The sequence below is a fragment of the Geodermatophilus sp. SYSU D00779 genome (assembly GCF_054050595.1).
Genome location: NZ_JBJGZQ010000007.1, coordinates 1 through 56,480, shown reverse-complemented (window position 1 = coordinate 56,480; position 56,480 = coordinate 1). Strand labels below are relative to the sequence as shown.

56 protein-coding genes, 1 tRNA gene and 2 pseudogenes (1 of these 59 running past the window's edge) are annotated in these 56,480 nt (G+C 73.7%); 26 read left to right on the top strand and 33 right to left on the bottom strand.

All coding sequences use genetic code 11. From position 1 onward, the window contains the following. Nucleotides 1-471 carry the 5' portion of an alpha/beta fold hydrolase gene (locus ACI79G_RS07265; RefSeq protein ID WP_456880465.1) on the bottom strand. The gene continues 363 nt to the left of window position 1, outside the view, so only the first 471 of its 834 coding nucleotides appear in the window; its start codon is at nt 469-471; its stop codon lies beyond the left edge, outside the window. A gap of 282 nt (nt 472-753) precedes the next feature. Between ACI79G_RS07265 and idi the strand changes: the two genes are divergently transcribed. Then, nucleotides 754-1,296, top strand: a complete 543-nt coding sequence (idi, locus tag ACI79G_RS07260; RefSeq protein ID WP_456880464.1) for an isopentenyl-diphosphate Delta-isomerase — start codon at nt 754-756, stop codon at nt 1,294-1,296. 13 nt (nt 1,297-1,309) lie between these two features. Here idi and ACI79G_RS07255 read toward each other — a convergent pair whose 3' ends face one another. Then, entirely contained in the window at nt 1,310-1,924 is a 615-nt protein-coding gene (locus ACI79G_RS07255; protein WP_456880463.1) for a maleylpyruvate isomerase N-terminal domain-containing protein, read from the bottom strand. Nucleotides 1,925-2,103: 179 nt separating this feature from the next. Between ACI79G_RS07255 and ACI79G_RS07250 the strand changes: the two genes are divergently transcribed. The 4 genes from ACI79G_RS07250 (at nt 2,104) to ACI79G_RS07235 (ending at nt 4,591) form a co-directional block, all read left to right on the top strand. Then, entirely contained in the window at nt 2,104-2,919 is an 816-nt protein-coding gene (locus ACI79G_RS07250) for a polysaccharide deacetylase family protein (RefSeq protein WP_456880462.1), read from the top strand. Nucleotides 2,920-2,993: 74 nt separating this feature from the next. Beyond that, on the top strand, nt 2,994-3,773 hold the full coding sequence (locus ACI79G_RS07245; protein ID WP_456880461.1) for an SDR family NAD(P)-dependent oxidoreductase: 780 nt from the start codon (nt 2,994-2,996) through the stop codon (nt 3,771-3,773). Between the two features lie 27 nt (nt 3,774-3,800). After that, nucleotides 3,801-4,085, top strand: coding sequence for a hypothetical protein (locus tag ACI79G_RS07240; protein WP_091215956.1), 285 nt, complete (start codon nt 3,801-3,803; stop codon nt 4,083-4,085). Between the two features lie 98 nt (nt 4,086-4,183). Further along, nucleotides 4,184-4,591 carry a four-helix bundle copper-binding protein gene (locus ACI79G_RS07235; protein WP_456880460.1) on the top strand — a complete coding sequence of 136 codons (408 nt, stop codon included), beginning with the start codon at nt 4,184-4,186 and terminating at the stop codon, nt 4,589-4,591. A gap of 228 nt (nt 4,592-4,819) precedes the next feature. On the opposite strand, the gene ACI79G_RS07230 is transcribed toward ACI79G_RS07235, so the two are convergent. The 9 genes from ACI79G_RS07230 to ACI79G_RS07190 all read right to left on the bottom strand — a co-directional run bounded on the left by ACI79G_RS07230 (nt 4,820) and on the right by ACI79G_RS07190 (nt 13,002). After that, nucleotides 4,820-5,182, bottom strand: a complete 363-nt coding sequence (locus ACI79G_RS07230) for a DUF6463 family protein (RefSeq protein ID WP_456880459.1) — start codon at nt 5,180-5,182, stop codon at nt 4,820-4,822. A gap of 194 nt (nt 5,183-5,376) precedes the next feature. Further along, entirely contained in the window at nt 5,377-6,060 is a 684-nt protein-coding gene (locus ACI79G_RS07225; protein WP_456880458.1) for a maleylpyruvate isomerase family mycothiol-dependent enzyme, read from the bottom strand. A 9-nt stretch (nt 6,061-6,069) separates the two neighbouring features. Next, on the bottom strand, nt 6,070-6,801 hold the full coding sequence (locus ACI79G_RS07220; RefSeq protein ID WP_456880457.1) for a formylglycine-generating enzyme family protein: 732 nt from the start codon (nt 6,799-6,801) through the stop codon (nt 6,070-6,072). A gap of 505 nt (nt 6,802-7,306) precedes the next feature. Further along, the gene (locus ACI79G_RS07215) at nt 7,307-7,477 is read right to left on the bottom strand and encodes a hypothetical protein (protein WP_456880456.1); all 171 of its coding nucleotides are present in this window, start codon (nt 7,475-7,477) and stop codon (nt 7,307-7,309) included. 236 nt (nt 7,478-7,713) lie between these two features. Continuing rightward, entirely contained in the window at nt 7,714-7,908 is a 195-nt protein-coding gene (locus ACI79G_RS07210) for a helix-turn-helix transcriptional regulator (RefSeq protein ID WP_456880455.1), read from the bottom strand. Further along, nucleotides 7,908-8,321 (bottom strand): hypothetical protein, encoded by a 414-nt coding sequence (locus ACI79G_RS07205; protein ID WP_456880454.1) that lies wholly within the window; start codon nt 8,319-8,321, stop codon nt 7,908-7,910. The genes ACI79G_RS07210 and ACI79G_RS07205 overlap by 1 nt, the downstream gene beginning before the upstream one ends. 372 nt (nt 8,322-8,693) lie before the next feature. After that, the gene (locus ACI79G_RS07200; protein WP_456880453.1) at nt 8,694-11,006 is read right to left on the bottom strand and encodes a SpoIIE family protein phosphatase; all 2,313 of its coding nucleotides are present in this window, start codon (nt 11,004-11,006) and stop codon (nt 8,694-8,696) included. Further along, entirely contained in the window at nt 11,003-11,629 is a 627-nt protein-coding gene (locus ACI79G_RS07195; protein ID WP_456880452.1) for a biliverdin-producing heme oxygenase, read from the bottom strand. The genes ACI79G_RS07200 and ACI79G_RS07195 overlap by 4 nt, the downstream gene beginning before the upstream one ends. A gap of 251 nt (nt 11,630-11,880) precedes the next feature. Continuing rightward, nucleotides 11,881-13,002, bottom strand: a complete 1,122-nt coding sequence (locus ACI79G_RS07190; protein ID WP_456880451.1) for a helix-turn-helix domain-containing protein — start codon at nt 13,000-13,002, stop codon at nt 11,881-11,883. A 123-nt stretch (nt 13,003-13,125) separates the two neighbouring features. On the opposite strand from ACI79G_RS07190, the gene ACI79G_RS07185 reads away from it, so the two are divergent. From ACI79G_RS07185 to ACI79G_RS07170, 4 genes are all read left to right on the top strand, one after another. After that, entirely contained in the window at nt 13,126-14,061 is a 936-nt protein-coding gene (locus ACI79G_RS07185; protein ID WP_456880450.1) for a proline dehydrogenase family protein, read from the top strand. Between the two features lie 11 nt (nt 14,062-14,072). After that, nucleotides 14,073-15,698: an L-glutamate gamma-semialdehyde dehydrogenase gene (pruA, locus tag ACI79G_RS07180; protein ID WP_456880449.1), complete on the top strand. Its 1,626-nt coding sequence runs from the start codon at nt 14,073-14,075 to the stop codon at nt 15,696-15,698. Nucleotides 15,699-16,130: 432 nt separating this feature from the next. After that, nucleotides 16,131-17,639 (top strand): zinc-ribbon domain-containing protein, encoded by a 1,509-nt coding sequence (locus ACI79G_RS07175; protein WP_456880448.1) that lies wholly within the window; start codon nt 16,131-16,133, stop codon nt 17,637-17,639. A gap of 1 nt (nt 17,640) precedes the next feature. Continuing rightward, on the top strand, nt 17,641-19,203 hold the full coding sequence (locus tag ACI79G_RS07170; protein WP_456880447.1) for a serine/threonine-protein kinase: 1,563 nt from the start codon (nt 17,641-17,643) through the stop codon (nt 19,201-19,203). An 86-nt stretch (nt 19,204-19,289) separates the two neighbouring features. Here ACI79G_RS07170 and ACI79G_RS07165 read toward each other — a convergent pair whose 3' ends face one another. Then, entirely contained in the window at nt 19,290-19,916 is a 627-nt protein-coding gene (locus ACI79G_RS07165; RefSeq protein WP_456880446.1) for an FHA domain-containing protein, read from the bottom strand. A gap of 179 nt (nt 19,917-20,095) precedes the next feature. Between ACI79G_RS07165 and ACI79G_RS07160 the strand changes: the two genes are divergently transcribed. After that, a complete protein-coding gene (locus ACI79G_RS07160) occupies nt 20,096-21,397 on the top strand; it encodes a S1 family peptidase (RefSeq protein WP_456880445.1) in 1,302 nt (433 codons plus the stop codon). A gap of 67 nt (nt 21,398-21,464) precedes the next feature. Here the strand turns inward: ACI79G_RS07160 and ACI79G_RS07155 are convergent, their stop codons facing one another. After that, on the bottom strand, nt 21,465-22,001 hold the full coding sequence (locus ACI79G_RS07155; protein WP_456880444.1) for a DUF488 domain-containing protein: 537 nt from the start codon (nt 21,999-22,001) through the stop codon (nt 21,465-21,467). 25 nt (nt 22,002-22,026) lie between these two features. Further along, a complete protein-coding gene (locus ACI79G_RS07150) occupies nt 22,027-22,689 on the bottom strand; it encodes a class I SAM-dependent methyltransferase (RefSeq protein ID WP_456880443.1) in 663 nt (220 codons plus the stop codon). Between the two features lie 119 nt (nt 22,690-22,808). On the opposite strand from ACI79G_RS07150, the gene ACI79G_RS07145 reads away from it, so the two are divergent. After that, a complete protein-coding gene (locus tag ACI79G_RS07145; protein WP_456880442.1) occupies nt 22,809-23,966 on the top strand; it encodes an MFS transporter in 1,158 nt (385 codons plus the stop codon). Between the two features lie 114 nt (nt 23,967-24,080). On the opposite strand, the gene ACI79G_RS07140 is transcribed toward ACI79G_RS07145, so the two are convergent. The 5 genes from ACI79G_RS07140 to ACI79G_RS07120 form a co-directional block, all read right to left on the bottom strand. Then, complete coding sequence (locus tag ACI79G_RS07140) at nt 24,081-24,428, bottom strand: hypothetical protein (RefSeq protein WP_456880441.1); 348 nt, start codon at nt 24,426-24,428, stop codon at nt 24,081-24,083. Nucleotides 24,429-24,559: 131 nt separating this feature from the next. After that, a complete protein-coding gene (locus ACI79G_RS07135) occupies nt 24,560-25,378 on the bottom strand; it encodes an ABC transporter permease subunit (RefSeq protein ID WP_456880440.1) in 819 nt (272 codons plus the stop codon). Further along, nucleotides 25,375-26,292, bottom strand: coding sequence for an ABC transporter ATP-binding protein (locus tag ACI79G_RS07130; protein WP_456880439.1), 918 nt, complete (start codon nt 26,290-26,292; stop codon nt 25,375-25,377). Before ACI79G_RS07130 ends, ACI79G_RS07135 begins: the two co-directional genes overlap by 4 nt. A gap of 185 nt (nt 26,293-26,477) precedes the next feature. Continuing rightward, nucleotides 26,478-27,542, bottom strand: a complete 1,065-nt coding sequence (locus ACI79G_RS07125; RefSeq protein WP_456880438.1) for an FAD-dependent oxidoreductase — start codon at nt 27,540-27,542, stop codon at nt 26,478-26,480. A 7-nt stretch (nt 27,543-27,549) separates the two neighbouring features. Then, nucleotides 27,550-27,921, bottom strand: coding sequence for a hypothetical protein (locus tag ACI79G_RS07120; RefSeq protein ID WP_456880437.1), 372 nt, complete (start codon nt 27,919-27,921; stop codon nt 27,550-27,552). 684 nt (nt 27,922-28,605) lie between these two features. Here ACI79G_RS07120 and ACI79G_RS07115 point away from each other — a divergent pair. The 3 genes from ACI79G_RS07115 (at nt 28,606) to ACI79G_RS07105 (ending at nt 31,439) form a co-directional block, all read left to right on the top strand. After that, on the top strand, nt 28,606-29,127 hold the full coding sequence (locus ACI79G_RS07115; protein ID WP_456880436.1) for a TetR/AcrR family transcriptional regulator: 522 nt from the start codon (nt 28,606-28,608) through the stop codon (nt 29,125-29,127). Between the two features lie 70 nt (nt 29,128-29,197). Further along, a complete protein-coding gene (locus tag ACI79G_RS07110) occupies nt 29,198-29,584 on the top strand; it encodes a DUF6394 family protein (protein WP_456880435.1) in 387 nt (128 codons plus the stop codon). 13 nt (nt 29,585-29,597) lie between these two features. Then, entirely contained in the window at nt 29,598-31,439 is a 1,842-nt protein-coding gene (locus tag ACI79G_RS07105; protein ID WP_456880434.1) for a potassium channel family protein, read from the top strand. 14 nt (nt 31,440-31,453) lie between these two features. Here ACI79G_RS07105 and ACI79G_RS07100 read toward each other — a convergent pair whose 3' ends face one another. Beyond that, a complete protein-coding gene (locus tag ACI79G_RS07100) occupies nt 31,454-32,653 on the bottom strand; it encodes a serine hydrolase domain-containing protein (protein WP_456880433.1) in 1,200 nt (399 codons plus the stop codon). Nucleotides 32,654-33,086: 433 nt separating this feature from the next. On the opposite strand from ACI79G_RS07100, the gene ACI79G_RS07095 reads away from it, so the two are divergent. Then, a complete protein-coding gene (locus ACI79G_RS07095; protein WP_456880432.1) occupies nt 33,087-33,257 on the top strand; it encodes a hypothetical protein in 171 nt (56 codons plus the stop codon). Beyond that, complete coding sequence (locus tag ACI79G_RS07090) at nt 33,254-33,970, top strand: hypothetical protein (protein ID WP_456880431.1); 717 nt, start codon at nt 33,254-33,256, stop codon at nt 33,968-33,970. Before ACI79G_RS07095 ends, ACI79G_RS07090 begins: the two co-directional genes overlap by 4 nt. Here the strand turns inward: ACI79G_RS07090 and ACI79G_RS07085 are convergent. Continuing rightward, on the bottom strand, nt 33,955-34,371 hold the full coding sequence (locus ACI79G_RS07085) for a VOC family protein (protein WP_456880430.1): 417 nt from the start codon (nt 34,369-34,371) through the stop codon (nt 33,955-33,957). The two genes, ACI79G_RS07090 and ACI79G_RS07085, sit on opposite strands and share 16 nt — an antisense overlap. Continuing rightward, entirely contained in the window at nt 34,368-35,195 is an 828-nt protein-coding gene (locus tag ACI79G_RS07080) for a helix-turn-helix domain-containing protein (RefSeq protein ID WP_456880429.1), read from the bottom strand. The genes ACI79G_RS07085 and ACI79G_RS07080 overlap by 4 nt, the downstream gene beginning before the upstream one ends. 334 nt (nt 35,196-35,529) lie before the next feature. Between ACI79G_RS07080 and ACI79G_RS07075 the strand changes: the two genes are divergently transcribed. The 3 genes from ACI79G_RS07075 to ACI79G_RS07065 all read left to right on the top strand — a co-directional run bounded on the left by ACI79G_RS07075 (nt 35,530) and on the right by ACI79G_RS07065 (nt 37,835). Continuing rightward, complete coding sequence (locus tag ACI79G_RS07075) at nt 35,530-36,135, top strand: hypothetical protein (protein WP_456880428.1); 606 nt, start codon at nt 35,530-35,532, stop codon at nt 36,133-36,135. A gap of 567 nt (nt 36,136-36,702) precedes the next feature. Further along, nucleotides 36,703-37,032 carry a tyrosine-type recombinase/integrase gene (locus tag ACI79G_RS07070; RefSeq protein WP_456880427.1) on the top strand — a complete coding sequence of 110 codons (330 nt, stop codon included), beginning with the start codon at nt 36,703-36,705 and terminating at the stop codon, nt 37,030-37,032. Between the two features lie 140 nt (nt 37,033-37,172). Next, the gene (locus ACI79G_RS07065) at nt 37,173-37,835 is read left to right on the top strand and encodes a tyrosine-type recombinase/integrase (protein ID WP_456880426.1); all 663 of its coding nucleotides are present in this window, start codon (nt 37,173-37,175) and stop codon (nt 37,833-37,835) included. 1,244 nt (nt 37,836-39,079) lie between these two features. Here ACI79G_RS07065 and ACI79G_RS07060 read toward each other — a convergent pair. The 10 genes and pseudogenes from ACI79G_RS07060 to ACI79G_RS07015 all read right to left on the bottom strand — a co-directional run bounded on the left by ACI79G_RS07060 (nt 39,080) and on the right by ACI79G_RS07015 (nt 48,130). After that, nucleotides 39,080-40,069: pseudogene (locus tag ACI79G_RS07060) on the bottom strand (IS481 family transposase). 131 nt (nt 40,070-40,200) lie between these two features. Next, on the bottom strand, nt 40,201-42,429 hold the full coding sequence (locus ACI79G_RS07055; protein WP_456880425.1) for a caspase, EACC1-associated type: 2,229 nt from the start codon (nt 42,427-42,429) through the stop codon (nt 40,201-40,203). Between the two features lie 4 nt (nt 42,430-42,433). Then, the gene (locus ACI79G_RS07050; protein WP_456880424.1) at nt 42,434-42,808 is read right to left on the bottom strand and encodes an effector-associated constant component EACC1; all 375 of its coding nucleotides are present in this window, start codon (nt 42,806-42,808) and stop codon (nt 42,434-42,436) included. 168 nt (nt 42,809-42,976) lie between these two features. Then, nucleotides 42,977-43,069: pseudogene (locus ACI79G_RS07045) on the bottom strand (IS5/IS1182 family transposase); the annotation flags it as partial. Nucleotides 43,070-43,103: 34 nt separating this feature from the next. Continuing rightward, nucleotides 43,104-43,316: a PIN domain-containing protein gene (locus tag ACI79G_RS07040; protein WP_456880423.1), complete on the bottom strand. Its 213-nt coding sequence runs from the start codon at nt 43,314-43,316 to the stop codon at nt 43,104-43,106. Further along, complete coding sequence (locus ACI79G_RS07035; protein ID WP_456880422.1) at nt 43,313-43,549, bottom strand: hypothetical protein; 237 nt, start codon at nt 43,547-43,549, stop codon at nt 43,313-43,315. Before ACI79G_RS07035 ends, ACI79G_RS07040 begins: the two co-directional genes overlap by 4 nt. A 298-nt stretch (nt 43,550-43,847) precedes the next feature. Continuing rightward, nucleotides 43,848-45,782: a hypothetical protein gene (locus ACI79G_RS07030; RefSeq protein WP_456880421.1), complete on the bottom strand. Its 1,935-nt coding sequence runs from the start codon at nt 45,780-45,782 to the stop codon at nt 43,848-43,850. After that, nucleotides 45,779-46,354, bottom strand: coding sequence for a hypothetical protein (locus tag ACI79G_RS07025; RefSeq protein WP_456880420.1), 576 nt, complete (start codon nt 46,352-46,354; stop codon nt 45,779-45,781). The genes ACI79G_RS07030 and ACI79G_RS07025 overlap by 4 nt, the downstream gene beginning before the upstream one ends. Continuing rightward, nucleotides 46,351-47,637: a hypothetical protein gene (locus ACI79G_RS07020; protein ID WP_456880419.1), complete on the bottom strand. Its 1,287-nt coding sequence runs from the start codon at nt 47,635-47,637 to the stop codon at nt 46,351-46,353. Before ACI79G_RS07020 ends, ACI79G_RS07025 begins: the two co-directional genes overlap by 4 nt. A gap of 417 nt (nt 47,638-48,054) precedes the next feature. Then, nucleotides 48,055-48,130, bottom strand: a tRNA-Lys gene (locus ACI79G_RS07015). A gap of 177 nt (nt 48,131-48,307) precedes the next feature. Here ACI79G_RS07015 and ACI79G_RS07010 point away from each other — a divergent pair. The 4 genes from ACI79G_RS07010 (at nt 48,308) to ACI79G_RS06995 (ending at nt 51,393) form a co-directional block, all read left to right on the top strand. Then, nucleotides 48,308-49,483: a L,D-transpeptidase gene (locus tag ACI79G_RS07010; RefSeq protein ID WP_456880418.1), complete on the top strand. Its 1,176-nt coding sequence runs from the start codon at nt 48,308-48,310 to the stop codon at nt 49,481-49,483. A 63-nt stretch (nt 49,484-49,546) separates the two neighbouring features. Further along, the gene (locus ACI79G_RS07005) at nt 49,547-49,960 is read left to right on the top strand and encodes a hypothetical protein (RefSeq protein ID WP_456880417.1); all 414 of its coding nucleotides are present in this window, start codon (nt 49,547-49,549) and stop codon (nt 49,958-49,960) included. A 69-nt stretch (nt 49,961-50,029) separates the two neighbouring features. After that, the gene (locus tag ACI79G_RS07000) at nt 50,030-51,109 is read left to right on the top strand and encodes a WD40/YVTN/BNR-like repeat-containing protein (RefSeq protein ID WP_456880416.1); all 1,080 of its coding nucleotides are present in this window, start codon (nt 50,030-50,032) and stop codon (nt 51,107-51,109) included. 2 nt (nt 51,110-51,111) lie between these two features. Next, complete coding sequence (locus ACI79G_RS06995; protein WP_456880415.1) at nt 51,112-51,393, top strand: MoaD/ThiS family protein; 282 nt, start codon at nt 51,112-51,114, stop codon at nt 51,391-51,393. Between the two features lie 82 nt (nt 51,394-51,475). On the opposite strand, the gene ACI79G_RS06990 is transcribed toward ACI79G_RS06995, so the two are convergent. Continuing rightward, nucleotides 51,476-51,721, bottom strand: coding sequence for a hypothetical protein (locus tag ACI79G_RS06990; protein WP_091216036.1), 246 nt, complete (start codon nt 51,719-51,721; stop codon nt 51,476-51,478). A gap of 159 nt (nt 51,722-51,880) precedes the next feature. Here ACI79G_RS06990 and ACI79G_RS06985 point away from each other — a divergent pair, with 159 nt between their 5' ends. The 3 genes from ACI79G_RS06985 to ACI79G_RS06975 all read left to right on the top strand — a co-directional run bounded on the left by ACI79G_RS06985 (nt 51,881) and on the right by ACI79G_RS06975 (nt 56,282). Further along, nucleotides 51,881-53,218, top strand: coding sequence for a methyl-accepting chemotaxis protein (locus tag ACI79G_RS06985; protein WP_456880414.1), 1,338 nt, complete (start codon nt 51,881-51,883; stop codon nt 53,216-53,218). 120 nt (nt 53,219-53,338) lie between these two features. Continuing rightward, nucleotides 53,339-54,577 (top strand): globin domain-containing protein, encoded by a 1,239-nt coding sequence (locus ACI79G_RS06980; RefSeq protein ID WP_456880413.1) that lies wholly within the window; start codon nt 53,339-53,341, stop codon nt 54,575-54,577. A 349-nt stretch (nt 54,578-54,926) separates the two neighbouring features. Continuing rightward, nucleotides 54,927-56,282 carry a sensor histidine kinase gene (locus tag ACI79G_RS06975; protein ID WP_456880412.1) on the top strand — a complete coding sequence of 452 codons (1,356 nt, stop codon included), beginning with the start codon at nt 54,927-54,929 and terminating at the stop codon, nt 56,280-56,282. Nucleotides 56,283-56,480 lie beyond the last annotated feature (198 nt).

Sequence of the window (56,480 nt, the reverse complement as noted above, 5' to 3'; positions counted from 1 at the left end):
CAGCCGCTCGGGCAGCACCGGCAGTTGGAACAGCCCCACGTACCACGAGCGCAGTGCCTGGTCGCTGGTGACGAAGGCCCTGGCCATCGCCGCCGGGTGCGGCACCGACAGCGCGCTCAGCGTGCGGACCCGCTCCGGGTGCCAGGCCGCCAGCGCCCACGCGACGAAGCCGCCCCAGTCGTGCCCGACGACGTGCGCGCTGCCGAGCTCAGCGGCGTCGAGCAGCGCCAGGACGTCGGCGGTCAGCTCCCGCAGCCGGTAGGCCGCGCGCCCGGAGGGGCGGGCGCCGGGGGAGTAGCCGCGCTGGTCGGGGGCGAGGGTGCGCAGGCCGGCGGTGTGCAGCTGGTCGGCGACGCCCGTGAAGGCGGCGGCGTCCTGCGGGAAGCCGTGCAGCAGGACGACCGGGGCGCCGTCCGCGGAGCCGCCGTCCCGGACGTCGAAGACCAGACCGTCGCGCGTGAAGCTGTCCACCCGCAGACCGTGCCCGCAGGGTCTCGCCCGCGCCACTCGGTCCCGGGACGGTGGGGGCCGGGCACGGCTCCTGGCCGCGGTGGGGTCGAGGAGTGGGGGCCGGAGGCCTCCGCGACGAGGCCTCCGGGTGGGCTCGGTGGGGGCCGGGCACGGCTCCTGGCCGCGGTGGGGTCGAGGAGTGGGGGCCGGAGGCCTCCGCGACGAGGCCTCCGGGTGGGCTCGGTGGGGGCCGGGCACGGCTCCTGGCCGCGGTGGGAGTCCGGTAGGACGACAATGAGCACCGTGACGGCACCCGAGGAGCTCATCGTCCTGCTCGACGACGACGGGACGGTGATCGGCACGATGCCCAAGCCGCTGGTGCACCACGGCGAGACTCCGCTGCACCGGGCCTTCTCGGCGTACCTCTTCGACGACGCCGGCCGGCTGCTGGTCACCCGCCGCGCCGAGGGGAAGCAGACCTTCCCGGGCATGTGGACCAACACCGTCTGCGGGCACCCCGGTCCGGGCGAGGACGACGTGGCGGCGATCGCCCGTCGCGCCGCCTTCGAGCTGGGCCTGCAGGTCGACCGGCTCCGCCCGGCGCTGCCCGGCTACCGCTACCGCGCGGAGTTCCGTGGCGTCGTGGAGAACGAGATCTGCCCGGTCTACCTCGGCGGCTTCGCCGGCACCCCCGCGCCGGACCCGGACGAGGTCGGCGAGTGGGAGCTGCTGGACTGGGCGACCTTCCGCGAGCGCCAGGAGTCCGAGGACGGCGACGCGTGGTCGCCGTGGTGCCGCGAGCAGGCCCGCCTCATCGAGGAGGCGGGGCTGGTCCCGGTCGGCTGACCGTCCGGCCGCGTCAGAGCACCGAGAAGCCCGCGGGGAGGCCCGTCCGGCCGGTGAGGGCGAGGAGGAGCGGGCCGGCGAGGCCGTCGGAGACGGCGAGGTCGGCGACCAGCCGCAGCGCCTGGGCCGCGGCCGTGGCCGGGACGTCGAGCGGCGCCTCCAGCGCGGTGGCGAGGTCCGACGTGTGGACCGCCAGCTCGAACGTGCGCGTGGGCAGGTAGTCCGCCAGCCGCATGCCGCCCGCGATCGTCGTCAGCAGCTCCGTGCCGTCCCGCGCCTCGACGAGCGGCAGCACGCGCGCGGCGATCTCCGCCACGGCGGCCGCCGGATCGCTGCCCAGGGCGGCCCCGGCGTCCCGTCCGCGCGCCGCGACGGCCGGATCGGCGGCCACCGCCCGCGTCGCCCGGACGTAGTCGCCGGCCGAGGCGACCTCGACCGTCGCGGCGGGACGGGCGAGGTACGCCTCGACCGTCAGGAGCGAGCGGCTCGTGTGGCCCACGAGGGCGCGGACGTCCCACTCGCCCAGGGCGGGCCGGGACCACCGGTCGCCGACGAGGGCAGTCGTCCCGACGAACCACTGCGCGGCGTCGGCGAACGCCCGCCGCGAGTCGTCCCATGCGACGTCCATGCGGGGGACGCTAGCGCCGGGGCGGCCGGGCGCGGGCGGCCCACGAGCGGCCGGTGGGGCGTGCACCCCGAGCCGCCGAGCACGGCTGGTGACCGGGGGGGCACGGGTGGTACCGGCCACCCGGGAGCCCTCGTGTCGCTGCGCGGGGCGCGCCCGGGGTGCTCCCTAGCGTCCGCCGCATGGAGCGTCGTCGGTTCCTCCTCTTCCTCGCCGCCGGGCTGGCGGGCACGGCCGTGGGCCAGGGCACGGCCGGGCTGGTCGACCCCACGCGGGCGCCGGTGAGCACCGCCGCGGCCGCCGAGCCGGTCGCGCCGGCAGCGCTGCCCGCCGTGCTGCCCGCGCCCACCGGCGTCGTCGACCAGCTGCCGGGTGACGGCACGTCGCTCGCGCTGACCATCGACGACGGCACCAGCTCGGAGGTCGTCGGGTCGCTGTGCGGGTTCGCCCGGGACAGCGGCGTCCGGCTGACGTTCTTCCCCAACGGCCGCTACTCCTCCTGGGAGGAGAACGGGGACGTGCTGCAGCCGCTGATCGACTCGGGGCAGGTCGCCATGGGCAACCACACCTGGTCGCACCTCGACCTGACCACGCTCTCCGACGACCAGGTGGCCGAGGAGATCGGCCGCAACCGGGACTGGATCGAGAGCGCCTTCGGCATCCGCACCCCGTTCCTGCGGCCGCCGTTCGGCGCGCACGACGAGCGGGTCCAGCGGATCAGCGCCGAGCTCGGGCACCCGACCGTCGTCATGTGGAACAGCACGCTGGAGGACAACCGGCTGCTCACACCCGCCGAGCTGCTGGATGCCGCCGACCGGTGGTTCAGCGCGCAGGCCGTCGTGGTGGGCCACGCCAACCAGCCCACCATCACCCAGGTGTACGACGAGCTGCTGGAGCTGATCGCCGAGCGCGGGCTGCAGACCGTGACGCTGGCCGACGTGTGGGGGACGGGGCTCGGCGGGGTGCGGGCGGCGTCGGGGAGGGCGACCATCGTGTGATCGTCCGACCTGCGACGGGCGGCGGCATCCACCAGGCTGGTCGGGGACACCACGACCGACAGACGGAGGAGCGGATGGCCGACAGCAGGGCGTTGCAGGGGCGGGTGGCCCTGGTCACGGGCGGGGCGAGCGGACTGGGCCGGGCCACCTGCGTGGCACTGGCCGAGGCCGGCGCGCACGTGGCCATCGCCGACATCGACGAGGGCGGCTCCAAGGGCACCGCGGAGCTGGTGGCCGACGCCGGTGGGTCCGCGGAGGTCGTCGCGCTCGACGTGACCGACGACGCCAGCCGCCGCGCGGTGGTCGCGCAGCTCTTCGACGCCCACGGCGACGCCTTCGACATCCTGGCCAACGTCGCCGGCATCGACCGGCCCGGCTACATCACCGACATCGACCTCGCGGACTACCAGCGGGTGCAGGCGGTGAACTGCGAGGGGCCGGTCTTCCTGACCAGCGAGTTCATGAAGCGGGTCCAGCACCTGCCCGAGGGGCGCACCGCCGACGTGGTGCACATCGTGAGCCTCTCGGCGATCACCTCCGGCAGCGGCGCGATCGCCTACAACGGCTCCAAGGCGGGCTTCCTCAACGCCACCCGGTGCATCCAGCGGGAGCTGCGCGAGAAGGCCGTGAAGGGCGAGGACGGCGTCGAGCGGCCCTTCCCGTGCCGCGTGCAGGCGGTCATCCCCGCGGCCATGGACACGCCGATGATGGAGCAGTGGGGCATCCCGGCCCACCTGATGATGCCGCCGTCGGCGGTCGCGGAGATGGTGCGCTACCTGGTGACGCTGCACCCGACGGCCTTCGTGCCGGAGATGCAGATCGTGCCGCGCCTGGAACCGAACTTCCCCCGCTGACCCGGCAGCCGGCCCGAGGAGACGACGATGACCAGCCCGGACGACCTCGATCCCGACTCGGCCATGGCCAGCGGGTCCGATGCGGGTGAGCCCGGGGAGCACCTGGGCACCGGCGACCTCACCGACGACGAGCGGCGGGTGCTCGAGGAACTCGAGCGCGACGCCCCGGCCGGCCGTGATGACGACGACCTCGCCGACGATGCCGTCGTGCGCGCGGCCGAGGACGAGGCGCCGCTGCCGGGGGAGGGCGGCGACCAGGGCGACGGGCTCAGCGCCCGGTTCAGCTCCCCGCCCGGGGAGGGCGAGGCCTGAGGCGGGCTCCCCGGCGACCGGCCGGGGAGCCTGCACGGGTACCGCGCGGCGTGGGTAGGGGGACGGGGTCAGTGTCGTCGACGACGGAGGACCGACCCGTGACCGTTGCCAGCCAGATGCTCGAGACCTACCCGGCCGACCTCGGGGGCGTCGACAAGCAGAAGCTCACCGCGTGCATCGAGGCGTGCGTGGAGTGCGCCCAGTCGTGCACGGCCTGCGCCGACGCCTGTCTCAGCGAGGAGATGGTCGCCGAGCTGACGAAGTGCATCCGCACCAACCTCGACTGCGCCGACGTCTGCGACACCACCGGGCGGGTGCTCTCCCGGCACACCGGCTACGACGCCAACCTGACCCGTGCGGTCCTGGAGGCCTGCGCCGCGGCCTGCAAGGCCTGCGGTGACGAGTGTGCGGAGCACGCCGACATGCACGAGCACTGCCGCGTCTGCGCCGAGGCCTGCCGGCGTTGCGAGACTGCCTGCCGCGAGCTCATCGCCTCCCTCGGCTGAGCGGGGGTCGGGCCCGGGTGGCGCCGGCCTCCGGCTCCGGGACGACGGTCGCGCGGGTCAGACCCTGAAGACCCTCGTGAGTTCGGCACGACACGTCCGCTCGCGCGCAGGGCGTCGATGTCCGAGCGGTGGTCGTTGCGGAGACACCCGAGCCCGGCGTCCGGGCGCGCACCGTGGCGCTGACCCGGATCGGACACGTACTGCAGGAGGATGGGCCTTCGGGACCACCTACCGGGGCAGACTGCTGCGCCGCAGCGCGAAGAGCCCTACCGCGGCGACTCCCCAGAACCCGCTGCGGGGCATCGCCGCTGACCCGATCACTCCCACAGCGGTGAGGACGCGGCCCGCGGCTCGTTGGGCATCGAGATCACCAGCGGACTCGGCGGACCGGAGCAATCGCCCGCTGAGCCACAACGTGGGCGAAGCCGCCATGAACCAGAACGCCGTCGCCTTGTCGCCCCGATCAGGGACCGAACCGACCGACGTGCTCCGCGCGATGTCGACCAGGGCCTCGCGGTACAGGGTGGCGCCGACACCCGCATGCGCGACGCCCAGCAACTGCAGCCACCAGCCAGGCGAGCGACGGAGCACGTGCGGCAACGTACCTCTCCAACGGGGCAGAGCTGGCCGGTGGGGAGGCGTGGTGACCACGCGCCCCTCCCCGCGGTCCTCAGCGACGTGACCTGTCCGCGTACGACATGAGCGCCCGTTGCAGAGGCACAGTCCGATCGTTCCGCGGAGGGATCGTCCTGCGATGCACCGGCCCGGTCTCTGGTCGGCCGGACCTACGGCGCGGCGGGTGAGGACGGCGCGATCCGGCGACGGAGTACGTCGAGGCCAGGGCCGGCGAGGTCGTCGAGGGCGGCTGGGCGTCCGGAGACCGCCATGGCGATGGCCTCGCTACTGCCGATGATCTCCGGCCCGTCACCGTGCCGCCAGTCCTGGTCAGTGACGATGAAGCGCAGGCCGGTGAGTCGGTCGCGGGGGACGAAGCCCGTGGTGGCCGGCTTGGAGACCAGGAAGTCCAGGGCCGGACGCCAGCTCGCCGGGGGCGGGCAGACATCGAGACCCAGGGGGCGGGCCGCGTCACGGAGGTGGATGCACGTGTCGGTCATCGGACCCAACGGCCCGATCACAGGCGGCGTCAGTCGCGTCGAGGCACGCTCGCGCAGCCCGGTGACGAGCTCGTCGGTGGGTCGGGCAGCGACCTTGCGGGCCGTGTCATCGACCATGCGGTCCAAGGAGCCGCGATAACGCACCAGGTAGGCGACCAGCTTGAGCGTGCCGACCCCGGTCTCGAGAGGTCCGAGGAAGTGGGCTGCGACCTCGCGAACGGTCCACCCGGCGCACAGGCTCGGCGTGCGCCACTGCTCTGCAGTGAGAGTCGCGAACATGTCGGCCGCCAGCAGCCGGTTGGCAGTCGCGATCTGGTAGACCGTCTCGGCGTCCGCCGGCGAGTCGGTGGTCACGACGTCAACCTACGGCGCGCGACCCGTCCTCCCCGATCCCCCGGCCGACGCGGACGCGGCCGCCGCAGAGGGGGCGGAGGTCCGCTGCGGGTCAACGGAAACCGATCGGGCGACGCGGAAGCCGACGTCGTCGATCCGGAAGGTGGGATGACTCCTGCGTCGTACCGAGGCCCGACAGCTCCAGTGCTCGTCGAACCAGCCACCGCCGCGGAGCACTCGGTAGGTGCCGTAGACCTCGGCGTCGTAGACGTCCCAGCACCACTCCCAGACGTTGCCCAGCATGTCGAACAACCCCCAGGCGTTGGCCTGCTTGCCGCCCACCGGGTGCAGTCGTCCCCCCGAGTTGCCGCGGTACCACGCGACATCGTCGAGCTCCCCATACCGCGCGGCGCCGGTCCCGGCGCGGCAGGCGTGCTCCCACTCGGCCTCAGTGGGAAGCCGATAGCCATCGGCGGACGCGTCCCATTCGATGCCCTCGCCGTCGGGATCGAGCCGGTAGGCGGGGACCAGCTGCTCCTGGTGGGACAGCGCCTGGCAGAACCGCACCGCGTCCCACCACGAGACCCCCTCCACCGGCAGCCGGTCGCCACGCGCGGTGCTCGGCCATTCCCCGGTGACCTGTGCGTACTGCGCCTGGGTCACCGGAAGAGCGGACATCTGGTACGCCGCGACGTCGACCGCCCAGCTGCGCCGCGACCGTCGGTCCGTCAGCACCACGCTGCCCGCCGGGACGGGGACCATCGCGCTTTCGGCACCCGTCCTCATGAGGTGGGGACGCTACCGCCACCTGGGATGACGCCGACTCGGCTGGTCTCTCCCAGCCGAGCAGCTGTCGGGCTGGGGCTCCCTGGGATGCTCGCCAGTCCACGCCGGCGGCCGAGGGGGACCAGGGATCCCACGCGCGCGGGCCCAGCGTTCCAGCCGCGCCACGTGTCGAGCAGACGAACGGTCATCGGCACGACGCCAGCGGCACCCGGCGGCCGATGCGGGCGTCCCGCAGGGGATCGCTCACCGGGGCAGTGGATGAGACCTGGTCCGGAGCCGACCTGCCCTCGGTCGTTGTCGCAAGGTGTCACCCGTCCACGAGACGCGAGCATCCAGGAGGTCTTGGTCTCGGTGTCGCCGCGTCACCGGTTGCATCTGGGCTGACTGCGATGCCATGCCCGGGAAGCTCTCCGCCGACGCGGATGAACACCGGTCCGCGCGCCTCCGGAGCCCGGCGTCGGCACCTCGACCCAGTGTCTCGTCAGTCGCCGTCCGCGTCCCCGGACATCCCGTCAGCGTAGGGATCGACCAGGTTCGCCCAACCCGGCGGGGCGGCTCGGTGCTCGGTCTGCACCTCGATCTGCGCCTCGGGTGCGACCTGCGCGCTGGCCACCAACTCCTCGACCGGAATCGCGTACGGATTCTCGCTCATCCGGCAAGAGTCCTCGGGTGGGAGCCCTTCGTCCACCGCTGCGGACGACGGTGCGGGGAGGGATGGTTCTGGGCGGCCTCCCTCCCAGGCTCCCACCCGGCCTTGCCGGCGACGGCGTCACCGTCCGTGCCGCCGGCGACTCCGGCATCGCAGCCGCAATCGACGCGGGAGATCTCGTCCACGCGTGCTGGTGGGGTGGAGGCCACGGATCGGCGCGGCGCCTGCTGCCCGTTTCTCTACGGTTCCGGGAGGAACAGTGACTCGATCGGCTCGCCGAACACCTCGGCGATCTTGAACGCCAGGGGCAGGCTCGGGTCGTACCGCCCGTTCTCGAGCGCGTTGACCGTCTGGCGGGAGACGCCCAGCTGGTCGGCCAGGTCGGCCTGGCTCCAGCGCCGCGCCGCCCGACGTTCGCGCAGGCGGTTGCGCATCAGCCGCGCCGGGTCTTGAGGGCTTTGATCGCGGACCAGCCGAGGACCCCGCCGATGAAGCTGACGTTCAGCCACACCCTCGGGTCGCCCACCCCTCCCGACGCGAACAGGCTTCCGAGGAACAGGAGCACGATCACGACGACGAAGCCGAGGGCGAGCGCTTCGAGCAGCAGCGTGCGCTCGTACTCGTCGGCTCGCCGCAGGTCGCGCAACTCGGCCCGCAGGCCGAGGACAAGCAGGGCCAGCATCGGGACAGCCCAGATGACCGTGTCGCCGGGGTCGTTCGAGTCGGTCACGGCCAACGCCCCGCCGGCGACCACGATGGCCACGCCGATGGGGATGCTGTCCCGCCGTGCCGCCCGGCGCCGGTCGATCTCGGCGCGGCTCTTCCGGGTGTCCGCGGGCTCGGTCATGGCAAGAACGTAAAGGTAGCTTGTCTCAGTGTCAAGCACGCTTGTCACTGGCCGGGGCTCCGCTCGACGCCAGTCGGCTGGCGGACCTGACCGGCGTGGCCATTGCCAGGGGAGGAAGCCGCGCCATCGTCCAGGCACGGAACCGGAACGGTCGCCACAACTCGTGCCGGCGACCGTTAGCCGGAGGCTCACCGAGCACTCGGCCGACAGTCCGACGCCGCGGGAGGCGCATCCCGCGGGACCCGCCCGGTCACGCTCCCCGAAGGAGGGCGTCGACCGGGACGGGCACTGAGCAGCTCACGTCGCCGGAGACCCACGGGCCCGGCCAGACGCTCGCCGCGAGCCTGCGAACGAAGAGGACGGGGTCCGTCCTCAGCCGCGCAGCCGGACGGCGACCAGCGCGACGTCGTCCTCGGCGCCCTCGGGCAGCAGCCGGCCGATCAGCTCGTCGCAGGCGGCTTCGAGCGGCTGGTCCCGGACGGCGACCAGCTCGTCGGCCAGCCGCTCCACGCCGGGGTCGAAGCCCTGGTCGCGCCGCTCGACGAGGCCGTCGGTGTAGAGCAGCAGCGTCGAGCCGGGCTCCAGCAGGGCCTCGGACTCGGTGCGCCGTGCCGCCGGGTCCACGCCCAGCAGCAGCTCGGCGCGCGGCGTGGTCAGCTGGAGCACGCCGTCGCCGGGGTCGGCGAGCAGCGGCGGCAGGTGCCCGGCGCTCGACCAGAGCAGCCGGGCGCCGCCGGTCGCCGGATCCGGCGTCAGCAGACCGACGAGCACGGTGGCCATGGCATGCAGACCGAGCCCCGCGACGGCGGAGTCGAGCCGGCGCAGCACCGTGGCCGGGCCGTCGGCGCTGCCGTAGGCGATGCCGCGGAGCAGCCCGCGCAGCTGCGCCATCTCGGCGGCCGCTTCGGTGTCGTGCCCGACGACGTCCCCGATGACGACGACCGTCGAGCCGTCGGGCTGCTCGAACACGTCGTACCAGTCACCGCCGACCTGGGCTTCGGTCGTCGCCGGCACGTAGCGGACGGCGACGTCGAGGGAAGCCGACTCCGGGGGCTCGGTGAGGTGGCTGCGCTGGAGGAGCTCGGCGGCGCGCACCGCGCGCCGCGACCGCGCGTAGAGCGCCTCCAGCAGATGGGTGCGCAGCTCGCCGACCTCGGTCAGCTCCTGCGCCGTCCAGGGGTCGGAGCGGTCCCGGACGGTCTCCCGCCACCGCTCGAAGCTCTTGCGCGGGCTCAGCCGGACCGCGTCGCCCTCCCGCTCGGCGATGGCCTTGTTGTGCGGGTCGCCGCCCCAGTCGACGGTGCGATGGGCCTCGGCGCGGTGCCAGAGCACGTACTGGCCCTCCGGCAGGGGCAGCACGAGCACCCCGCACGCGACGTCGACGGGCACCCCGAGCTCGGGGGCGTGCCGGGGCAGCGAGTCGGTGGCGACGACCTCCTCGTCCCGGGCGGCGGCCCACGCCGCGATGGCGTCGGCGGTGCCCTCGGGCAGCGCGGTGCCGCGGGCGCCGCGGTGGCGCTGGAGGTGCACCACGACGCCGTCGGCCGGCAGCAGGTCGAGCAGGTCGGGGGAGCCGAGCAGCGTGTCGGCCAGCGGGCGGTCCTCGTCGAGGGTGGCCGAGGTCAACCAGGCCAGGGTCGAGCGCACCTGCAGCGCGCGGTGCACCTCCTCCTCCTCGGCGCGGTCGACCAGGCGCAGCGACAGCGTGGAGCCGAGGAACTCCGCGGCCGCCCGGGTGGCGTAGGGCGGGGCGTGCGGGCCGGAGTAGTGGTGGCAGGCGATGAGGCCCCACAGCCGGTCGTCGCGCAGCAGGGACACCGACATGGAGGCGCGCACCCCCATGTTGTGCAGGTACTCGATGTGGATCGGCGAGACGCTGCGCAGCGTGGAGTAGGTCATGTCCAGCGGCGTCCCCGTCGAGGGCACCAGCGCCGGGCGCAGCGGCACCGGCCGGTAGTCGACGTCGGAGATCAGCCGGATCCAGTTCTTCTCGTACAGCGCGCGCGCCTGCGCCGGGATGTCGGAGGCCGGGTAGTGCAGGCCCAGGAAGGAGTTGAGCCCCTCGGCCCTCGCCTCGGCCACGACCTCGCCGTTGTAGTCGGCGTCGTAGCGGTAGACCATCACGCGGTCGAATCCGGTCAGCTCGCGCACCGCCTGCGCGGTGGTGTCGTAGAGCTCCTGCAGCGAGGTCGCCCGGTTGAGCTCGCCGACCGTGCTGCGCACCGCCTGGTAGGTGTTCGGGAACGAGAACGGGCGGGGACCACGGGCCGGTTCGAGCTCGACGACCAGCGGTGCCGTCGACGGGGGGACGCCGTCGACGGTGCCGACGGGGGCACGGTGCAGCAGCGCGTCGACCGGCACCGGGCTGCCCTCGACGTCGAGGGTGAGCTCCACCGGGTTGCGCTCCCGCAGGTCGCCGAAGGCGCTGGCCGAGCGGGCCACCGCCCCGGCCGCGGCCACCCCGAGGACGTCGGGCAGCCGCCGGCCCAGCGCGTCGGCGGGGTCCACACCGACCAGGTCGGCCAGGTTCTCCGACACCTGCTCGACGACGAGGTCGGGCTCGGTGACCGCGAGCAGCACGCCGCGCGGCTGGATGCTGCCGGGGACGTGGATCGGTTCGCGCTCGCAATTGGAGAGGTCGACCGGCGTCCCCGCCGGCAGCAGGTCGGTCTCGGGGCTCTTCACGCAGGGGCTCCGACCGGCGCGCACCAGGCGGCCAGCGCGGTGAAGGTGGCCCGCGCGGCACCGACCACCCGGCCGGCGTCCCCGCCGGCGGCGACCCGGTCGCGGGTCACCCGGCGGAAGGCGTGCCACATGGCGCCGGTCTCGGCGCCGTACGGGGAGAAGGCGCCGAGCCGGACGTCGGGGCCGAGGGTCGGCAGCGTGGCGAGGTGGCGGGAGATGAAGGTGCCGCCGAGCGTGGAGCCCTCCAGGACGTAGAGCCGGCCCAGGGCCTGGTCGGTGTCCTCGACGGCAGGCAGGTCGGGCAGGGGCGCGGGATCGGGCTCGGCGCCCAGGGCGCGCAGGTCCTCCGCGAACAGGTGCGCCCGGCGCCGCCGCGACCAGGCGACGGTCTCGGCGTCCGCCGGCCAGCGGCGGGCCCACGCGTCGAGGCCGGCCTCGGCAGCGGTCCAGAACGCGTGCAGCCGGACGAGGACGGCGACCAGGCGGTCGCGGCCCAGCTGGTCGTCCATGAGGCCGAGCGTCGTCTCCACCTGCTCGTGCTCCGCCGCCGTGGCCGTGCGCAGTTCGGTGAGGACGTCGGCGCTCCGCGTGTGTCGAGGCGACGCCTCTCCTGCAGCACCCATACCGGTTCCGAGACTAGGTGACTCCCCGCGCCCCGGCGCGCGTGGAGGCGGCGTGTGAGGCCGGTCACGATGCCGTCGCCGGGGGCTGCTCGGGGGCGACCCGGCCGGTCCGCCAGCGACGCGGCCGTGGTCCGCGGAGGGCGGCATGCGTCGTGCTGCCCCCGTTGTCCGCGGTCCACCGCCGCCTGGTGCCCGGGGTGCTCCGCGACGCCGGGCGCAGGCTCCGGGCGGCCCGGTGAGGCCGCTGCCCGTCACGGCAGCCGGGCGCGGCGCAGCGAGGCGTGCAGCAGCAGCCGCGCGTCGCCGTCGGCCAGGTCCAGGCCGGTCAGCGCCTCGATCCGCCCGAGCCGGTGGTACAGCGTCTGCCGGTGCACGTGCAGGGTCGCGGCGGCGCGCGCCGGGCTGCACCCGGCGTCCAGCCAGGTCTCGGCGGTGGCGGTCAGCACGGGGTCGGCCAGCAGCGGGCGGACGGCGGGGTCGGGGCCGGGCAGCGCCGCCACCAGCCGCCACCCGCCCAGCTCGCCCCAGTGCGCCACGGGCGAGAACCGCGGGACGGCGGCGGCGACCCGCGCGGCGGTGCGCGCCTGCTCCCACCGCTCGGGCAGCCCGTCGGCTCCGGCGGCCACGGCGGAGAGCCCCGCGGTGCTCCCGGGCGGCAGGCCGGCCAGCGCGGCGGCGGTGACCGCGGCGGCCGGGCGCAGGTCCGCCGGGCCGGGCAGCGGGACGGCGACGGCCACCAGCCCGGCAGCGGGCAGCACGGCGCTGACCGCACCCGCGGCCGGCGCCCGCCACGACGAGGGCAGCCCCGCGCCGGCCGGCCGCAGCGCCACGAGCAGCACCGGGGTCCGCTCGCCCCAGGCCGCGGTGAGCGTGCGGACCGCCTGCGCCTGCGCGTCGGGAGCGCCGGTGAGCGCGGCGGCCAGCGGGCGGGCCAGGTCGCCGGCGTCCTCCTCCCGCTCGGCCAGCAGCCGCCCGGCCTCGGCGGCCAGCTCCACCGCCGCGGCCAGCGCGGGGTCGTCGGCGGCGGGGTCGGTGCGCCCGCCGTCGAGCAGCCACAGGTAGCCGCGGGTGCGCCCGGCGTGCCGGACCGGCAGCACCAGGCGGGTGAGGATCCCGGCGTCCGGGTCGCCCGGCGTGCGCAGCGGGCCCTCGGCGACCGCGATCCCGAAGTCCTCGAACCAGCGCCGGGTCTCCGGTGTCGACCCGCGGCCGAGGATCGAACGGGTGCGCACGGCGTCCATCACGGGCGTCTCGGCGCCGTCGACCGGGTGGGCGCAGAAGGCGAGCAGGGTGAACTGGGCGTCCTCGAGGGTCGCCGGGGCGCCGAGCAGTCCCGCGACCCGGTCGACCAGCTCCTGCAGCTCGTCACGCACGCCGCCGTCCCCCTGTACACGTGTATGACACCGGATGGCGGGAACCGTACGTCTGTCGCTGGTCGTCCGACCCGGGGCTGCCTAGCGTCGGAGGCGTCGGGTACCCGGTGCCGGAGGTGGCGCGTGCTCTCCCAGAAGACCCTGCTGCTCGGCGCCTCTCGGCGTCCCGAACTGCGCCGGCTGGTCACCGGCACCCCCGCCACCCGGCGGGTCGTCGACCGGTTCGTCGCCGGCGAGACCCTCGACGACGCCCTCGCCGTCGTCCGCCGGCTCACCGCCGAGGGCATCACGGTGACCCTCGACCACCTCGGCGAGGGCGTGACCGACCGCGCCGAGGCGATGCGCTCCCGCGACGCCTACCTGGCGCTGCTCGACGGGCTGGCACCGCTGCGGCTGGGCCCCGCCGCCGAGGTGTCGGTGAAGCTGTCGGCGTTCGGCCAGGCACTGCCCGACGGCGGCACCGACCTGGCGCTGGAGCTGGTCCGGCCCGTCGCCGAGGCGGCGTCGGCGATCGGCACCACGGTCACCCTCGACATGGAGGAGTCGACCACCGTCGACTCCACCCTCGCCGTCCTCGCCGAGCTGCGCCGCGACCACCCGGGCACCGGCGCGGTGCTCCAGGCCGCCCTGCACCGCACCGAGGAGGACGCCGCCGCGCTCGCCGTCCCCGGCTCGCGGGTGCGCCTGGTCAAGGGCGCCTACGACGAGCCGCCGTCGGTCGCGTACCAGGGCCGCGCCGAGGTCGACGCCGCCTACGCCCGCTGCCTCGGCGTGCTCATGCGCGGCCCCGGACACCCGATGGTCGGCTCGCACGACCCGCGCATGGTCGACCTCGCGCAGCGGCTGGCCGCCGAGTACGGCCGGACGCCGGACTCGTGGGAGGTGCAGATGCTCTACGGCATCCGCACCGCCGAGCAGCGCCGGCTGGCCGCCGAGGGCCTGTGCGTGCGCGCCTACGTCCCCTACGGCGTCGACTGGTACGGCTACTTCATGCGCCGGCTGGCCGAGCGCCCCGCGAACCTGCGCTTCTTCCTGCGCTCCCTCGTCAGCACCAACTGAAGGGAATCCCCATGGACGCCGTCACCAACGTCCCCCCGCCGCGCAACGAGCCGGTGCTCACCTACGCCCCGGGCTCGCCGGAGCGTGCCGCGCTGCAGCAGCGCCTCACCGAGCTGGCCGGCGAGCCGCTCGAGCTCACCATGACGATCGGCGACGAGCAGCGGATGGGCGGCGGCGAGCGCTTCGACGTCGTCCAGCCGCACCGGCATGCCGCCGTCCTCGGCACCGCCGCGAACGCCACCCACGCCGACGCCGAGGAGGCGGTGGCCTGCGCCAAGGCGGCCGCCCCCGCGTGGCGCGACCTGTCGTTCGACGACCGGGCCGCGGTGTTCCTGCGCGCCGCCGAACTGCTGTCCGGGCCGTGGCGGCAGACGCTCAACGCCGCCACGATGCTCGGCCAGTCGAAGACCGCCTACCAGGCCGAGATCGACTCCGCCTGCGAGCTCATCGACTTCTGGCGCTGGAACGTGCACTTCGCCCGCGAGATCGTGTCCGCGCAGCCGGTCTCCTCGCCGGGTGTGTGGAACCGCAGCGACCACCGGCCGCTCGAGGGGTTCGTCTACGCGGTCACGCCGTTCAACTTCACCGCGATCGCGGGCAACCTGCCGACCGCGCCGGCGCTCATGGGCAACACCGTCGTCTGGAAGCCCGCGCCCACCCAGCAGTTCGCCGCCCACTTCGTCATGCGGCTGCTGGAGGCCGCCGGGCTGCCCCCGGGCGTCATCTCCATGGTCACCGGCGACGGGGCCGCCGTCTCCGACGTGGCGCTGGCCGACCGCGACCTCGCCGGCATCCACTTCACCGGCTCGACGGCGGTGTTCCAGATGCTGTGGCGGCGGGTGGGGGAGAACATCGCCTCCTACCGCGGCTACCCGCGCATCGTCGGCGAGACCGGCGGCAAGGACTTCGTCGTCGCGCACCCCTCGGCGGACGTCGACGTGCTGCGGACGGCGCTGGTGCGTGGCGCCTTCGAGTTCCAGGGGCAGAAGTGCTCGGCGGCCTCGCGGGCGTACATCCCGCGGTCGGTCTGGGGGCGGCTGCGCGACGACCTGGTCGGGGTCACCGAGTCGCTGCCGATGGGCGACGTCACCGACTTCTCCAACTTCATGGGTGCCGTGATCGACCGGAAGTCGTTCTCCAAGCTCTCCGGCGTCATCGACCGGGTGGACGACGACCCGGCGCTGTCGATCGTGGCCGGCGGGCAGGCCGACGACAGCGAGGGCTTCTTCGTCCGTCCGACCGTCATCGAGGGCACCGACCCCGAGCACGAGGTCTTCACCACCGAGTACTTCGGGCCGATCCTCGCGGTGCACGTCTACGACGACGCCGACTACGACACCGTGCTCACCCAGATGGAGTCGGCGGCGCCCTACGCGCTCACCGGTGCCGTCATCGCCGAGGACCGCGCCGCCATCGCGCACGCGCAGCACGTCCTGCGGTTCGCGGCGGGCAACTTCTACGTCAACGACAAGCCCACCGGCGCCGTCGTCGGCCAGCAGCCCTTCGGCGGCGGGCGGGCCTCGGGCACCAACGATAAGGCCGGCGCGGCGCAGAACCTGCAGCGCTGGACGTCGACCCGGTCGATCAAGGAGACGTTCGTGTCGCCGACCGACCACCGCTACCCGCACATGGGGTGAGGCCCCTCCTGCCCCCCGCCACTCGCAGGCCCGCGGCGGGACCCCGCAGGAGGGCCGTCCCAGCACGTCACCGGTCGGGCCAGTGGACGGGGCCGCCGTCCTCCCCACCCTCCGCAGGCTGAGGGCGGGGCTCCGACCAGGCCATCCGCGGTCGGGACGCCGGGGAGGGGCCCGTGGGCGGAGCGTGACGGCGTGCTCAACGGGCGCCCGGCCTGCTGCTTCTCGTCCCGTGGGGCCTTGGCAACGGTCGACGGCGGCGGGACCGTCCCGGGCACTTCGGCCCAGCCAGTACTGCACCGGGGGCCGACCGGGGCGGGAGGCCGTGTCGTGGACCGTCGGCGTGAGGACCCACCGCGGCCGACCCACCCGAGGCGTCGGGCGGGACCGGACAGGCCGGGCAGGCACCGGCACCGGTGGTCCCGGGCGGCCGCGGTGTTCGCCCTCGCGTCGTCCCCCCTGTTCGCCGTGGGGGCGGCGGGTGCCGCGGACGACCCGCCCGCGGCAGGCGCGGGCGTGGTCAGCGGTGTCGAGGGCTCGCGCGCGGCCGTCGTCCGGATCGAGGTCTCGGCGACCGCGGAGATCGCCCACATCGACCACTCCACCGGTGACGTCAACGTCGTCCGAGGCAGGTACGAGGTGCCGATCCGCAGCGCGTCGGGTGTCTTCACCTCCTCCGACGGGGTCATCGCCACCACCGGCCAGGCGCTCACCGTGACCGAGGACGACGTGGTCGTGTTCGCGGCGAACCGGCTCTTCCAGGAGGAGATGGGCACCGCGTTGGTGGGCAACGACGGCGACCTCGCCCGCCGCGCCGAGGCGGTCGACCAGTACTGGGCCCCGCACCTGCACCACTGCTACGACCAGGTCGAGCACTGCGTCCTGTTCTTCGTGCCGCAGTACACGGTGTTCCCGCACACCCGGGAGCCGACCAGCACACCGGCCGACCTGCTGCCGGTCCCCGACGGGCCCGCCGAGGTGGGTCTGCTGCGCATCAGCGGCGGTGGCGGCACCCCGACCGCCGAGCTGGCGCCCGCCGACCAGCAGCCGCTCGAGCGGGGGCTCCTCGCCGGGTTCACCGCGCCCCCGGCACCGGATCTGCCGCCGGGGGAGATGGCCGTTGCCGTCGATCCCGGGACCGCTGCGCTCTCCTCGGACGCCGACGTCGCGGCGGCACTGGCCGGTGGGATGACCGGCGGGCCGGTCCTCGACCCGGCGACCGGCGAGGTGACCGGCCTGGCCGCGACCGCCGGCGGGACGCCGACCGTGGTCCCGGTGCAGCGGCTGCACGAGGCGCTCGCAGCCGCCGGGACGCCGCCCGCCGGCTCGGAGTTCGACGCGGTGTTCCGCCGCGGCGTGGACCACCTGACCGCGGGGAACGCGAACGCCTCCGCGGCGAGCGCGTTCGAGGAGTCGCTGACGTACTACGACTCCGCGCTCGCGGCCCAGCACCTCCAGCGGGCCCAGGACGCCGCCGGTGCCGAGGGCGTGGAGGACACCGCGGCCGCCGGGGACGAGGGGAGCGGCGGCTTCGGCGCGCTCGGCCTCTGGGTCGGGACAGTGGGGCTCGTCCTGCTCCTGCTCGGCCTGGCGTTCCTCCTCCGCCGCCGCGGCCGCCGGCCCGGACACCGGCGGCCGCGCGGCGCCCGGCCCGGGACGGGCGGGGTGCCGACCCCCGCGGCCCTGGCCGAGACCGCCGTGGCCGAGCGGCGCGAGCCGGCTCCGGTGCCGGCCACCCAGGGGGCGTCGGCCCCCACGGCACCGCCGCCAGGTGCCCGGCCGGTCCCGGCGCCGACGTACGAGCGGACGCAGCTCAAGCAGGCCCCGGCCCGGGAGCAGTCGGTGCCGCCGGCCCGGTCGGCCGCGGCGTTCTGCTCCGACTGCGGGGACCCCCTGCGCGAGCGGGCCCGCTTCTGCGCCGCGTGCGGCTCGCCGGTGCGCTGAGATGCGGCCCCAGCCGGCCCTGCTGGACCCGGGGACGTCGTTCGCCCACTACCGGGTGGACTCGGTCATCGGACGCGGCGGCATGGGCGTCGTCTACCTCGCCCACGACGTCCGGCTGGACCGGAAGGTGGCGCTGAAGCTGCTGGCACCCGAGTACACGAGCCACGAGAACTTCCGCGCCCGCTTCCTCCGCGAGTCCCGGCTGGCCGCCGCCGTGGACCACCCGAACATCATCCCGATCTACGAGGCGGGCGACGCCGAGGGACAGCTGTTCCTCGCCATGCGCTACGTGCCCGGGTCCGACCTGCGCACCGAGCTGGACCGGCGGACCCGGCTGCCGCTGCCCGAGGCGCTGGACCTGCTGCACCAGGTGGCCGACGCCCTCGACGCCGCGCACGCTGCAGGGCTGGTCCACCGCGACGTCAAGCCGGGCAACGTCCTGGTCGACGAGCGCTCGCGGCAGGGACACCGGCACGCCTACCTGACCGACTTCGGGCTGACCCGCCGGTCGACGTCGATCTCCGGGCTGACCACGAGCGGCCACTTCCTCGGCACGCTGGACTACGTCGCGCCCGAGCAGATCCGGGGTGACCCGGTCGACGGCCGTGCCGACGTCTACTCCTTCGCCTGCGTGGCCTACGCGGTACTCGCCGGGCGCCCGCCCTTCGACGGGGAGGACGACGTCGCGCTGATGTGGGCGCACCTGTCGCGGGTGCCACCGCGCGCGGCGGCCCTCCTGCCCGAGCTGGCCGGGGGCGTCGACGAGGCGCTCGCCGCGGGTCTGGCCAAGTCCCCGGACGACCGCCCGGCGACCTGCGGGGCGCTGGTCGCCCTGATGGAGGCCGGGACGCCGTCCGGGCCCCCGGCGCCCTCCCCGTCGCCGGCACCCGCCGGCCCGCCGCCCGGCGACGAGGACCCGTCCCAGCCCGGCGCGGTGGACGACGCGCCCCGCCCGCGCTCCCGGCGCGGGTGGGCCCAGGCGCTGGCCGTCGTCGCGGCCCTGGTCGCCGTGGCCGTCGTCGTCGGTCTGCTCGTCCTCCGCGGCCGGGGCGAGGAGCTCACGACCTTCGCCGCCGAGGACATCCCCTACACGCTGGAGGTGCCGGCCGACTGGGCCGCCCGCACCCACGAGGCCGGCGCCAGCTCGGTCACCGTGCTGTCCCCGACGGACCTGACCACGCTGTTCGCCGACGACCCCGGCGGGGTGCCGTCGGCGGCGGCAGCGGTCGACGCCGATCCCGCGGCGGTCGTGGGGCTGGCGATCTACCACCGGCCCCGCCTGGACGGCGACTCCCCGGCGGCGCAGCTCCCGGCCGCGCAGGCGCTGCTCCCGGGACGGGACGCGGACCTGCGCCCGGGCGAGCGGGAGACGGTCGGGGACCTGCAGGCGAGCGCCATGAGCGGCACGCTCGGCCTCGGGGACGACGCCTCCCTGCAGGTGCGCGTGCTGGCGCTGGACTCGTCACCGCGGCAGCTGCTCGTCTTCTTCGCGCCGCCGTCGGTGTTCGCCGAGCAGGTGGACACCTTCGACCGGGTCGCCCGGTCCCTGGACGGCACCGGCTGAGGACGCGGACGGGGTGCCGGCGGTGCGCCCCCGCCGGCCCCGTTGACCGCCCCGCGGGGAGGCCGCCGTCCCGCTCGGGAGCGGCGCTACAGGTCCCGCTCCCGCACGACGCCGCTCTGCAGCGCCCGCTCCACGAGCCGCAGGCGCTTCTGGTTGTGCGGCAGGTCCCCGATCCCGAACTTCGTGAACAGCGCCCGCAGGTGGGTCTTCACGGCGTCCTCGCTGAGGAAGAGCTCGGCGCCGATCTGCTGGTTGGTCGTCGGCGTCGCGTAGGCGCCGCCGTGCTTGAACGGCCGGCACAGCGCCAGGAGCACCGCGCGCTGCGACTCCGTGAGGGCACCGAGCGTGGGCACGTCGGCGGCCACCCGCGTCGACTCGTCCCGGCGTGACGCGTACTCCCGGAAGGCCAGGAGGGTCCCCCCGACCCGGATGCCGTCACCGGCCCGCAGCCGCCGCCGTCCGGTGAGCCGCTCCCCGTTGACGTACGTGCCGTTCCGGCTGAGCCCGTCGTCGGCGATGGTCCAGGCGCCGCCGATCCACTCGAGCGTGGCGTGCAGGCGGGAGACCTCCGCGTCCCACGTCAGGGCGAGGTCGTTCTCCGGTGACCGGCCCACGGTCAGCCGTGGCGCCGCGCCGGTCAGCAGGAACTCGGCCGGGCGGCCGTCCGCGTCGGCGTAGCGCAGGAGTGGGCAGGTCAGAGCCCCGTCAGGCACGCGCCCATGATGCGGCGCACCCCTCCCGGCGGCAACGGCGCACACCGCCGCCCCAGGGGTGGGCAGACGCCCCCGAGGGTGGGTCGATGCCCACCCTAGGGGTCCTGGAGCGGGCCGGCGGTGCGCCCGACGCTCGTCGTGTCGGGCTCGCCGAGCCCCCTCCCGAGAGGACCCCCGCCATGACCGCCAGCCCCCGCCGCCTGTCCCGGCGCACCCTCGCCACCGCCGTCCTGTCCGCGGCCACCGGTGCCGCGCTGCTGGCGACGACGCCGGTCGCCGCGCTGGCCGACGAGCCGGGGAGCGGTTCGAGCTCGACCTCGCCGGCCGACGCGGAGAAGGCCATCGTCCACCTGCAGGTCGAGTACCAGGCCCACGTCGAGTACCAGAGCGCGGGCCGGTGGGTCCGGTCGGCCGAGCCGGTGGTGCTCCCCGCGGGCCAGTGCTCCGGCTGGTTCGCCGACTCCTCCGGCCACATCGTGACCGCCGGCCACTGCGTCGAGGACGACCCCGCGGAGATCCGCACCGAGGTCCTCACGACCTACCTCGCCGACGCCGGCATCCCGCAGCCCCCGGCGCGGACCCTCGCCGGCTGGCGGGTCGTCGGCGTGCAGGGTGAGGCGGAGCCCACCCGCATCGTGCGGGCGTCCCAGCCGTCGACCGTGGAGGGCTCGGTCCTGGACGACCCGCTGGTGGCCGAGGTGCTGGACTGGCGGTCCTTCCACGAGGGGGACGTCGCCCTGCTCAAGATCAACAACCTGGAGGAGTCGACGCCGTACCTGTCGGTCGCCACCGCACCGGCGGCGCCCGGCGACCAGGTGACCGCGATCGGGTACCCCGGCAACGTCCAGGACGTGACCGACGTCGACCGGCTGCGCGCCTCCTTCAAGAGCGGCACGGTGAGCTCGGTCCAGACCTCGCCCACGGGTGTCTCGACGACGGAGATCAACGCCGAGGTGGCCCCGGGCATGTCCGGCGGCCCCACCGTCGACGCCGACGGCGCGGTCATCGGGGTGAACAGCTCCTACCTCGGCGACCTGCAGAACTTCAACTTCATCACCGACGGCACGGCGCTGCGCACCTTCCTCGAGCACCGCGGCGTCGACCTGCACCTCTCGTCCGGCGAGGGCGGGACCACCGGTGAGGGCACGTCCTCCCCGGCCCTGGACCCGGCCGCGGCCGCCCAGGGGGCCGACTCGTCGACGTGGCCCTACGCAGCCGGCGCCGGGGCGCTGCTCGTGGCCGCCGGCGGGGTGTTCCTGCAGCGTCGCCGTCCGTCCCTGGTCACGGCGTCCGCGGCCGCCGAGGCCCCGGCGGCCCCGCCGGCCGGTCGGCCCGCCCGCGCCGAGGCCACCCGCTTCGTGGGCCGGCCGGAGGGGTTCGTGCTGAGCCGCACGCCGGTGGTGCGGCGGGCGACCTGCGCGCACACCGGCAACGCGCCGGGCACGCGGTTCTGCCGGGACTGCGGTCACCGGCTCGACTGACCGGCACCGCCCACCACCCGACCGGCCCCGCCTCCCGAGGCGGGGCCGGTCCCCTGCGCAACGGCGGTCAGGGGAGCGCTGCCGCCGGCCAGGACACCTCGCCGTCGGCGCCGAGCACCGCGCCGGCCGACGGGACGTGCGGGGTCAGCCGGCCGTCGGGCATGAGGTGGTGCACCGGCACGCCGCGGCCGAGGACGGCGACGTCGGCGACGATCCGCCGGTGGCAGCGCCACCACACGCTCTCGCTGCACATCACCGCCACGGTCGCCGTCGCCGCCTCGGCCAGCACCTCGTCGAGCGCCGTCGCGAACTCCGGCGTCCGGGTGTGTGCGGCGTAGGCGGCGAACTGGGCGACGGTCCACCAGCCGTCGGCGACGGGCTCGTCCGGCGGGAGCCGGCGGCGCCCGCCCAGCCGCGCGTCCCACCGGTAGCCGACGCCGGCGGCGGGCAGCCACCGCTCGAGCGCGTCGGCCCGGACGTCGGGGTTGCTGCGGCTCCCCGGGAACCGGCGGACGTCGACGACCAGCCCGACCCCCGCCCCGGTCAGCCGGGCGCCGAGGCGGGTGCGGTCGTCGGGGCCGTGGCCGACGGTGAGCAGGGGCACGTCCCCTGCCTACCCCCGCCTGCGGTCAGCCGGGTAGGCGGGCGAGGCCGAGCACGTGCGGCGTGGCCGGGAGGGTGAGGCGGGAGTCGGGGAACCGCAGCCGGCGCAGGGCCGTGACCTCGAACCCGGCGCGCTGGATCGAGCCGACCGGGTCGACGGCGGTGTGGCAGCCACCGGCCAGCAGCGGCCACAGGGTCGCGTCGGCGAGGCGCTGCGCCGCGCGCACCCGCCGGGTCGGGCCGAGGCCGTGCTCGAGGAAGGCCAGGGTCCCCCCGGGACGCAGCACGCGGGTGACCTCGGCGAGCGCCCGGTCGCGGTCGGGCAGCGAGCACAGCACCAGGCAGAGCACGGCGGCGTCGGCACCGCCGTCCGGCAGGGGCAGCGCCTCGCCGGTGCCGGCGACGACCGTGACGGGCACGGGCGCCGCCGCAGCCGCACGGGTCGCCAGGCCCCGGAGGTGCGGTTCGGGCTCGACCGCGGTCACCCCGCTCACCGCCGCCGGGTAGCGCGCGAAGTTGCGGCCGTCGCCGCAGCCGACCTCCACCACCGACCCGGACAGCGGCGCGAGCAGCTCGGTGCGCAGCGCGCCGAGGCCCTCGGCGTCCATCCCCTCGCTGATGCGGGCGTACAGGCGGCTGAACACCGGGCGGGGGCGATCCGTCGGCAGGACGCGCGGGCGTGCGGGCACCCTCGGGATGGTGCACCGCCGTCGGCCGGCGCGGCGCTCGCGCGCCCCCGGCCCCGTGCCGGCCGGCCCGGCCGGTCATGCTGGTCGGCCGGGCGACGGGACCGGTCGAGGGGAGCGGTGTGGCACAGGGGACGACGGGATCGCGGACGTCGCTGTGGCGGCTGCCGGCGGTGCGGGCGCTGGCCGGTGCGACGGTGCTGGGCTTCACCAGCTTCACCCTGACCCTGGCCTCGCTGCCCGCGTACGCGGTCGCCGGTGGCGCCGCCGCCGACACCGCCGGGCTGGTCACCGCGGTGTTCCTCGCGGTCACCGTCGCCGGCCAGTCAGCGGTGCCGGCGCTGACCGCGCGGTTCGGCGCGGGCCCGGTGCTGGCCGCCGGGCTCGTCGCCCTCGGCGCCCCCTCGCCGCTGTACGCGGTGGGCGACGGGCTGCTCTGGCTCTCGGCGGTGTCCGCGGTGCGCGGCCTCGGCTTCGCGGTGCTCACCGTGCTCGGCGCGACGCTGGCCGCGCGGGTGGCCCCACCGGAGCGCCGCGGCGAGTCGATCGGCCTCTACGGGCTGGCCATCGCGGTGCCCAACCTGGCCTTCGTCCCGGCCGGGGTGGCGCTCGTGCTCGGCGGGCACGCGGCCTGGATGGCGTGGCTGGCCGCCGCGCCGGTGCTCGCGCTGCCGCTGGTGCCCGGTGTCGTCCGGGGGGTGCCCGCCGAGCCGCGCAGCGAGAGGTCGTCCTCCCGGGCCGCGGTGCTCGCGGCGCTGGCGCCGTCCGGGGTGCTGCTCGTGGTCACCCTCGCGGGCGGCGGGCTGGTGACGTTCCTGCCGATCGAGCGGCCCGACGGCGTCCTCGCGACGGCGACGCTGCTGGTCTTCGGGATCACCGCGGCGGCCGGCCGCTGGCGGGCCGGCGTGCTGGCCGACCGGACGGGCACCCGGCTGCTGCTGCCGCTGGCCCTGCTCACCTCGGCGGGCGGGCTCGCCGCCGTCGCGCTCGGGCTGGGCGCCGGCGCCGGCTGGGTCCTCGCCGGTGCCGCCGTCTTCGGCGCGGGCTACGGAGCGGTGCAGAACCTGACGCTGCTGACCGCCTTCGCCCGCGCCGGCGAGGGCGGGGCCACCGCCGCCAGCGCGATGTGGAACGCCTCGTTCGACGCCGGGACCGCCGTCGGCGCCCTGGTGCTCGGGCTGGTGGCGGCCGGGGTCGGTCTGCCGTGGACCTACGTGCTCGTCTCGGGGGTGCTGCTGCTCATCCTCCCGCTGGCGCGGGTGGCGACCCGCCCGGCGTGACCGGGCGGCCCCCTGCGGGGTCCCGCCGGCCGGCCCCGTCCAGGGGCCCGCCCCGAGCCTGCGAGGGGTGGGGAGGACGGGGTCCTTCTCTGGTGGGGGGCAGGGGGGCCTTCGTCAGCCGGCGACGCGGGCGGCGGCCTCGCGCAGCGCGCGGAGGAAGAGGACCTCCTCGGCCGACCGGCGCAGCCAGGTGCGCAACCCGTCGGGGTCACCGCGGTGCCTGTCCCGCAGCTGCCCGAGGTTCAGCTGCCGGGTGCTGGCCTGCGCGCGCTGGGCCGGGGGGAGCTGCCGGCCGTCGGCGCGCGCGATCGTGGTCAGGCCGGCGCCGACGAACACCAGGTCGCGGATCTCGGTGATGCCGGCGAGCAGCTCGTCCACCCCGGCGGCGTCGTCGGCGGCGAGGCGGCGGACCAGCTCGTCGGCCGTGCGCCGGCCGGTCTCCTGCGGGTCGGGTGCGGTCACCTTGTGCATTGTCGTCCTACCGGACGACACCGCCTCCACGTGCCGCCCCCGACCGGTGCTGAGCCGCTGCCCGTGTCCCGGTCGGGAGGCCCTCCGGGCCCCCGCGACCGGTCCACCGCAACGCGTCACAGCTACGCGTCGCGGCGGGTGAACACGACCGCGGCGAGCCCCAGGACGACGGCGACCTCGGCGACGAACACCGCGAAGCCCACCCACGGGTCGAGCAGCAGCGGGTTGAACGACTCCGGCGTCGCGATCCGCGACCCGGCGTTGCCCGGCATCAGCTTGGTCGCCCACTCGCCCCAGGCACCGGGCAGCACCATCACCAGGTTGCCGACGACGAACACCAGGCCCAGCACGACGGCCAGCGCCGCGGCGGTGTGCCGCACCAGCAGGCCGACGCCGGCGGCGAACAGCCCGAGCCCGGCCATGTACAGGCCGCTGCCGAGGATCGACCGCAGCACGCCGTCGTCGGTCAGCGCCAGGCCGATGCCCTCGCGGTCGAGGAACCAGTTGCCGCCGAGGTAGCCGGCCAGCGCGGTCAGGGTGCCGGCGACGAACAGCGTGGAGGCGAGCACCGCGGCCTTGGCCGCCAGCACCGCGCCGCGCCGCGGGGTGGCCGCGAGCGTCGCGCGGATCATCCCGGTCCCGTACTCGCTGGTGACCACGAGCGCGCCCAGGACGACGGCGGTGACCTGGGCGAACACGATGCCCCAGGTGACGAAGGCGCCCACCGGCTCGCCGACGTCCCCGCGGGCCAGCGCCTCGGCGCTCAGCGCGCACACCAGCGTGGTCAGGCCGGCACCCAGCACGAACATCGCGACGAGCGACCAGGGCGTCGAGCGGACGGTCCAGAACTTGACCCACTCCGCCCGCAGCGTCGCCTCGGCGCCGGGCACCGCCGGGGTCGCGGTCCGGGTCCAGGCGTGCGTGCCCACGGTCGCGGTCATCGCGAGGCTCCTGCGGGGGTGGCGGCGTACTCGACGCTGTCGGCGGTCAGGGTCATGAAGGCGTCCTCGAGCGAGGAGCGCACCAGGGTCAGCTCGTGCAGCAGCAGGCCGGAGCGGCCGACCAGCTCACCGACGGCGGCCGCTTCCAGGCCGCGGACCCGCAGCTCCCCGCCGTGCGCGGCGACGTCCAGGCCCTCGCGGCGCAGCAGGGTGGCGACCTGGTCGTGCTGCGGGCTGCGGACCCGCACGTGGGAGGCGGCGTGCTGGGCGACGAACTCCGCCGTCGAGCAGTCGGCCAGCACCCGGCCGCGGCCGATGACGACGAGGTGGTCGGCGGTCAGGGCCATCTCCGACATCAGGTGGCTGGAGACGAACACCGTGCGGCCCTCGGCGGCGAGGTCGCGGGCGAGGGTGCGCACCCAGCGGATGCCCTCGGGGTCCAGGCCGTTGACCGGCTCGTCGAGGACGACGACCGGCGGGTCGCCGATCAGCGCGGCCGCGATGCCCAGCCGCTGGCCCATGCCGAGGGAGAACCGGCCGACCCGCTGGTCGGCGACCGCCGTGATCCCGACCAGGTCGAGCACCTCGTCGACGCGGGTGCGCGGGATGCCGTTGCTGGCCGCCAGCCAGCGCAGGTGGTCGCGTGCCGAGCGGCCCGGGTGCAGGGCGCGGGCCTCGAGCAGCGCGCCCACCTCGCGCAGCGGGGCGGGGTAGTCGGCGTAGCGGCGGCCGTTGACGGTGACGCTGCCCGAGGTCGGGCGGTCCAGGCCCAGGACCATCCGCATCGTCGTGGACTTCCCCGCGCCGTTGGGGCCGAGGAAGCCGGTCACCCGGCCGGGCTCGACGGTGAAGCTGATCCCGTCGACGGCGGTGCGGGTGCCGTACGTCTTGGTGAGGCGGTGCGCGGCGATCACGGGGTCACCGGGCCGCGGGAGGTCGGGGAGGTCATGGCGTCGAGGCTCTCGGCCGCCGGCGCCCGGGGGTATCCGGGAACCCCCTGGACCGACCCTGAACGTGCCCCGATGCGGCGGGACCGCCGATCCCGCCCGCCTCCGACCCCGGGACCGTGCGACATCGCCGATCCCGCCGGGAGCGACCGCTACGCCGAGCGGGGCAGGGCCGCCTCGGGGCGCAGCAGCCGGCGCAGCGCCACCGCGGCCTCCCGTCCCGCCCGGTTGGCGCCCACCGTGCTCGCCGAGGGGCCGTAGCCGACCAGGTGCACCCGCGGCTCCCCGGCCACGTGCGTGCCCTCCATCCGGATGCCGCCGCCGGGCCCGCGCAGCCCCAGCGGCGCCAGGTGGCCCAGCGCCGCGCGGAAGCCGGTGGCCCACAGGACGGCGTCGGCGCGGACGAAGCGGCCGTCGTCCCATGCCACGCCGTCGGGGGTGAGCCGGTCGAACACCGGCAGCCGGTCGAGGACGCCGCGGGCGCGCGCCTCCCGCACCCAGGGCGTGAGGACCAGCCCGGTGACGCCGACGACGCTGCCGGGGGAGCGGCCCTCGCGGACGGCGTCCTCGACCAGCGCGACCGCCGCCCGCCCCGCGTCGGGGCCGAACGGCTCCTCGCGCCAGACCGGCGGGCGCCGGGTCACCCAGGTGGTGTCGGCGACCTCGGCGATCTCCCCGAGCAGCTGCACCGCCGAGGCGCCGCCGCCCACCACGACCACCGACTGCCCGGCGAACTCCGCGGCGCCCCGGTAGTCGACCGGGGTCAGCTGGCGGCCGCGGAAGAGCTCCTGGCCCGGGTAGCGCGGCACGAACGGCCGGGTCCAGGTGCCGGTGGCGTTGACGACGGCGGAGGCGGTCCAGTCGCCGTCCGGCGTCTCGACGCGGAACCGGTCCTCCGCGGTGCGGCGGACGGCGCGCACCCGGACCGGCCGGTGCACCGGCAGCGCGAAGTGCCGCTCGTACTCGGCGAAGTAGGCGGGGACCGCCTCGGCGGCTGACACGTCGTCCCCTGCCGGCGGGAACGGCAGGCCGGGCAGGTCGTGCACGTGGTGGGTGCGGGCCAGCGTCAGCGAGGGCCAGCGGTGCTGCCAGGCGCCCCCGGCGCACTCCTCGGCGTCCAGGACGACGAGGTCGAGCCCCAGCCGGGCCAGGTGGTGCGCCGCGCTCAGCCCGGCCTGGCCGGCCCCGATGACGACGACCTCGACGTCCCTGCTCACGCGAGGGTCAACCGCGGCAGGCGCCCCCGGCTTCCGGCCGCAGCCGGTCCAGGTCCGCGCCCGTGAGCGTCGCGGTGTCGTGCGGGTCGTACCCGAACCGGACGGTCACCGCGCCCGGCCGGGCCTCGACCAGCCACGTGGGCCGCTCCGCCGTCCCGTCGGCCGGCCGGTACCACCACCGCTCGGCCAGCAGCGGCAGGCCGCAGCGGCGGAGGAACGCCTCGGCGGCCGGTCGGTCGGGCAGCACGCGCAGGGCGGCGCCGAACAGCGCGCGGGCGACCACCACGTCGGCGTCGCCGCGCCGCTCGGTGGAGAGCCAGCCCACCAGTTCGCCGTCCTCGGCGCGGTGGACCGGCGTCCGTTCCTCGGTCCGGGTCACGTCCCGACCGTAGGGAGGCCCGCAACGCCGTTTCCGCGTCTTGCGGGTCTCTTGCGGTTGTCCCGCGGGTGTCCTGCGGATGGGCCAGCAGAGTCCTCCCCGTCACCGGGACGACGAGCAGCGGGGCGTCACCGGTGGGACCCGGCCCCGGGGCCCGAGGACAGCCGGCGTCTCCATCGCACGGGGGGAGGGAGCCGCCGGCGCACCGACCGGCGGCGTCGAGGGGACGACGCCGCCGGGCACGACGACCGGCGCCGCCGTGGGGGACGGCGGCGCCGGCCGGGACGGGGGACGACCGGGGCACCGGGGGGAACGGTGCACCGGTCGGGCCGGGGACGCCGCGGGGGACGGCGCACCCGGTCGCACGACGACCGGCCCGACCGCGGGGGGACGGGAGAGCCGGTCGAGGGGAGCGCACGGGGCCGGCCGCGGGGGACGCGGCCGGCCCCGCCGCGTTGCCGGGATCCCGGCCGACCCGGGGCGCCCCGTGGCGGACGGTGCCCGTCCCGGTGCGAAGCGTCCCGCGCACCGGGGCGTGCACTCCGTCCTGCACGGTTCCGCAATACGCGTTACGTTCATGTCGTGACTCAGTGTGACGAGAGGGCGCGAGCGGTCCGCCCGACCCGCACGCGGACCGGGGGACGTCGACTCGACGCGTCGCGGGACGCCGCGATCGCCTCGGCCGTGATCGAGGTGCTCGGCCGGTCCGGCTACGCCGGCCTGACGATGGACGCCGTCGCGATGGCCGCCGGGGTCGGCAAGGCGACCATCTACCGGCGCTGGTCGAGCAAGGCCGAGCTGCTGCTCAGCGTCATGGACGTGGCGGGCGCGCCGGTGCTGCAGGTGCCCGACACGGGGAAGCTCCGCGAGGACCTGGTCACCGTCCTGACCGAGGTGGTGGAGCTGTTCAGCGGCCCCTCGGGGCGGGCGATCCGCAGCCTGCTCGGCGCCGTCATCGACGACCCGGTGCTGCAGGAGGGCAGCCGCCGCCTGCCGCTGGCCAACTGGGACGCCGCCTGGGAGACCGTCGTCGCACGGGCGGTCGAGCGCGGCGAGGTGCCCGCCGGCGCCGGGCAGTCGCTCGCGGCGGAGGTCGGCCCGGCGGTGCTCGCGCTGCGCTGGCTGGTCACCGGGCGGCCGCTGGACCACACCGTGGTGACCGACCTGGTCGACCGCGTCGTCCTGCCGCTGTTGCAGCGTCCGTAGCGCATCAGGCCCGCAGCAGCGATGCTGTGGGCCGATCCCCGGGTGCCGGGGCGACGGGGAGGGAGGACGCGTGAACCTGGAGAAGGTCGTCTTCGGGTTCTTCGTCCTGCTGGCCGCGACGCTGAACTTCGGGTTCTTCATCGGTGACATCGATCGCCCCGAGCTGCACAACCCCTACGAGTTGTTCGCCGCGGTCGTCGTCAACCTCATCGCGACCGTGCTGAAGTTCGGCGACCGCACCCAGATCGGCGCGATCCACCTGGCGACCAGCCTGGTGGCGAGCCTCCAGCTGGTCGGGGCCGCCCTGATGTACGGCTACGCCGAGTACGTCTCGTCGGCCGGCATGACCGCGGGGTGGACGGCGAGCGTCGTGTCGCTGTCCGGAGGCGCGTTGATGGCCAACATCGTCTCCGTCGTCCTGCTGGTGATCGAGACCGTCTCCTTCCACCGCGGGTGAGCCGGAGGCCGCCGTGGGCAATCCGCTGCTGACGTTCTGGGGACGCCGCCACCGGCGCGAGGAGGAGGAGCGGCGGGCCCGGCGTGCCCGGCTCCTGGCGGCCGCCGCGTCGGCGACCAAGGCCTCCGAGACGATCTTCCTGATCCTGCGGCGGATGCGGGCGCCGCTGATCGTCCTCATCGCCATCTTCGGGATCAGCGTGCTGGGCCTGACCCTCATCCCCGGTCAGGACGCCGAGGGCCGGCCCTGGGACATGGGCTTCTTCGACGCCATCTACGTCATGAGCTACACGGCGACCACGATCGGCTTCGGGGAGATCCCGTACCCGTTCACCTACAACCAGCGGATGTGGGTGACCATCTCGATCTACCTCACGGTGGTCGGCTGGGCCTACGCCATCGGCTCGCTGCTCGGCCTGCTGCAGGACCGGGCGTTCCGCTCGGCGCTGGCGCTGCAGCGCTTCACCCGCAAGGTGGCCCGGCTGTCCGAGCCGTTCGTGCTCATCGCCGGCTACGGCCGCGCCGGCGAGCTGCTCGGACACTCGATGGACGCGCTGGGCCGGCGGGTCGTCGTCCTGGACCGGAACGACGAGCGGATCGACGGTCTGGAGCTCGAGTCGTACCACGGCGACGTCCCCGGGCTGGCCGCCGACGCCCGGGACCCCGGGCACCTCGGGGTCGCGGGCCTGGACCACCCCTGCTGCGAGGCGGTCGTGGCGCTCACCGACGACGACGAGGCCAACCTCGCCGTGGTCATGACGACCGCGCTGCTGCGTCCCGACCTCCCGGTCATCGCGCGCGCCACGACCCAGGTCATGGCCGAGCGGATGCGGGTCTTCGGCTCGCCGAGCGTGGTCAACCCCTTCGACCTGTTCGGCGACCACGTGCGGCTGGCCCTGCGGGCGCCGGCGTCCTACCAGCTGCTGACCTGGCTGGAGGCCGGGCCCGGGGCCGCCCTGCCGCCGCGGGGCGCACCGCCGCGCAGCGGCCGCTGGGTGGTGTGCGGCTACGGCCGGCTCGGCCGGGAGCTGACCGAGGACCTGCGCGCCGAGGGCATCGACGTGACCGTCATCGACCCGAGCCCGCACGACGACGTGGACGACGTGGTCGTGGCCGGCGGCTACGAGTCCGGCGTGCTGGCCGCGGTGGGGCTCGAGGAGGCCGTGGGCTTCGTGGCCGGGACCGACAACGACATCACCAACCTCTCCCTGGTGGAGACCGCACGCCGGCTGAACCCGGCCCTGTTCCTCACCGCTCGTCAGAACCGGCCGTCGAGCGCGCCGCTGTTCGCCGCGATGGAGCTCGACGCGCTGCTCGTCCCGACCGAGGAGATCGCGCACGAGGTCTACGCCCAGCTCTCGACGCCGCTGCTCTGGCGCTTCCTGCGCGAGATGCCGCAGCAGGGGGACGCCTGGGCCGCGGGCGTCGTCGACCGGCTCACCGCCCTGTGCGGGCAGCACCTGCAGGCGCTGTGGAAGGTCCGCCTCACCGAGCGGGAGGCCCCGGGGCTGACGCCCTGGCTGGCCTCCGGGGAGGCGCGGCTGGGCGACCTGATGCGCAACCCGGAGAACCGCGACGAGCCCCTCCACGCGGTGCCGCTGCTCCTGCTCCGGGGGGACGACGCGACGCTCGCGCCGGACCCGGACTGCGTCCTGGCGCCCGGGGACGAGCTGCTGCTGGCCGGCTGGCCGGCCGCCCGGCGGGCGCTGGAGGTCACCCTCGTCGTCGACGCGGTCCGCGAGTACGTGGTGACCGGCCGCCGGGTGCCGTCCGGCTGGCTCTGGCGGAAGCTGTCCGGCACCCCCGCGGTGACCGAGGAGACCGGGGACCGGCCGACCGCGGCCACGCCGTCCTGACCCGGCGGGTCCCGCTAGGGGTCCAGCCGGAAGACGTTGTCGGGGCTGATGACCTCGGTGACCGCGGTGCCGAACGCCGACGACGACCGGGCCACGTCCCCGCTGAGCGGCGGTGCATCCGAGTTGAGCAGCACCACCAGGCTGGTCTCCCGCTCCGGCAGGTGGAGCGTGAGGCTCTGGTACCCGGGCATCGACCCGTTGTGCCCGATCCACCCCTGGGCGACGAAGATGCCCAGCCCGTAGCCGACCCCGGGCAGCGCACCCGGCGGTGCGGCGGTCTCGAGGCGCTGGGCCTGGGTCTCCGGCTCGAGCAGGGTGCCCGTGGCCACGGCCTCCGCCCACGTCTGCAGGTCGTCGAGGGTCGAGGTCATCGCCCCGGCCGCCCACCCCCAGGACGGGTTGAAGTCGGTGGCCACGATGACCTGGCCCTCGAAGGCGGTGTACCCCTCGGCGTGCGGCTCCGGGAAGGCGTTGTCGGTCGGGAGGACCGTGTCGTCGAGGGCGAGCGGCTCGAGCACCTCCCGCTCGAGGTACTCGTGCAGGGGCAGCCCGCTGACCTGCTCCACGACCAGCCCGAGCAGGATCGTGTTGGTGTTGCTGTACTCCCAGCCCTCACCCGGCGGGAAGTCCAGCGGGTGGGCGAAGGAGTACTCCAGCAGCTGCTGCGGGGTGAAGCTGCGGTAGGGGTCGCTGACGAGGGCCTGGACGAAGTCCTCGTCGGCGCTGTAGTTGAACAGGCCGCTCTGCATCCGCGCGAGCTGGCGCAGCGTGATCCGGTCGCCCTCGGGCACCCCCGCCACGTACTCGCCGATCGGGTCGTCCAGGCCCACCGCGCCGTCGTCGACGAGCTGGAGCAGTGCGGTGACCGTGAAGGTCTTCGTCTCGCTGCCGATGCGGCTGTGGAAGTCCGTGCGCATGGGCTCCCCGGTCGCCGTGTCGGCGACCCCGAACGCATCCTCGTACCGGCAGTCCGGACCCGACACCCCGACGATCACCCCCGGGACGCCCGTCCGCTCCAGCGTCGCGGTGACGACCGCGTCCAGCTGCGCGCTGACGCTGCTGTCACACCGGAGCCCGGTGCCGTCCGGGTGCGCCGCCGGCGCCGCCCAGGCCGGGCCGCCCAGGGGGGCGAGGACCAGGACGCCGGAGGCGACCCCCGCGGTGAGCGTGCGGCGCCACCTGGGGTGGGGCGTGGGACGGGTTGCTGCGACCATGGCGGCCTCCACCCCGGACTCGACTGGCCGCGAGCCTGGGCGAGAGGTCCAGGGCGGGTCAAGGAGGCCCCGCGGTCCTGCACCGGTCCGCCCCGCGTGTCCCGACGTCCCGTGTGGCGCCGGACCACGACGCGCTCCAGCCCGGGGCTGCGGTCGCCCTCGCCGCCACCTGCGCGGTGGCAGGTGCCGCCGACGGAGCAGCGGCTGGTACGACGACGGCCCCCGGGCCGCGGCGCCGGCCAGGGCCGTCCGCCGAGGACGTGCAGCACCGCAACGCGGTGCGCCGCTCGGCCTCCAGCCGGAGGACGAACGCCTTACCCGGCGGCCCGGCTGGTGCTTCACTTCGTGCCAGCGGGGCCGACTCGGCGGGCGCGTCCCCCGGCGCGGCTGCGGAGAGCGGTTCGAGGTCCAGTCGCAGGGCGAGGAGTCGCAGATGCACACGCTGACCGCACCGCTGGCACCCCGGACCGTCCTGGCGGCCGAGCCCTGCGTGGCCGGCGACATCGGCCCCGAACGCCGGGAGATCGAGTGCGAGCCGGTGGCCGACCCGGCCCCGGCCGCGCCGAGCCCCGAACCCGTCCCAGCGGCACCCGTCCCGGCGTGACCCTGCCGGCCGACCCCGGTGCGGACCCGCCGGCGCTGGTCCCGGGGGAGCTGCAGGGCTACCGGCGCTTCCACCTGGCCGTGGACGGCCTGCGCCCGCCGGTGCACGTCGCCGCCGGGCCCTGGAGCTGGCCGGTCGAGCACGCCCGGTGCGCGGTGGACGAGAGCCACGTGCCGCCCGCGCGGGGGTGCGGCTGCGGCCTCTACGGCTGGTACCACCCCAGCCACACCGGCCTGGGGACCGGCTGGGGCGACGTGACGGCGGTGGTCGCCGCCCGCGGCCGGATCGTCCTCGGCGAGACCGGCTTCCGCGCCGCCGCGGCCCGCGTCCGGGCCGTCAGCCTCCCTCGCCGCGCCCGGCTCTCCCGCCGGCGTCGCCGCCGCTGCGAGCGGCTGCTGGCCGAGCGCTACCCCGGGGTGCTCGTCTACCGGTCGCGGCGGCGGATGCTGCGCCGGCACCCGCCCGAGGACCTGTCGGCCCTGGGCGTCGCCGTCCGCCCCAGCCGGGCGCCGCGCTACCGCTGGACCGCGCTGGCCGTGTGGCTGGCCGGCGTCCTGGTGCTGTGCTCGGTCGCCGTGGTCCCGCGCCCGGTGCTCCTCGGCATCACGCCCGCCGGGTGGCTCGGTGCGCTCGGCTGCTTCGTCCTGTGGCAGGCGACCCTCGTCTGGCTGGTGTGCCGGGCCTCGCCGCCGCCCGGTCAGGCGCCGCGGTAGGTGCCGACCGTCCAGAGGTTGCCGTCGGCGTCGCGGACGCCGAACTCGTGGGAGCCGTAGTCGGTGTCGTGCAGCTCCTGCAGCACCTCGACCCCGGCCATGCCGCGGACGCGCTCCCAGGCGGCGTCGACGGTGGCCGGCTCGGCCGCGACGACGTAGACGCCCTGGGGTCCGAGGGCGCCCCAGTCGCCGGGCTTGCCGCGGGTGCCGAACATGACGCCCCCGCCGTCCGGCCAGCGCGCCTCGGCGTGCGCGACGGTGCCGTCCTCGTCGCGGTAGCAGGCGGTGACGGTGAAGCCGAGTCCCTCGGTGAGGAAGCGGACGCCGGCGTCGACGTCGGTGAAGCCGACGCTCGGCCAGACGGTGGGAGCAGGGGCGGTGGTCGTCGTCGCATCGGTCATGTGGAGGAGGGTGCTCCCTCCGCCGGCGCGCTGTCTTGGACGAACGGGAGCTCCTCGCGCAGCCACGTGCCGACGCTGCACCCGGCCAGCGCCCGCCACTCCCGGGCCAGGTGCGGCTGGTCGGCGTAGCCGCAGCGGACCGCGACCTCGGCCAGCGGCGGACGCCGCGGGTCGAGCAGCAGCCGGCGGGTGACCTCGAACCGGGCGATCCTCGCCGCCTGCTTGGGCGGGACGCCGGTGACCAGCCGGAACTGCTCGCTCAGGTGGCGCCGGCTCCAGCCGACGTGCGCGGCCAGGTCCTCGACCCGGCAGCGGCCGGCGCTGCGGTGCAGCACGCGCCAGGCCTCGCGCACCTCGGGCGGCACGGGCGCGACGCCCCCGCAGAGCCGGTCGAGCAGCGCCGCGTCGAGCCGGGCGAACCGCTCGGCCCAGCCGGGAGCCGCGGCCAGGTCGTCGACGAGCCGGTCCGCCGCCCGGCCGAGGACGTCGGCCAGGTCGACGGTGCGCTCGGCGAGCTCGGCCGCCGGCAGCCCGAGGAGCGCACCCGCGGCCAGGGGGGTGAGGGCGTACTGGAGGCCGTCCTGCGGTCGGGTGGCGTCGATGAGGGCCGGCCGGGTGTGCAGGCCCCCGACCACGGCGTGCGCGGCCACGGCCGGGCCGGTGCCGCTGACCCGCAGCGGTGCGGCCAGCTCGACGACCAGCGTGAGGTGGCGCGAGGGCAGCCCGCGGTGCAGCCCCGTGGGCATGGCGGGGGAGCGGTAGCCGTGTGCCGCCGCCACGAACGGGCGCAACGGCGCCGGGACGACGTGGCGCACGAGGGACACGGGTCGGACCTCCCCGCTCGCCGGCCGGTGGACGGCGTCATCCTGCCGCCCCGTCCGGGTCCGGTGAGGTCCCCGACGCCCGGGTCAGCGCCGGCGGTCGCCAGCGCCGACCCCGAGCCCCGCGGCGAGAGCGTCGAACTCGGCCTGCCGGAAGGCGCGCATCGACGGGACCGGCGACCCGAGCCCCGACTCGGAGGACGGACGCAGGGCGGGGTGGTCGCACATGGGGAGCCGGTGCGACGGCGCCGTCCTCTGCGTAGCACCGGACCGGCCGGCTGCCGATACGAGACGACGACGGCCCGCCGTGGTGCCGCCCCGGATCGAGAGGACCCCGATGTTCCGCCGTGCCCTGCCCGCCGCCCTGGCGGCCGCCACCTGCCTCACCCTGGCCGCCTGCGGCGGCGAGGACAGCGCATCGACGGAGGCCGCCGACGCGACGCTGCCGACGCAGACGTCCGCCGCGCCGACGAGCGCCGAGCCCGATGGACCGGCGCGGAGCGACCGCGGCAACATCATCAAGCAGATCGGGGAAGAGGGCGGGAATTCCCTGGACGAGAACTCGGACGAGCTCGTCTTCCGCTTCGCGGTCGACGCGATCCGCGTCGACCAGGAGTGCAACAGCGGGTACCCCCAGGAGCCGACCAACGGCCACTTCATCGGCATCGACGTCCGCGCCGCCACCACCGCGAACCTGCCGCCGGACTTCTTCGTCCAGATGTCGGCGGACCAGTTCCAGGTCATCGGCCCGGATGGGCTGACCGTGACCGACGTGTGGGGCACCGCCTACTCGTGCCTGGACAGCGCAAGCTCCTTCACGAGCGACCAGTTGGGTCCGGCGCAGCAGTACGCCGGCACGGTCGTCATCGACTCGCCCGTGACCAGCGGCACGCTGGTCTACAAGCACCCCGGTGACACCACCGGCTGGGAGTGGCAGTTCTGACGCCGATCAGTCGGCCAGGGCCGCGCCGCCGAGCTCGCTGAGAAGGTGGGCGCCGCGGACGAGGCCGGGCCTGTGCACGTGGCCGCGTCTCCCGAGCCTCGGTCGCCGAGCCCGTCGACCCCCTCCTAGCAGGGACTGGTTCGTGTGCGGTCCGAGGAGGCGCTCGTGTACGCAGTCGCGGATGGACGGTGTCCGCTGGTCAGGCGCCCGGGACGACGGAGCGGCCCCGTCCCGGGAGGGAGGAGCCGCTGGTCGATCCTGGTGCGCCATCAGGGACTCGAACCCCGAACCCGCTGATTAAGAGCCGGTATTCGGCGCCATTCCACACTCAATTTGGGTGGCGCATCGTTGCTGCTCAAGAGGCTGTCCTGCGCCGCTGACCTGCGGTAATGTCGGCGGCGAGGTGGTGGCGAGAATGTTGGTGATGATTGGCCGACGTCGGCTGGAAATGGCTGAAGACGGCTGTGTTGCGGACTCACTGCGGACCGCCGGAATTGTCCGGCCCGCGGTCGGCCGAATTCGGCAGACGCCGGTGGTGGGCGCCGGCGGCGTCGTGGGGGCCTGACGGTGGTCAGCATCGCGCGGCGGCCCAACGGGCGCTGGCGGCCCCGCTACCGCGACGCCGCAGGCAAGGAGCACGCCCGGCACTTCGAGAAGAAGGCCGACGCGCAGGCGTGGCTGGACTCGGTCACCACCTCGGTGCTCACCGGCGCCTACGTCGACCCCAAGCGGACCCGGGTCACCGTCGCCGAGTGGGCCGGCTCGTGGCTGGAGAGCAAGGTCGACCTCAAGCCGACGACGCGGCGCTGCTACGAGACCTCGCTGCGGGTGCACATCCTCCCCGTGTGGGGCCCGGTGCGGCTCGGCGACATCACCCACCAGGGCGTCGCCGCCTGAGTGGCCCGGCTGTCCGGGTCGGGCAAGAGCGCCTCCACCGTGCGCCACGCTCACCGGGTGCTGTCGCTGATCCTGGGCCTGGCGGTGCGCGACGGCCGACTGGCCCGCAACCCCGCGGTCGGCGTGCCGCTGCCGCGGAGGTGCGCGGCGAGCAGATCCTCCTCACCCATGCGCAGGTCGACGACCTGGCCGCAGCCGCCGGCCGGGACCGGCTGGCCATCCTGTTCCTGGCCTACACCGGCGTGCGCTACGGCGAGATGGCCGCACTGCGGGTGCGCAACCTCAACCTGCTGCGCCGCCGCGCGCTGATCGCCGAGGCGGTCGCCGACGTCAACGGCCGCGCGGTGTTCGGCACGCCGAAGAACCACCAGCGCCGCCAGGTGCCGGTTCCGCGGTTCCTGGCCGAGGAGCTCGCCGCCCACGTCGCCGGCAAGCAGCCCGGGGACTTCGTCTTCGCCGCGGAGAAGGGCGGCGTGCTGCACCTGCGCAACTTCCGCCGCGAGAGCTTCGACCCCGCCGTCCGCGCCGCCGGCCTGGACGGGCTCACCCCGCACGGGCTGCGGCACACCGCCGCCTCGCTGGCCATCGCGAGCGGAGCGAACGTCAAGGTGGTGCAGACCATGCTCGGCCACCAGTCGGCGACGATGACCCTGGACCTGTACGGCCATCTGCTGAACGACCAGCTCGACGAGGTCGCCGACGCGATGGACGCCGCGCGCGTCGCCGAGGCGTCGGCGCGTCGGCCGGCCGGGACCGTGGCGGCGCTGCCCACCGGTCGCTCGGCCGGCGGCCCGTTCGGATGACCCGCTCAGCGGGCGGATCGTGTGCAGCCGCTTCCCACCCCCCGAGCAGGATGCCGACTGCCTTGGTCGCCGGAAGGGCGCTGGCGCGTCGCTTCGCGATGGGCCTACGGCCCACCCTTCCCCCGACCTGCGCCAGCCGGCGGGAGGCCGGTTGTGGGATGCGGCCAGGAGTGCGGGATGCGACCCGGGGGCCGCGAGGACGGTCTTGCCGCGGGGCCTGCTCGAGCTGGTCGCGCACCGCTGAAGCGAACGCCGACCTCCGTCGTCCACGAGGGTTGTGGACGACGAACGAGCCGTCCACAACTACCGGGATGAAGCGCGCGGGCGGCACCGCGGTCGCCCACTGTCCTCGCCATGGGACCGGCGCCGATTTTGAACGCCGTGGCGTCCGTCAGACCCGAGAGGACACCCGATGAACGACGCCAACAACAGCTCGCAGGACGGGACTCTGCGCGGCCCCTGGATGACACCGGCCCGGGCTCGGCAACTGGCCGCCGCGGCCGGCGACCTGTATCACCAGCTCCGTGAGGCCGATCTGGCCCGCGACGCCGACCCCGACCCGGCTCGGCGGCGCGCCGGCTGGCGGTTGGACGTCGCCGCCGGAGGTCTGCACAGCCCCGCCGAGGAGTTGCTGGACACCGCCAACGAGCTCATCCGACTGGCCACCCGGCGGGCCGACGCCTGCTCCGTGCCGTGGGGCGTCTGCCCCGAGCACGGCGCGACGCTGCGGTCCACCGCAGGGCGCTGCTGGTGCACCGCCCCGGGCTGCCTCCGCCGGTGGTTCCACAACCGACTCGGCGAGCCGTGCGCCGAACCTGGTATCGCACCCGGTTCGACGAGAGCGGTTGGACACCCTGGGACAGGCTGTCGCCGGACTACCGGCACTCGCCACAAGGCCATGCCGCCGAGGATCCGTCGGTCCGTTGAGTGTCTTTGAGCGGCTCACTCAGGGACGCACGGCCTGACGGCTTCGGCGACGGCCTCTAGCCTCCGAGACATGCAGTGGCCGTCGTGGCGTAGCCCAGTGCGTTGGGGATTGATCGCCGGGGCCGCTCTGCTCGGACTGTGGACGGCCATCGCGGGTCACTGGGCGGTGACGGTCTCAGTGGCCTTGTTCGTCGCCTGGCTACTCGTCGACCTCGCTCACGATCGCCGACAAGAGGTGAAGCGGGATTTTCAACCGTAGCTACCTCAGGTCGAGGTGGCTTGAGCACTGTTCAGCTCTGTCAGTCGGGACGGGTGGGCTAGCTGTACTGACCGGGGAGGGTTGGTCAAGCGGCTGATGGGCGGGTGGCCGCCGATGCCGGTGTGGGGCCGATGGTGGTTGTAGGCGTGTAGCCAACCAGGAAAAGCGGCCCTGCGGTCGGCCTCGCTGGTGAACAGCTGGGCGAAGGCCCACTCGCTGGTCATGGTGCGGTTGAACCGCTCGGCCTTGCCGTTGGTCTGCGGCCGGTAGGGACGGGTGCGCTTGGGCGTGATGCCCAGCTGGGTGCAGGCGCCGGCCCAGTCGCGGCCGCGGTAGCAGCCGCCGTTGTCGGTGAGCACCCGGCGGGCGGTCACGCCGCGGGCGGCGAACCAGGCGCTCGCCCGGCGCAGCACGCCGGCGGCGGTCGGGCCGGTCTCGTCGTCGCAGATCTCGGCGTAGGCCACCCGGCTGTAGTCATCGAGCACGACGTGGACGAAGGCATGTCCCATCAGCGGGTTGCGATGGCGGCTGCGGGCTCGCCCGCCATCGGCGGTGCGGTTGGCCTTGCCCTGCTCCCGGCCGAGGAAGCGCCAGCCACCACCGGCGGGGATGTTGCCCAGCTTCTTCACATCGGCGTGCAGCAGCTCACCGGGGCCGGGGTGCTCGTAGCGGACCGGCGGCTGCTCCCGGCGCTTGAGCTGGGACAGCCGGCTGATCCGGCAGCGGCGCAGCACCGCCCCGGCGGTGGACGGGGCCACGCCGGTCCCGGTGGCCAGCCGCACCGGCCCCCAGCGTTTGCGCAGCCGGAGCGACACCATCCGCTTGGTGATCGGCGGGCTGGTCGTGCCCGGGCTGGCGTGCGGCCGGCTGGAGCGGTCGGCCATGCCGGCCTTGCCTCAGCCCGATAGCGGCGGGCCCAGCGGTCAGCGGTCGGCCACGAGACGCTGAAGAACCGGGCGGCATGGGCCACCGGCCAACCGTCCTCGACCACCAGCCTGGCCAGGCGCAGACGCTGGCGCGGAGTCAGAGCGGCATTAGCGTGGAGCACGAGGACCTCCTGGGCCGGTGGGCGGTTGCCGTGGTAGCTCCACCCTCCGCCAGGAGGTCCTCCTCACCCAGTCAGTCGCTCACCACTGACCACAAGCGGGATCGCACAACCAACGTCTCCGGTCAGTACAGCTAGCTCCACACCCGCACCGTGTCGTCGTGGGAGCCGCTGACGATTCGCCGGCCGTCCGGGGTGACCGCCACCGCCTCGACATTGTTGGTGTGGCCGGTCAGGGTCCAGACCATCTCGCCGGTGGCCAGATCCCACACCCGCACCGTGTCGTCGTTGCCGCCGCTGACGATCTGCTCACCGTCCGGAGTGACCGCCACCGCCCTGACAGAGCCGTAGTGGCCGGTCAGGGTCTGAAGCGTCTCGCCGGTGGCCAGATCCCGCACCTGCACCGTGCCGTCGCTGCCGCCGCTGACGATCTGCTGACCGCCCGGAGTGACCGCGACCGCCCTGACATTGTAGGTGTCGCCGGTCAGGGCCCGAAGCGTCTCGCCGGTGGCCAGATCCCACACCCGCACCGTGCCGTCGCTGCCGCCGCTGACGATCTGCTGACCGCCCGGAGTGACCGCCACCGCCTCGACACCCTCGGTGTGACCGGTCAGGGTCTGAAGCGTCTCGCCGGTGGCCAGATCCCACACCCGCACCGTGCCGTCGCTGCCGCCGCTGACGATCTGCTGACCGCCCGGAGTGACCGCCACCGCCTCGACACCCTCGGTGTGACCGGTCAGGGTCTGAAGCGTCTCGCCGGTGGCCAGATCCCACACCCGCACCGTGCCGTCGCTGCCGCCGCTGACGATCTGCTCACCGTCCGGAGTGACCGCCACCGCCCTGACAGAGCCGGTGTGACCGGTCAGGGTCTGAAGCGTCTCGCCGGTGGCCAGATCCCATACCCGCATCGTGTCGTCATTGCTGCCGCTGACGATCTGCTCACCGTCCGGAGTGACCGCCACCGCCTCGACACCCTCGGTGTGACCGGTCAGGGTCTGAATCAACTCAGGTCTGGCCGGGGCGCTATGGAATACGACGTTCAGCACGCCGACGCCGACGCCGACGAGGATGACCGCGACCGCTCCGAGGATGAACGCCTTCCGCTTCGGGTGTGAGCTCAACGTCTTCAGCCCGAGTGAAGTCGCAGGGCCGGGGTGCGCCGGTGCGGGCACTAGTTGTGGTGGCGCACCTATGATCTTGTCGCGCTGGGTCGGCTGCTCGGTCTTGGGGAGCTCGGCAGCGGCGCTCTTGGAGTCGCTGGTCTTCGCCTGGCCGGGCGCTTTTCGCTTCTCGGCCTCCTGCCGCAACCGATCCTCGGACCTTCGAGCGACCCGCTTTTCGGCCTCCTTCCGCGCGGCGCGCTCCTCGGCCTCCCGCGCGGCGCGCTCCTCGGCCTCCCGCGCGGCCGCGGGGGGAACGCCCCGGATTCTCTGCAGGAGTCCCGATGCTGCGGCCGACACTGATCGACTGTCGTCGTCCATGAGCGTGGTCAAGTGCTCGGCGACGGCGGCACGGACGACGTTGTTGCCGACACGGTGCAGATGGGCCAGCCCTTCAACTGCGGCGAGCCGCTGCCTGGCGATCGGGCTGTCGATCGCGTACCGCAGGTGGGATGGGAGTCTCCAGTGCATGTTTCGGGCGATCAGGATGCGGCCGTCGACGTCCTCCTGCTTTTTCGGTCGCTGCTGCGGCATGTCCGCCACGACGCGGTCGTGCACGTAGCTGTACAGCTCATCGAGCGCGATGTCGCCATCGTTATCGAGGTCGGCCTCACCGCTACGCATAGCCTCGACCAGGTAGCGGGTGAACACCGACGAGGTGCCGGATCCGCGCAGGTTGTCCCCCTCGAAGGCGTACTGCGTGGCGTCGGAGGCGGTGAGCACCGCCCGGCCCTTGCCGTGGAAGCGCTCCAGGGTCTGCACTCCCTCGTCCGCCTTTGTAGCTCGGCCTGCAGGGAAGGCGCCGCTGTAGCAGCAGTCGAGGATGAGCACCTTGCGGCGGGACGGGGACGCCTCCATCGCCTCATTGAGCTGGGCCGCGGAGATGGCGGTCCACATCAGCGCCTGGCGCCGGGTGTTGGTCATCGCCAGGTACAGCCGGCCCTCGTCGTCCTTGAGCCCGTGACCGGTGAAGTACAGCAGGGTCAGATCCTCTCCCCGGCCCCGGTTGTAGAAGTCCGCGATGGCCTCTCCCACGATGTGGCTCGGCTCGTTGATCAGCGTGGTGACGTCAAATCCGGCGATCTCCGGATCCTTCAGTACCGCCGCGAACGCCTCCGCATCATGCGCCGGTGCGATCAGCTGCCTCAGGCCGCCGTCCGCGTACTGGTAGGACGCGATGACAAGGGCGCGACGTGCGGCCACGGGTTCACCCTGAAGCGTGACGCTGGACGAACGCCTTGACTAACTCGGCTTGCTCCGTAGTTGTCGCGCTGCTCAGTTCAAGGGTGTCGCCATCGATGGTGACCACAACCTTGTGCGCTCCGGCGCGTCGGCCAAGCCAGTCCTTGACCGTTGCGATCAGCGTCGCGAAGACCCCGCCGCTCGCGCTCAGCGTCACCAGCCACTCGGTCATCGCCTCGACCACGGGACCCTTCGAACCCGGCGGGGGCTCATCGAAGGAGACAGCGTGGACATCATCGACGTCCAGCGACCGCAGCTCGTTACGCAACTGCCGCCCCAGCCGCTCGACGTCCTCGGCGTCGGCGTCGGCGTCGGCGTCTAGCACGACCCGCACCTCCACGGTCTGCATGCTCCGCCGTGGGTCCCGCCGGCAGCAAGGGCATTTGGCCCGCACGGGTCTAGCCCGGCGGGGACGGCGCAGATGCAGCGACAGCTGTCGGGGCCGGCAGGGACGCGTCCAACGCCGCGAGAGGTGAGGCCGCTTCACGGCTCTAGTACTGAGGTGTTCTCAACGGATTGGTCGCTCGGCGGTGGTCAGGACCAAGGCTTCAGCGGCGATCGCACCGATCCGCTGCGGGCACAGGCCAACGTGGCGTAGCGCTCAACCAGCTCGGCGATGCGGTCGAGGTCGCTGATCAGCCGAACCGGGCGGCCCGGACGTCGGCGAGGAAGGCGAGCTCCGCCTGCGTGCCGCGCCGCCGTTCCAGCAGCAGGCACATCTCGGTGAAGACGGTGGCGGGGAGCAACAGGGGAGCGGGATGGGTCTCCGGGAAGTCCCGGCAGCGTTCGTGGTGGTCGTCGCGTTCGTTGACCAGCGCGACGACCGGACCGGTGTCGACGACGATCACGCGCTGGGTGCGTCACGCCCGCCGACGGCGTCAGGGTCCTCGTCGGTGCGCTGGATGTCCTCCGACCGCTCGGCCAGGTCGTGTTCGGCCGACAGGGTGCCGGTGCTGGCGAAGCGACGCCGTTCGGTCGGGTCGGTGTCCGCGAGGCTGGCCCGGAGCAATTGTTCGACCGCCGGCAGGCGCGTCGCGGGCAGCGCGTCCACCAGGCGGTGGATGTCCTCGCGGCTGGTCATGGGACTGAGTGTGGCAGAGCCAGCGGCTTGACCGCCCGGACGACGGTCCAGGGTTGCCGGCGGTCCCGCGCTTCATGCTGCCCGAGAATCCATCGGTCGCGGTCGATGCGCCCGTACACGAGCCGCCGACCGATGCGGAATCCCGCAGGACCGGTCCTAGGTGCCTCCAGTAGCGCAGTGCGGCGAGGGATCCCCAAAAGCTGGTTGCGGCTTCGCCGACGGTCATTAAATCGCTCGCCACGTCCGTCGCGCGGTTGTCGCTCACGTGCCTGTCTCCGAAGCTGCATCATTGCAGTGATCAGCCCGGTCCAATGTCGGACTCGTCGACCAAGGTGGTCACATGCGCAGGACCTGGGTGTTCAATGGTGCCCACGGTGGGTTCATCGTAGGAGAAGCCAATCTCAGCAAACTCTCGCCCGTACTCAGGGGGCAGTTCGTTGTCGGCCACTATGAATTGTAGACGGCCCGGCTTCACAGCCACCTGTGTGGCGAACCGACGGTACATTTGGGCTGCGATGTCCTCCGCTGTGTTCAGCGCGAGGCGTGGGCTGTCGAGCAGAAGGAAAGCGGGGAAGTAAGTATCGCCACGTCGAACCGCGGTCGTCACGAGCGACAGCCAGTAGGCAACCTGCGTTGCAGTGATGATGCCGCCGGCGGAGCTAACTTGGTCGAAAGGTTGACCGTTCAGGATGGGAAGGTAGCTCTCAGAACTAATGGACGCTGTCTCAATGCTCGGGATTCCGAAGGATGTGACCATATTTTGGAACTCGTCACTAAGTTCAGCGACGATCTCCGTCTTCCGTCTATCGAGTGCCGCTTCGAGTGATCGCACCGCAGCGCCGAGTGCGGCGCGACGGGCCTCGATGTCTTCCGCGGCGTTCCGGAGGTCCTCCGCTCGATCCCACTGGCGGAGGGTAACTTCGAGTGCTTCTTGTTCGCTTCGCGCCCGCGTCAGTTTCGCTACCGCGTCGGCATATGCCTGCAGACGCGGCGTAACTCGACTCGCGGTTCGTGCGTCAATATCGACCGTAAGCGATTGAACGAGATCGCTGCGACTTGCGGTTGCGACGGCGACCTGCTCAATTTGATCTTCGATGCTTCGCAGCTGGGCGTCGATCTCACCCAGTTGCGCCTGCAGTTGTTCCATCTCGTACTGATCGCGCGCGGGCAGTCCTGCAACGACGTCTGGCTGCAAGCAGACTCGGCAAGAACCCTCCGGCACTTTTCGCTGGGCGAGACCTTGCGTGCATCGCGGGCAGACCGCGAACTCGATGTTGGCGAGCCGCTCGCCAGCAGACTCCATCCGTTCGAGCCGTGATATGTCCTGCAATACGCGCCGCCGCTCCTGACTGTACTTACGGTGCTCGCGCTCTAAAGAAATGGCGAGCTGGCGGGCATCCGCCAACCCTCGTTCGGTATCTACTAGGAGATCCCGAAGGATTTGGGTCTCACGGTCTGCGACGTCGGTCATCTCTCCCTGGAGAGCCTCAAGCTTTGCTGTAGCTTGTACCTCATCTTGCTGCGCCCTCGATTGACGCAGCTCAGCATCTATCCGGTGTGCCGTGCCGCTCTCTGCAAGAAATCTGTCCACGGTCGCATAGGCAATCTTTGCTTCCTCGAGTGAGGCCTTGAGAGAGTTTATCTCAGATCGCATCCTTAGGACGTCGGCATTGGTAAGCCCGAACAAGAGTTCGAAGACAGCCCTGCGCTTTGGCGCATAATAGGAATCATGACTGGCCGCGATGTCGCGATTCATCTCGGACTGTGGAACATACATATAGCGGAAGACGTCATTAAACGTGATCTGAGCACCTGCGCTCGTGCTCCGGCCGCTGCGAGGTGCCGCCTTCAGTCCGGTCTCGAGCCCGAGGGACGTCATTAGGAGGTCACTAATCGTCGGCCTCTCCCGCCCGACGGAGTGATCTTGCAACCGCTCTCCGGTTAAGAGGTCGATGACTCGAACGCGTTTGCGGCGCTCCGTATCGATGCCCCGAGAGAGCTGCCAACTCGAACTGCCCGCTCGGATGCTGAGGTGAACATCAATGACATGCTGTCTTGCTACTGGAGCAACCAGTGCATCCCCGCCGAGCCCGAACTTTATTAACTCCAGTAGTGCAGTCTTTCCCACGCCTGTCTGGCCAACAAGTACGGTCATATCTTGGGGGAAAGTGTGAACCACCGACCCATTTGTGGTATCCAACCGAAGTTCGTCGATTCGAAAGGTAACAGTCACGATATCACCCCTCGATGCGGTCTATCCATGAGATTGGAGAGCCGCTCGTAGATGCGCTCCTTAAGAGCATTGCCGGTCATTCCGGCAGATGCCTGCGCTAGCACTTGACACCGATCAGCGGTTTCCCGCCAGGCTCGGTCGCGCCGTAGAGAATCAGCCAGCCGCCGACCTGCCGTAGTGGGCACTAGAGCTACGCTTCCACGTCGCCCACGCGCGTACCTAAGCAATCCCCGAGACACCAGTGCGCCTACAACCGGGTAGTACCGATCGTCCCAGGGTCCGTACTTGTAGCGAGTCATGGGATCCGCCACGTCAGTCGGTGATAAACGGTCGGCGTCGTCGACGTGGAGTCGTTCGTCGTCGGCGGCAAGGTCATCCAGGATCACCGTCGCAAGCGCGGGGTAACGAAGCAGGAAGTCGAGCTTTGCGAGCTTAGTCAATCCGTCAAGCTTCCGCCCGTGCCCTGGCTCCGCTGCAACAGCCTCGACCAACAACAGTATCCGCGACTGGTGATAGGCCAGGTCGTCCAACACCCATCGCAGGCCTTCGGGGTCAAGGCCGCCTGTGGTCACGATGCCGCCTCATTCGAAAGGCGGTCCAATTCGGTCTCAACGTCGAAGCGGTCTGTGAACCAAACTCTGCAGTTATTTGACAACTCGCCTACGCCACCTACGAGCAGGTGGACGTCGAGCCCCTGCACTTGGGGCCGTTCGGCGACGCTTTCTAAACGGGTCTCGACCTCAATCAGAAGCGGAACCCCCCAGGAAGACTCTTCAGTTCTGACCGCCTCGGTCGACTCGGCGACAATCTTCAGAAGGACATTGGTTAGCTGGCGGCAGCGATCCCGCGTGCTTGGTGTTGCAGTAAGTTCACGCCAATACCGTTGGTGCTGCAGTCGTAGGCTATCGATGCGCTCGATCGTGTTGTCGGGACACCCTCCGTGGGCCATCTTCACCGCCATGCGACTGATGCGCACCCGTCGTGGCAGCCGTGCAAAGCCTTTTGTATGCCTTAAGGCTACGCGAACTGTGATGTCGACATCCGCAAGTGTCAGGCTGCGTGCGGCGAGAGGATCCTTGTGGGGCGGTACGCCGAGAACAGTGGGGAGCGCCCCAGTGCGTGTGGGGCCGGCCGCGCGCATACGTTCCCGGACCAGTCCGAGGACGGCGCACCAAATTGCTTCGGCGGCGTCCGACCTGCCAAGTCGTGCAGCAATCGGCTTGGCATAGCGGGTGGGCGCCATGTCGGGCAAGTGGTCACGACGAGGCTGGCTGTGTTGAATTCGTAAGGACTTCAAAAATGAGGCAACGGCATCTTCCGTCGGGACTAGACCGTTCGGCCGTGATGATGCGATCATCTCAGTGAACCTTGTGACTATGACGCCAAGTCCGTCACTTGCTGCCGCTGGCGTTTGGCGTAGTGTCGCGCAGGCGTCCGCCAGTCTGGCCGCCTCGTCAGCGACACCCGCGGTTGTTACAAGTCGGCACATGGGCGTCTTGTCCAGTGCCTCCCAACGTTCAAACAAGTGCAATACGCCACAATCAAGCAGCGCGCGCAAAGTGTTGAGTCGAGCTACGCTCGTCTCTCGATGTTTCGCGGAGACTATCTCCGTCGCGGTGCCCTCAATAAGAGCCCAGTCTTCATGAAGTTCACAGATTATGGTGAAAGTCGCTTCGTCCGGTAACGAGTCCGACTCGTTCAGGCGCTGGAGGTAGGCTGCAAGCACGTCGACCGTCGCCATCATCGCCTGCCATTCATAGCGATCAGCGGTCTCGGCACCAGCATCGTCGAGTGGGGCGGTCTCTCGGAGGACGTCAGCTGGCGTGCTCGCGCCGTCACTCTCTGACGTGGTCACGTACCGAGACTATGGCTTGCACCCCGGCTGCTGCGAAGCCATCCATGACTACAGGTGTGGGCGGACGACTCCCATGATGTCGGGGTCGCTCCGTGGGTGCTCCTGTAGCGCCACAAGCCGGTTGCCGCGCTCTGAGGGGCGTGAGCGTGAGCTCGCACGTAGCAAGGCATCGACCGACTGACCGCGAGGTTCACCGACGGGCTCATGGCTTTGGGGGCCAGCAACCAGGCCGGGGAGCAAGGTCACGATGGCGCGGTGCTCTGTGGGTCCCGCTCGAGCTCTCGACAGCCTGCATCAGAGGACCCTCCGGGTGCAGGAAGCACGGACTTCTGCGGACTGTTTGCGGACAGCTGCCCGGTCTGGCGCCTCGGTGATCTTGCAGTGTTGGGCGAAGCCGCAGGTCAGCCCGCTGTCGTGTGGTGCGCCATCAGGGACTCGAACCCCGAACCCGCTGATTAAGAGTCAGCTGCTCTGCCAATTGAGCTAATGGCGCGTGTCGTCCGGCTGCACCGGGCGACGGGGCAGAACGATACCAGCGCTCGGGAGCCCGCCGACGGGGTGGGCCACAGCGCGGTGGACGGAGCCGTCCTGGTCCCGACGTGGACACTGGTTGGTCGGTGCAAGCTGTCGTCCGGGGGAGGCGACTGCCCAGGACGCGGAGGAGATGGTGATGCGGAGGACGTCGGCGCTGGTCACGGCCACGGCACTGGCCCTGCTGGCCGGCTGCCAGGGCAGCGGTGACGGCGGGACGACGGCGGCGCCGACCCCGACCGAGGCGCCCCCGGTCGCGGTCGAGGTCTCGCCGGCCGACGGTGCGACCGACGTCTCGCCCACCATCCCGTTGGAGATCTCCGTCACGGACGGCGAGCTCACCGACGTGGACGTCGTCGACGACGCCGGGGCCGAGGTCCCGGGCGCGGTGGCCGACTCGCCGGAGGACCCCGCCGTCGACGTCTGGACGCCGGAGAGCCCGCTGGCCTACGGCACCACCTACACGCTGACCGCCACCGCCGAGGGGGAGGGTGCGGAGCCCGCCGAGGCCGCGACCACCTTCACCACGGTCACCCCGCGGGACCAGCTGACGCCGTCGATCGGCCCGCTGGACGGCCAGACCGTCGGCGTCGGCATGCCGATCCGCGTCTACTTCGACCAGCCGGTCATCGAGAAGGCCGCCGTCGAGCGCAACCTCACGGTGACCAGCTCGACCCCGACCGACGGCGTCTGGAACTGGTTCAGCGACACCGAGGTGCACTTCCGCCCGTCGCAGTACTGGCCGGCCGACACCGAGGTCACCCTCGACGCCGACCTCTACGGCGTCGACCTCGGCAACGGCGTGTGGGGCGAGACCGACCGCACGGTCTCCTTCTCCATCGGCGAGCGGCACGTGTCCATCGCCGACGCGAGCACCCACCAGATGGAGGTCTACGACGGCGACCAGCTGGTGCAGACCTGGCCGATGAGCGCCGGCAGCCCGGACAACCCCAGCTACAACGGCGCGCACGTGGTCACCGAGATGAACGCCGACCGGGTCATGGACTCGAGCACCTACGGCGTCCCGGTCGACAGCCCCGACGGCTACCGCACGCCGGTGAAGTGGGCCGTCCGCATCTCCGACAGCGGCGAGTTCGTGCACGCCGCGCCGTGGTCGGTGGCCCAGCAGGGCCGGGAGAACGTCTCCCACGGCTGCATCAACCTCTCCACCGACCGGGCCCGCTGGTTCTTCGAGTTCTCGCAGCCCGGGGACGTCGTGGAGATCCGCGGCTCCGACGCCGGCACGCTGCGCTCGGACATCTACGACTGGACCATCCCGTGGGAGGAGTGGAAGGCCGGCAGCGCGCTCGACTGAGCCGTTTCTCACCCGGCTCGAAGGGGCATGATCGCCGCGTCCCCTGAGCGCGAGGAGAGTGCCGTGGACACCTGGGTCATCGTGCTGATCGTCGTGGTCGTGGTGGCGCTGCTGGCGGCGCTCGCCCTGACCCTGGCCAAGCGCAACCGCCTCAACAGCGCCCGGAAGCGGGAGCAGGCCCGTGACCACCTGCGCGAGGCGGAGCTGCGCAGAGCGCAGGCCGAGAAGGAGCAGGCGGCCGCCGAGGAGCAGGCGGCCCGTGCCCGGCGGGAGCGCGCCGAGGTCGAGGAGCGCACCCGGCTGGCCGAGCAGGAGGCCCGGGAACGGGCGGCCACCGCGCAGGAGCACGCGTCGGCGGCCGAGCAGCTGCGCGCCAAGGCCGAGAAGCTGGCACCCGACCTCGCCGACGGCCACGGCAACCGCACCAGCGGTCAGGCCGGTCCCGACCAGCCCGCCGGCGGCGCCACCCGCCGCTGAGTCCCGGCCCCCCGGACGGTCTGACGTCCGAGGGGGCCGACCGACGCCCTCCCGATCCGGAGGGGCGCCATGACCGACCTGCTCGCCATCGGCACGCGCAAGGGCCTGTGGCTGGCCCGCAGCGACGACGACCGCCGCACCTGGACCCTGGGCGAGCCGCACCTGCTCGCCCAGGAGGTCGCGGCGGTGGCCATCGACACCCGCAGCGCGGCACCGCGCGTGCTGGCCGGCACCCAGTACGGCCACTGGGGCCCGACCGTGATGTGGTCCGACGACCTCGGCGCCAGCTGGCAGGAGACCGAGACCGGCGCCATCCGCTTCCCCGAGGACACCGGTGCGGCGCTCGCCCGCGTCTGGCAGCTGCGCCCCGACAGCGCCGACCGGCCCGGCGTCGTGTGGGCCAGCTGCGAGCCGCACTCGCTGTGGCGCAGCACCGACGGCGGCCGCAGCTTCGACCTGGTCCGCGGCCTCTGGGAGCACCCGCACCGGCCGACCTGGGAGCCCGGCGGCGGAGGAGGAGCGGTGCACACCGTGCTGCCCGACCCCGCCTCGGACCGGGTGACGATCGCCATGAGCACCGGCGGGGTCTACGTCAGCGAGGACGGCGCCACCGGCTGGACGCCGCGCAACTCCGGCATCAGCGCCGTCTTCCTGCCCGAGCCCCCGCCGGAGTACGGCCAGTGCGTGCACAAGGTCGCGGTCGACGCGGCCGGCCCGGACCGGATGTACGCGCAGAACCACTTCGGCGTCTTCCGCACCGACGACGCGGGGAAGGCCTGGACGTCGATCGCCGAGGGCCTGCCCGCCGACTTCGGCTTCCCGGTCGTCGCCTCCCCGTCCACGCCCGGGACCGCCTGGGTGGTGCCGCTGGTGGCGGACATGCAGCGGGTTCCGCCCGGAGGGCGGCTGCGGGTGCACCGCACGCGAGACGCCGGCGAGACGTGGACCGAGCTCGGCGAAGGGCTGCCCGACCGGTTCTGGGCCGCGGTCATGCGCGACGGGTTCTGCGCCGACGAGGCCGACCCCACCGGGCTCTACGTCGGCACCCGCGACGGCTGCGTCTACGCCAGCGCCGACGAGGGGGACACCTTCACGCAGGTCGCCGACCACCTGCCCGACGTGCTCGTCGTCCGCGCCGCCCGGATCTGACCGTGAGCGTCGAGGTGGTGCTGCCCGGCGTCCTGGCCGACCTGGCCGGCGGCACCAAGCACCTGCAGGTCGAGCCGGCCGGCGGCACGCTCGCCGAGCTGCTGGACACGCTGGCCGCCGTCCACCCGGCGCTGGCCCGCCGGATCCGCGACGAGGCCGGCGCGGTGCGGCGCTTCGTCAACGTCTACGTGGACGGCGACGACGTCCGGTACGCCGGCGGGCTGGGCACGCCGGTGCCCGACGGCGCGGTCGTCCAGGTGCTGCCGTCGGTGGCCGGCGGGTGAGCGGACAGGGGCGGAACCCCCACAGCGAGCGCCGGCGAGCGAGGAGCGGAGCACCCCCGCGGGAGCGAACGGGGTCGCTGGGTCAGAGGACGGCGAGCTCGGCGCACTCCGCGCACAGCTGCGAGCTGTCGTAGTCCTCCGGCGGCCACACGGTCTCCTCGTCCACCGCGACGTAGGCACCGCACAGCGCCTTGCGGCTGCGGCCGGTCACCCGGCCGATCGTCGCGTGCGCCGGCCCGATCTGCCGCGGGACGAGGCCCTCCGCGCTGCCCACCGAGCCGACCATCACGACGGCGTGAGCGGTCCCGTAGGAGTAGGCGAGAGTCATGGCCCCAGCGTCGCCAGCGGGAGCCGGGCCCGGCCAGCACCCGGGGCGCGCGTGTCGGGTGCACCCGCCCCAGGAGTCGCTGGCGTCACACGGGTGCGGCTCCCGGATCCGGGACCGGTTCGGGCTCAACAATCCCCGGCCGGGGACCGAAGAGGCGTCGTGACCACCACGCAGCCACCCGCGACGCACCCCGACGACGACGTCCGCAGCGGGTTCTGGGCGGCCGTCCCTCGGGGTGCCCAGCTCGACGCCCGCAGCTTCGCCGCCCGCCACCGCGTGACCACCGGGGTGCTCGCCGCCCACGTGCCCGCGCTGGTTCTCATCGGCCTGGTCCGCGGCGTGGGCGGGTGGCTGCTGTGGGGCCAGCTCGCCGTGATCGTCGTCCTGACGGTGCTGGGCCTGGTGCTGCGCGGCCAGGGCGCCCGGGCCGCCGCCGTGAGCCTGGGCCTGATGGTCGGCGCCGACGTGCTGCTGCACGTCGGCGGTGGCCTCACCGACCTGCACATCTGGTTCTACGTGCTGCTGGCGCTGGTCGCGCTGTACCAGATGTGGACGCCGTTCCTGCTGGCCGTCGCCTTCGTCGCCGTGCACCACGCCGTCACCGGCATCTGGCTGCCGACCTCGGTGTCCACCACCCACCAGGCGCACGAGCACCCGCTGGCCTTCGCCGCCCTGCACGCGGTGTTCCTGCTGATCGAGGCGACCTTCCTGACCTACGGGTGGAGGTTCGCCGAGCAGTCCGAGGCCGGACGGCGGGCGCAGCAGCGGCGAGCCGAGGAGCAGCAGGTCGCCCAGGCCCGGGCGGAGGTCGAGCTGGCCGAGGAGCGGGCGCGCGCCGCCGACGAGGCCGCCCGGCAGGCGCAGGTGGCCGAGGAGCGCGCCCTGCGGCTCGGCGAGCGCATCTCCGGCCTCGTCGACGCCGGGCGCCGGCTGGACGGCAACGTCGCCACGGCCACCGAGGTGATGGAGGGGCTGCGTTCGGCGATCGCCGAGATCGCCGCCGCGGCCAGCGGCGCGAGCACCACCGCCCGCGAGGCGAGCGCGCAGTCGCGCACCGGCGCGGCGACCGTCGACCGGCTGGCCGGGACGATGGCCGAGATCGACCAGATCGCCGGCAGCATCTCCGCGATCGCCGACCAGACCAACCTGCTGGCGCTCAACGCCACCATCGAGTCGGCCCGCGCCGGCGAGGCGGGCAAGGGCTTCGCCGTCGTCGCGGGGGAGGTCAAGGACCTCGCGCTGGAGACCGCCCAGGCGACGGAGCGGATCCGCACCGTCGTCGACGCCGTCCGGCACGAGGTCGACACGGCCGGGACCGCGCTGGGCAGCGTCGAGGACATCATCCGCGGCGTCGTCGACGCGCAGAGCACCATCGCCGCCGCCGTCGAGGAGCAGAGCGCGGCCACCGCCCAGGCGCAGCAGGCCATCGCCGGCGCCTCGCACGAGGCCGCCTGCATGGCCGCCGACCTGCAGCGGATCGTCGCCGACGAGAACTGATCCGCGAGACCCCTCGCCGCGACGGACCCCTGCGGGCACGGGCTGCCGGGCTGGGCCAGGATGGGCGGCTGGCGACCCGGCAACGGGCCGTTCCAGATGCCACACGAGGGGGAGTGCCACGTGCTGTCCGATCGAGCCCGACCGGTCGTGGAGGCGACGCTGCCGGCGGTGGCCGACAACATCGGTGAGATCGCACGCCGCTTCTACCAGCACATGTTCGCCGCCCGGCCGGAGCTGCTGGACGGGCTGTTCAACCGCGGCAACCAGGCCGAGGGCACCCAGCAGGTCGCGCTCGCCGGCTCGGTGGCCGCCTTCGCCAGCGCGCTGGTGAAGACGCCGGAGCAGCTGCCCGAGCAGCTGCTGAACCGCATCGCGCACAAGCACGCCTCGCTGGGCCTGCACCCGGACCAGTACCGGATCGTGCACGAGCACCTGTTCTGGGCGATCGCCGACGTGCTCGGCGACGCGGTCACCCCCGAGGTCGCCGCCGCCTGGGACGAGGTCTACTGGCTGATGGCCTACGCCCTGATCAACCAGGAGCGGGGTCTGTACAGCGCGCGCGGGGTGCGCCCCGACACCGTGTGGCGGGACTGGCAGGTCGAGGAGAAGACCGCGGAGACCGACGACGTGGTCACCTTCCGGGTCCGGCGGGTCGACGACCGGCTGGTCAAGACCTCCCTGCCGGGCCAGTACGTGTCCGTCAAGGTGCGCATGCCCGACGGGGTGCACCAGCCGCGCCAGTACAGCCTGACCGCTGCCGACGACGGCGAGCACCGCCAGTTCTCCGTCAAGCGGGTCCGCGGCGACGGCAGGCCCGCCGGCGAGGTGTCCACCCACCTGTGCGACACCGTGCAGGTCGGCGACGTCCTGACCCTCTCGCTGCCCTTCGGTGACGTGGTGCTCGACGACTGGCGGCCGGCGGTCTTCGCCAGCGCGGGCATCGGCGTCACCCCGATGGCCGGCATGCTCTCCCACCTGCGGCACGCCGGGTCCGGGCTGCCGATCACCCTGCTGCACGCGGACACCGACGAGGCGTCCTTCGCCCTGCGCCGCCAGGTGGTCGACGACGTCCGCGCGCTGCCGAACGCCACGGTGCACGTCTGGTACGAGTCCGGCGCCGACAGCGCGCTGCCGGTCGACGGCGTGCACGCCGGGACGATGGACGTCGGCGCGGTCGACCTCCCCGACGGCGCGGCCTACTACCTGTGCGGTCCGCTGCCGTTCATGCAGGCGGTGCGCAGCGCCCTGATCGAGCGGGGCATCCGGCCCCAGGACATCCAGTACGAGGTGTTCGGGCCGGACCTGTGGCAGGCCGACTTCCGCACCGAGCCGGCGCCCGGCAGCCGCGCGCACGCCTGACGACCCCGGCCCGCCGTCCGTGGGGCGGTGAGCTGCCCGGTGTGCCGCTCGACCGTGCACCCGGAGGTGACGCGCCGGACGGTCCGCCGGGACCCGTCGGCCGCGTCAGGGACGGATCGTGCGCCGTCCGTCCCCCTCGAACCGGTGACACCGCGAGGCGACCGCCGGCCGCAGCGGCGCCCACCGGCTGCTGAGGCTCCGCCGGCCTCCCCCCGACCGGGGCCTGCCGTCGTGCGTCGAGCGGTGGAGCGTCACGCCTGGATGCGGTGACATCGTCGCCCGGGCCCGGCATCCTGGTCGTCGCCGAGAACCGCGCCGGTCGGCGGCTGCGGACGACGGGCAGGGCCTCATGCGTACTCGGATCATCGGCGTCGCCGTGCTGGCCTCCGTGCTCGCCACCTGCCTGTTCGGTGGGCCGCTGGCGGTCGGGGTGCTGAAGTACCTGCTGCGCAAGGAGCGCGGCCACCTGGTGCGCGTGGCCAACGACGTGGCGATCACCGTGGCCGCCGACGTGTACGACGGTGTCCCGATCGGCGCCGACGACACCACCGACCTCGGTGAGGACGGCGAGCACCTCACCGCCGCGGTGTTCGACGACACCGGCGCCCGGCTGGCGGGCACCGCGCCCGTCGGGGACACCGACGTCCTGGCTGCGGCGCTGGACGGCGACATCCGGACCGGCGACGACAGCGAGGTGCTCCTCGCGGCCGTTCCGGTGACGCACGGCGACGAGGTGATCGGCGCGGTGGTGGTCTCCGAGCCCCGCAGCGACGTGCTCACCGAGGTCGCCCTCATCTGGACCGCGATGGCCGTACTCGCTGCCGCGGCGGTGACCGTCGCCTGGCTGGTCGGCCGCCGCCAGGCCCGGCGGCTGGCCCGCCCGCTGGAGGACCTGGAGGAGAGCGCCCGTCGGCTCGGGGACGGCGACTTCAGCGTCCGCACCCGCCGGGGCGGCATCCCCGAGATCGACTCCGTCGGGGCCGCGCTCGACAGCACCGCCGCGCGGCTGGACGACCTGCTCGCCCGGGAGCGGGCCTTCTCCGCCGACGTCTCCCACCAGTTGCGGACGCCCCTGGCGGGGCTGCGGCTGCGGCTCGAGGCGGCGGCCGAGCGCGTCGACGCCGACTCGCGGCCGCTGATCGCTGCGAGCCTGGTCGACGCCGACCGGCTGGAGGCGATCATCGACGAGCTGCTGGCCCTGGCCCACGTCGACCAGGCCGCCGCGGCCGGCCCGGTGGACCTCGACGCCCTGCTCGGCGAGCTCTCGCCGGAGTGGGGCGCGCGGCTGGCGCTGCACGGCCGGGAGCTGGAGGTGCAGGTCGACCCCGGTGCACCGGACGCGCGGGCCTCGACCGCCGCGGTCAGCCAGGTGCTCGGCGTGCTCGTCGACAACGCCACCACCCACGGCCGGGGCACCGTCACCGTCACCGTGCGCGAGGCCTCCGGTGCCGTGGCGGTCGACGTCTCCGACGAGGGCCCCGGCGTGCAGGACCCCGAGGGCACCGTCTTCGCCCAGCGGGCCGACCGGCGTGACGGGCACGGCATCGGCCTGGCCCTGGCCCGCCGCCTCGCCGAGGCCGAGCAGGGCCGGCTGACGCTCTCCCGCACGGCACCCCCGGTGTTCACCCTGCTGCTGCCCGCCGCTGCCGACACGGCGGGTGTGCAGGAGGTGGGTGCCGCGGTGGCGCGCTCCGCCGGTCGGTGAGCGACCGCCCCGCCACCTGACTCGGGCCGGGCTCAACACGTCGCAGGCGGAGCAGCCGGCGCGTCGAGGGACTAGGTGTACTGAGCCAGGACGTTGGTAGCGGCGTGAGGGGTTGAGCGAGGGAGAACCTCCGAGTGGGGTGTGGCTTGTCGAAGGCCCACATCCACCCGGAGGTCCTCGTGACCCACGCTAATGCCC

What these genes read in the sequence shown, in the direction of transcription:
- ACI79G_RS07100 (WP_456880433.1), bottom strand. Translation starts at nt 32,653, where the DNA reads ATGGTCGCAGCAACCCGTCCCACGCCCCACCCCAGGTGGCGCCGCACG.
- ACI79G_RS07195 (WP_456880452.1), bottom strand. Translation starts at nt 11,629, where the DNA reads ATGGGTGCTGCAGGAGAGGCGTCGCCTCGACACACGCGGAGCGCCGAC.
- ACI79G_RS07075 (WP_456880428.1), top strand. Translation starts at nt 35,530, where the DNA reads ATGTTCCGCCGTGCCCTGCCCGCCGCCCTGGCGGCCGCCACCTGCCTC.
- ACI79G_RS07170 (WP_456880447.1), top strand. Translation starts at nt 17,641, where the DNA reads ATGCGGCCCCAGCCGGCCCTGCTGGACCCGGGGACGTCGTTCGCCCAC.
- ACI79G_RS07205 (WP_456880454.1), bottom strand. Translation starts at nt 8,321, where the DNA reads ATGACCGAGCCCGCGGACACCCGGAAGAGCCGCGCCGAGATCGACCGG.
- ACI79G_RS07210 (WP_456880455.1), bottom strand. Translation starts at nt 7,908, where the DNA reads ATGCGCAACCGCCTGCGCGAACGTCGGGCGGCGCGGCGCTGGAGCCAG.
- ACI79G_RS07085 (WP_456880430.1), bottom strand. Translation starts at nt 34,371, where the DNA reads ATGACCGATGCGACGACGACCACCGCCCCTGCTCCCACCGTCTGGCCG.
- ACI79G_RS07000 (WP_456880416.1), top strand. Translation starts at nt 50,030, where the DNA reads ATGACCGACCTGCTCGCCATCGGCACGCGCAAGGGCCTGTGGCTGGCC.
- ACI79G_RS07010 (WP_456880418.1), top strand. Translation starts at nt 48,308, where the DNA reads ATGCGGAGGACGTCGGCGCTGGTCACGGCCACGGCACTGGCCCTGCTG.
- pruA (WP_456880449.1), top strand. Translation starts at nt 14,073, where the DNA reads ATGGACGCCGTCACCAACGTCCCCCCGCCGCGCAACGAGCCGGTGCTC.
- ACI79G_RS07095 (WP_456880432.1), top strand. Translation starts at nt 33,087, where the DNA reads ATGCACACGCTGACCGCACCGCTGGCACCCCGGACCGTCCTGGCGGCC.
- ACI79G_RS07250 (WP_456880462.1), top strand. Translation starts at nt 2,104, where the DNA reads ATGGAGCGTCGTCGGTTCCTCCTCTTCCTCGCCGCCGGGCTGGCGGGC.
- ACI79G_RS07240 (WP_091215956.1), top strand. Translation starts at nt 3,801, where the DNA reads ATGACCAGCCCGGACGACCTCGATCCCGACTCGGCCATGGCCAGCGGG.
- ACI79G_RS07035 (WP_456880422.1), bottom strand. Translation starts at nt 43,549, where the DNA reads ATGACCAGCCGCGAGGACATCCACCGCCTGGTGGACGCGCTGCCCGCG.
- ACI79G_RS07255 (WP_456880463.1), bottom strand. Translation starts at nt 1,924, where the DNA reads ATGGACGTCGCATGGGACGACTCGCGGCGGGCGTTCGCCGACGCCGCG.
- ACI79G_RS07215 (WP_456880456.1), bottom strand. Translation starts at nt 7,477, where the DNA reads ATGAGCGAGAATCCGTACGCGATTCCGGTCGAGGAGTTGGTGGCCAGC.
- ACI79G_RS07245 (WP_456880461.1), top strand. Translation starts at nt 2,994, where the DNA reads ATGGCCGACAGCAGGGCGTTGCAGGGGCGGGTGGCCCTGGTCACGGGC.
- ACI79G_RS07220 (WP_456880457.1), bottom strand. Translation starts at nt 6,801, where the DNA reads ATGGTCCCCGTCCCGGCGGGCAGCGTGGTGCTGACGGACCGACGGTCG.
- ACI79G_RS06975 (WP_456880412.1), top strand. Translation starts at nt 54,927, where the DNA reads ATGCGTACTCGGATCATCGGCGTCGCCGTGCTGGCCTCCGTGCTCGCC.
- ACI79G_RS06990 (WP_091216036.1), bottom strand. Translation starts at nt 51,721, where the DNA reads ATGACTCTCGCCTACTCCTACGGGACCGCTCACGCCGTCGTGATGGTC.
- ACI79G_RS07135 (WP_456880440.1), bottom strand. Translation starts at nt 25,378, where the DNA reads ATGACCGCGACCGTGGGCACGCACGCCTGGACCCGGACCGCGACCCCG.
- ACI79G_RS07160 (WP_456880445.1), top strand. Translation starts at nt 20,096, where the DNA reads ATGACCGCCAGCCCCCGCCGCCTGTCCCGGCGCACCCTCGCCACCGCC.